This is a genomic window from Aeromonas sp. OTU364 (assembly GCF_038440395.1).
Classification (GTDB): domain Bacteria; phylum Pseudomonadota; class Gammaproteobacteria; order Enterobacterales; family Aeromonadaceae; genus Aeromonas.
This window is the reverse complement of record NZ_JASATR010000028.1, coordinates 1-40,853: the sequence shown is the minus strand read 5'-3', so window position 1 is coordinate 40,853 and position 40,853 is coordinate 1. Positions and strand designations below refer to the sequence as shown.

Below are 40,853 nucleotides of genomic sequence, written 5' to 3'. Positions count from 1 at the left end.
CGTTTGGGTTTGTCCCGGGGCCGGGGTTGAAAACTTTGGTTAAAATTGCGGGGCGCCCGCGGTTTCCGGGGCCTCCCGGGTACTCAGCCGACCGCCTTGAGCTGCTCGGCATAGGGCTCGTGGCAGATCTGGATATCGACGGGCAGCTTGTAGATGAGCAGGCGGGCCAAGGATCCCTCCATCCAGTGGTGACGGCTGCCGACCAGCAGGAGCGAAGCCGGGTGTGTGCTCAGCCACTGGCCCAGATCCCTGACCACGTCATCGACCACCAGGCAGTGGTAATCCACCGGATGAGGCAGCAGGGTGATGAGTTCGCTGATGATGGCCTTGGCATCCAATGTGCCCTGGGCACTGCGCTCTTCCTCGGACAGCGACAGGCTATTGTGGCGCACCTTGCTGCTGTGCGTCAGGTGCAACAGGGTCAGATCGCACCCCAGCCCCTGCGCCAGGCGGCTCGCTTTGGCCAGCGTCTCCTGCTCGTAATCCTTGCCTTCCAGCAACAGCACTATGTTGGTGTGGGTCATCAGCAGTTCTCCTTGGCATGGCGCGGGTCACCGGGGACAAAGGAGCTGTCCCCTACCACAGTGATCCCGCCCTGTATTGCATGGTTCTCACTTGTCTGTGGGCGCCAGACGTCATCCTTTGTCGGTGATGGCGCGCAAGATCACCTTTGTTTACATCAGCATAACAGACGCAGTTGAACGGAGAATGAAGACATGCCGCCCATGGCCCCCTTGATGGAGGAATGGGATGGGTAAAAGGTCCATGGGTAGCACAGCCGTGGGGTTTGTCTTGGCTGTGCCTGGTGATCATGCTGCTCGCCCGGCTTCGAGCCAAGGTGCAGGGGGCCGATGTCGAAGGGGAAAATCCCAGTGGCGGTCGGCGGGCCGCCACTGTGACAGGGGCTGGCTGGGGGCTTATGACAGCTGTCGGGTCAACCAGGGAAGCCCCTCTTTCTTGCGGCTGAGGGCCCCCGCCAGGTGAACCGGCTCGGCTGGCAGTATGCCCCTGCTGGCAAAGTGGAGCTCACTGCACCCCTTGGCCAGATCGGTCAGCATCAAGACATAGCCATCCAGCGAGTCCAGGGTCAGCCTCTGCACCATGGCGTGATGCAGCTCCTCCATCCGGCTGTGGAGCTGGCTCGGGTCCATCACGCAGATCTGGCTGACCATGAGGGAATGGCCCGCTATCTGGTAGGCCTTCTCGTCGGCGACGAGCAGCTCGCACAGAGGGGTATCGCCCAACTGGGTGCGCCGCTCCAGCAGGGTCTGGGCAAAGGGGGCCAGGGCCAGATCGGCGATGGGCAGCAGCCGTTCGACCGCGAGCCTGTCCTCTGCCGTGGTGGTGGGGGAGGTGAAGTTGAAGGTGTCGCTGATGATGGCCCCCAGCAGCAGCCTGGCCTGGGCGCGGGACAGATTGTCATGGCCCATCAGCTCCAGCAGCACTGTAGCGCTGCACCCGACCGCCCTGATCCAGGCGTCGAGGGGGCCACGGGTGATGAGGGTGCCGATGCGGTGGTGATCGATGAGGCCCTGCACATCGGCCTCGGCCAGCCCCTCCGTCCCCTGCTCCAGTTCGCTGAAATCCACCAGAAAGACCGGCTTGTTGGCGACGCTGCCCGTTAGAACCGGGGGGGCCGCCACGCCCGCCGTCTCCAGGATGAAGCGGGTCTCGGCAATGGGTTCACCCAAGGCATAGGCCTGGGCGGGTCGACCCTGACGGTTGAGCCAGTCGGCGGTGACCAGCGCGGTGCAGATGCTGTCGCTGTCGGGATTCTTGTGGCCAAAGACATGAAGCATGAGGCGGTTCCTGATGTCGGGTGATGGTCTCGGCCGCATGTCGCGGCGCCGGGCCAGAGGGGGCCATGGGGCCCGAGTCGGTTCCACTCTACTGTCTGGCGGCCAGGGGGGCAAATTCGGCCGCTCTTCGCTCGGGGTGCCGAGGGCTGGGGGAGGTGCCGGGAGCACGCCATCGACCCAAGCCCTTGGTGGCACTGGGCGCCTGGCAGCCGAGGCATAGGGTAGCCCTGTGCTAGTGCTAGTGCCGGTGCCCGCCGCCCCCTGGCAGATTGCCGGGGGCGATGACTCGGCGCCTCGGGCAGATCGTACCTGGGGCCAAGATCCGCCGCGTTGGACAGGCAACCGGGGAGGTTGATCACTCCCCCCGTACCGGCCGCTTGGTGGCTCTCCTTCCGGTCAGGTCACCATGAAGGTGGATGACATGGCGCTTAGGGCTGGCGTCGGAAGGTTGATGACTCACTCCCGCTCATGTCGACGAAGGCTGAATGGCTCGCCGCCCCAGAGGCGGCGAGCGGCGTCGATGGCTTGTCGCACCACCCTCAGGAGGCAAGCAGCTCGCGGGCATTGGCCAGGGTGTTGTCGGTGATCTGATCCCCCCCCAGCAGACGGGCCAGCTCGTTGAGGCGGGCCCCCTGGTTGAGCGCCTGCATCTGGGTCTCCGTGGTCTTGCCGTCCGTGTGCTTGCTGACCACCATGTGCTGGTGACCCTTGCCGGCCACCTGGGGCAGGTGAGTGACCACCATCACCTGGGTGGATTCGCCGAGTTGGCGCAGCAGGCGACCCACCACGGCCGCCGTCGGGCCGCTGATCCCCACGTCCACCTCGTCGAAAATCAGGGTGGGGGTGGAGATCTTGCGGGCACTGATCACCACCAGGGCGAGGCTGATGCGCGACAGCTCGCCGCCGGAGGCCACCTTGCCCAGCGGCTGTATGGGCTGCCCCGGGTTGGTGGTGACCATGAACTCCACCCGATCGATACCAAGGGGGGAAAGGCTGCTCTGGGCGTCGGGGCGCACCTCGATGGCGAAGCGGCCATCGGGCATCGCCAGTTCGTGCATGCTGGCAGTCACCTGGGTGGCCAGCTCCTGGGCATAGCGCTGACGGCTCTGGCTGAGCACCTCTGCCGCCTGGACAAAGGCCTGACGGGCCTCGGCCAGTTCATCCTCCATCCCCTCCAACCGCTCCTCATCGGAGTGGAGGCGGGCGAGATCGCTGGCCAGATCCTGGTGGAACTGGGCCAGCTCGGCGGGTTTGACGTGGTGCTTGCGGGCCAGGTTGATCGCCTTGGAGAGGCGAGCTTCCAGCTCGTTGAAACGCTCGGGATCCAGCTCCAGCAGATCCAGATAGCTGCGCAGCTCGCTGTGGCTCTCCTGCACGCCGATCAGGGCTTCGTTCAGCATGCCGAGCACGTTGCCAAGGCGGCTGTCCATGCCGACCAGGGTCTCGGCTCTGTCCACCGCCACCTGCAGCAGGCCGGCTATGGTGGTCTCCTCGTTGTCATAGAGCAGGTCGAGGCAATAGCCGCACTCCTGCATCAGCTCGGTGCCGTTGGCGAGACGCTGGTGCTCCTCTTCGATGGCCTCAAACTCCCCGGGTTGCAGGGCGAACTCGTCCAGCTCCTGCACCTGATACTCGATGAGCTGGCGGCGGGCCTCCCGCTGCTGCTGTTCGGCCTTGAGACGGTTGAGCTCGTTCTGCAGCTGACGCCAATGCTGATAGTGCTGGCGCACCTCATCGAGCAGCAGGTGGTGACCGGCATAGCCGTCCAGCAGGGCGAGCTGATAGTCGGGTTTGAGCAGCAGCTGATGCGCGTGCTGGCCGTGAACGTTGACCAGCAACTGACCCAGGCTCTTGAGCTGCACCAGGGGGACGGGGACGCCGTTGATGTAGCTGCGCGAGCGCCCCTCGGCGGAGAGCACCCGCCGAACGATGCACTCACCGTCGTTCTCCAGCTCGTTGGTGGCGAGCCAGGCGCGGGCGGCGGGGTTGCCGTCCAGCAGGAAACGGGCACTGACTTCCGTCTTGTCGCTGCCCGGCCGCACCATGCTGGCTTCGGCCCGCTCGCCGAGGCAGAGGCCGAGGGCGTCGATGGCAATGGATTTGCCTGCCCCCGTCTCCCCTGTGATGCAGGTCATGCCGGATTGCAGATCGAGTTCGAGAAACTTGACGATGGCGAAGTTGTTGACGGTCAGCTGGGTCAGCATGGTCTCATCCTGTATGGGTCAACATTACTGTGTATGCATCCAGTATATACTGGTCTTATATACAGTAAAGTGTGTGTGACGGGATTTTTTGCCGGGCAAGGGATGAGGGGCTGTGCGAGGGGGGCGGCACTGAGAGAGGCGCTGAGCCGCCATGACATCCCATGGGGGATATGAGCCTGGGGCAGTCGCGCGATGAGCCTGTATTCGTTCACCTTTATGGGGTCTTGTCGCGGCGGTGAACTTGTGGAGTCGGGGTGGCTGAGACACACTCGAGACAGGCATGGCTCAGGTTCAAGGGCAGGCCACCGTGCCTCACACCAAGGATGCGTCCAGATGATCCACACTCCGACCCTGCTGTTGATCTCCCTGGCAATCAATCTGATGTCGGCACTGCTCATGTTGTTCATCCACTTCTTGAAGCCGGGTCGGCGCAACTTCCTGTTCTGGTCCCTGTCGGCCTTCCTCTTCTCCCTCTCCATCCTGCTGCTCAGTCTGGGAATAGGGAGTGGTCATCCGGCCCTGGGGATCAGGGTCGGTGGCCTGGTCTCCCTCATGAGCATATTGCTGTTGCTGGCCGGCTTTTATGCCCTCTATGGCCGGTCCTGGCGCCCCCGTCCCCTGTGGGGAGGGGTTGTCCTGTTGCTGCTTGCCTATCTGGGGCTGTCGAGCCGCTTCGAGGTGCGCATGGTGCTGGCCCTGATGGAGTCGGTGGTCTACCTCTGGTGTGCTTGTCTCATCGTCTCCCTCAGCCGGTACCAGAAGCGGGTGCTCCATGCCGTCGCTGCCATTTATCTGCTGCATTTCACCATACTGCTGAGCCAGGGGCTGCTGCTCTTGCTGGGGCCTGATAGTCGCATGGGCAACGGAAACGGGCTGCTGGATGGCATCTTCTTCATGCACATGGTGCTGACCATAGGCTCGGTACTGCTACTGCCCCTGGTGGCCTATGTGGAGGCGGAGCAGGCGCTGCTGGCCCTCTCGGAGCGGGATCCCCTCACCGGGGTGCTCAACCGGCGTGGCCTGTTCAGGCTGGGGGAGCGGGCGTTGCCGGGGCAGATGCGCTGCGTGGTGGTGCTCGACATAGACCACTTTAAGAGCGTCAATGACCGATTTGGCCACGGCTGCGGTGACGAGGTGATCCGCTACGTGGCCCGGGTGCTGGTGGCCGAGGCGCGCAAGGATGATCTGGTGGGGCGCATAGGTGGCGAGGAGTTCGCCCTCATCATGGGAGGGGTGAACAGCCAGATGGCCCAGGACATCTGCGACCGGATCCGCCGCCAGATAGAGACGGGTTCCCGTCAGGGGGCCTGCCCGCCGTGCGAGGGGGTGACGGTCAGTGTGGGGGGCGTCTGCGCCTGTGCAGAGACAGGGTTGGCACACATGTTGACGAAGGCCGACGAGGCCATGTACAGGGTCAAGGCAGCGGGGAGAAATGGCGTGCATCTGCAGCTCGAACCCGGACCGCTTCGGCTGGTTGAGGGGGGCGAGGGCTAGGCCCTCGCCTTCAGGCTAGCGTCGGCCAGGGCCCGCTTGCTAGAACAGCTTGCTGCCCCAGCCGAGCTTGTTACGCAGCACGTGGAAGTAGCTGTAATCCAGCGGATGCACCAGGTGCAGCTTGTGCTGGCTCTTCTTGATGAGGATCTCGTCCCCCGGGTGGACCGCCAGAGTCACCTGACCGTCGCAGCTCACCTGCATGGCGTCATCCTGATTGTCGGGGGAGACCAGCAGCCGCACCTCGCTGTCCGCGTCCAGCACGATGGGACGGCTGCTCAGGGTGTGCGGGAACATGGGCACCAGCGTGATGGCGTTGAGCTTGGGGGTGAGGATGGCGCCCCCCGCCGATAGCGAGTAGGCGGTGGAGCCGGTGGGGGTGGCCACTATGATGCCGTCCGAGCGCTGGCTGTACATGAAGCTGCCATCGATATAGACCTCGAACTCTATCATGTGGGCTATCTTGCCCGGGTGCAGCACGGCTTCGTTCACCGCCAGGTTGCTCGATTTGCGCTCGCCGTGACGATAGACGGCGGCCTCCAGCAGGAAGCGGTGTTCACTCTTGTAGTGGCCGGAGAGCACCTGTTCCAGCGGCAGCAGGTAGTCCTGGGGCGAGAGATCGGTCAGAAAGCCGAGGTTGCCCCGGTTCACCCCTATCACCGCCACATCGAACCGGGACAGCACCCGGGCGGCTCCCAGCATGTTGCCGTCACCGCCGACGACGATGGCGAGATCCGCCTGCTCGCCGAGCTGCACCAGATCCATCACGTTGTCACCCAGGATCCCCAAGGTCTGGGCGACCCGGCTCTCCAGCAGCACCCGAAAACCGCGGGTACTCAGGTATTGATACAGGCCGCTGAGGGTCTGGTTGGCCCCTTCATGATGGGGCTTGCCGATGAGGGCAACGGTTTTGAACGGAGAATCCATAGGTTATCGGGTCTGGGGAAGTCTTGCGGGGAGTATACCGCGCTTTGCCGGGGATTTGTCTGTCTCCATGCCCCTTGGCGCAATCGGCCCCGAAAAGCGGCAAGCTGGCCGGCTGGCGGCAGGCATTGTGCCCGATATGCCCTTTTCCCCTTGAAAGCCGGGGCTGCGTCCCCATAATAGCGCCAACACAGGGTCCGCTGACGCGTGTCGCTTGTCTGAACGTCAGCAGCCCCTCATAAGCAACCCTGAATATTGGAGATGTCATGAGCCACGAAGAACAAAAGGTTGAAGCGATGGAGCAAGTGGAAGTCCAGCCAGTCGAGCCGACCGATGTAGACAGTGAAGTGACAGCCGAGCAGGCCCGCATTGCCGAGCTGGAGGCCCAACTGGAAGCGGCCCAGCAGGCCTCCCTGGAAGAGCGCGAGCGCGCCGTGCGTGCCGTCGCCGAGATGGAAAACCTGCGTCGTCGTGCCGCCCAGGACGTGGAGAAGGCCCACAAGTTCGCGCTGGAGAAGTTCGCCGCAGAGCTCTTGCCGGTGCTGGACAACCTGGAGCGCGCCATCGAGCTCGCCGACAAGGAGAGCGAGGCGCTCAAGCCGATGATCGAAGGGGTCGAGCTGACCCTCAAATCCATGCAGAGCTCGGTGGCCAAGTTTGGCCTGGTCGCCCTGGATCCGCAGAACCAGCCGTTCGACCCCAACGCCCATCAGGCCATGAGCATGATAGAAAACGCCGAACTGGCGCCCAACACCGTCATCGCTGTGATGCAGAAGGGCTATGAACTGAACGGTCGGGTGATCCGTCCGGCCATGGTGATGGTCTCCAAGGCCCCGGCCTGAGTCCCGTCCCTGTGCTGAGCCCGCCGCTCGGCGGGCTTTTTATTGGTAGCGGCGCCATCAGAATATGCAATGGCGCCATTTGGCAAGCACTCTTGCGCCCAAGTGGCAAGAATGCGCGGTTTTTTAAGGTCAGGGCTTGAAGCGTCGGCTTGAGACCCCATATAGGTGGCAAGGCCACGGCGGCATCTGATTTCAGTGGCATGGAAACTTGAGTGACACGGAAAGAATTTGATGTCGGGTGCTTGAAAGCCACAGTGTCAGGCCCCACCTAGCCGTTAACGTATTTAAGGCGAGCCCCTCGCCAGTTTATTCAAAGTATTTGGAGATTCGTCAAATGGGTAAAATCATCGGTATTGACCTGGGTACTACCAACTCCTGCGTTGCTATTCTGGATGGCGACCATGCTCGCGTGATCGAGAACGCGGAAGGCGACCGTACTACTCCGTCCATCATTGCCTATGCCGATGACGGCGAAATCCTGGTTGGTCAGCCGGCCAAGCGCCAAGCCATCACCAACCCGAAGAACACGCTGTTCGCCATCAAGCGTCTGATTGGCCGTCGTTTCGAAGATGAAGAAGTACAGCGCGATCTGAAGATCATGCCGTACGCCATCGCCAAGGCTGACAACGGTGACGCCTGGGTAGAAGTCAAAGGCAAGAAGATGGCACCGCCGCAGATCTCTGCCGAAGTGCTGAAGAAGATGAAGAAGACCGCCGAGGATTACCTGGGCGAGCCGGTGACCGAAGCCGTCATCACAGTACCGGCCTACTTCAACGACGCCCAGCGTCAGGCCACCAAGGATGCCGGTCGCATCGCCGGTCTGGATGTAAAACGCATCATCAACGAACCGACTGCTGCGGCCTTCGCCTATGGCGTGAACAAGGTCAAGGGCGAGCGCAAGGTTGCCGTGTATGACCTGGGTGGTGGTACCTTCGACATCTCCATCATCGAGATCGACGAAGTGGAAGGCGAGACCACCTTCGAAGTGCTGGCGACCAACGGTAACACCCACCTGGGTGGTGAAGACTTCGACAACCGCGTCATCAACTACCTGGTTGAAGAGTTCAAGCGCGAGCAGGGCATCGACCTGCGCAACGACCAGCTGGCTCTGCAGCGTCTGAAAGATGCCGCCGAGAAGGCCAAGATCGAGCTCTCTTCCGCCCAGCAGACCGACGTGAACCTGCCGTACATCACTGCAGATGCCACAGGTCCGAAGCACATGAACATCAAGGTGACCCGCGCCAAGCTGGAATCCCTGGTGGAAGACATGGTGAAAGACTCCCTGGAGCCGGTCCGTGTCGCCCTGAAAGACTCCGGTCTGGCGGTTGGCGAGATCGACGACGTTATCCTGGTGGGCGGTCAGACCCGTATGCCGCTGGTTCAGAAGACCGTTGCCGACTTCTTTGGCAAAGAGCCGCGTAAAGACGTCAACCCGGACGAAGCCGTGGCCATGGGTGCCGCCATCCAGGGTGCCGTACTGTCCGGTGACAAGACCGACGTACTGCTGCTGGACGTGACCCCGCTGTCGCTCGGTATCGAGACCATGGGCAGCGTGATGACTGCGCTGATCGAGAAGAACACCACCATTCCGACCAAGAAGTCCCAGGTGTTCTCCACTGCCGAAGACAACCAGTCTGCCGTGACCATTCACGTGCTGCAGGGTGAGCGCAAGCGCGCCAGCGACAACAAGTCCCTGGGCCAGTTCAACCTGGAAGGCATCCGTCCGGCACCGCGCGGTCTGCCGCAGATCGAAGTGACCTTCGACATCGACGCCAACGGCATCCTGCACGTCTCCGCGAAAGACAAGGAGACCAACAAGGAGCAGAAGATCACCATCCAGGCCTCCTCTGGTCTGTCTGATGAAGAGATCGAACGCATGGTACGCGAGGCGGAAGCCAACGCGGCGGAAGACAAGAAGTTCGAAGAGCTGGTGCAGACCCGCAACCAGGCTGACGGTCTGGTCCACTCGGTACGCAAGCAGGTGACCGAAGCCGGTGAAGCCCTGCCAAGCGATGACAAGGCCAAGATCGAGACTGCACTGTCCGAGCTGGAAGCCGTCATCAAGGGTGACGACAAGGCTGCCATTGAAGCCAAGCAACAGGCCCTGATGGAAGCGTCCCAGAAGCTGATGGAGATTGCCCAGCAGCAGGCTCAGGCGCAAGGCGCCGGTGCCGAGGCCGGTCACTCCTCTTCTTCCGCCAAGGCTGACGACGACGTGGTCGACGCCGAGTTCGAAGAAGTGAAAGACGACAAGAAATAAGCCCAACCCAGATGGGCAGAGCAGACTCTGCCCATCGGCTCAGTCAATGATTTCACGGGCGTTGGGTAACCAACGCCCGTCTGCATAACGGCTCAAGTAGAACAGGATGAGTATGTCGAAGCGCGATTTCTACGAAGTGCTCGGGGTATCGAAAGGTGCCGACGAGCGCGAGATCAAGAAGGCGTACAAGCGTCTGGCGATGAAGTATCACCCGGATCGCAATCAGGGTGATGCCGCATCGGAAGAGAAGTTCAAAGAGGTCAAGGAAGCCTACGAGGTCCTGACCGACGAGAACCTGCGTGCCCGCTATGACCAGTACGGTCATGCCGGCGTGGATCAGAGCCAGGGCGGCGGCCACGGCGGCTTCGGCGGTGGTGCCGATTTCGGTGACATCTTCGGCGATGTGTTTGGTGACATCTTCGGTGGTCGTGGTGGTGGTCGTCGCGGCCCGGCCCGTGGCTCCGACCTGCGCTACAACATGGAGCTGACCCTGGAAGAGGCGGTGCGTGGGGTCTCCAAGGAGATCAAGATCCCGACCCAGGTCCATTGCGAGGTCTGCAACGGGTCCGGTGCCCACACCGGCAGCCAGGCCCATACCTGCCCGACCTGCCATGGCTCCGGTCAGGTGCAGATGCGCCAGGGCTTCTTCGCGGTGCAGCAGGCCTGCCCCCACTGTCACGGTCGCGGCAAGATCATCAAGGATCCCTGCCGCAAGTGTCATGGCGAGGGTCGCTACCAGAAGACCAAGACACTGTCGGTGAAGATCCCGGCGGGCGTCGACACCGGGGATCGCATCCGCCTCTCCGGCGAAGGGGAAGCGGGGGAGGCCGGCGCACCGGCCGGGGATCTCTACGTACAGGTCCACGTCAAGGAGCACGAGATCTTCGTCCGTGACGGCAACGATCTCTACTGCGAGGTGCCCATCAGCTTCACCGCAGCGGCCCTGGGTGGCGAGATCGAAGTACCGACCCTGGATGGCCGGGTCAAGCTCAAGGTCACGGCGGAAACCCAGACCGGCAAGCTGTTCCGCCTGCGGGGCAAGGGCGTCAAGTCCGTGCGCTCCGGCCAGGTCGGGGATCTGATGTGCAAGGTGGTGATCGAGACCCCGGTCAAGCTGACCGAGACCCAGAAAGATCTGCTGCGCCAGCTGGACGAGTCCTTCAGCGGTGCCGCCGCCAAGACTCACAAGCCGAAATCCGAAGGCTTCTTCGAAGGGGTGAAACGCTTCTTCGACGACCTGACCAAGTAACCGCGACCCGCGTGACCCAAGCCGGCCTTCAGTGCCGGCTTTCTTTTTGCCTGCGATTTGCCCCGGATCCCCCCTATTGAGTGGATCCCGATGAGGGATCCTCCTCACAACTCCCGGCGCTTTTCCCTGTGCAAACGTTACTCTGATCACAAGTAGCTGAAACGGTTTAGCTGGCGTATTGAGTTAGCTAAAGCGGTTTAGCTATCCTCTGCTCGTCCATAACAACAGCGCCCGGACGGGCGGCAGATGACAGGTGAGGAAGATGACGATGTTCAAGAGCAAGTTGGCGCTGGCGGTGGCGCTGGGATTGGGGATGAGCAGCCCGCTGTGGGCGGCGGATGGCGGTATCGAAGCCCGCCTGGCGGCGCTGGAGGCACGGGTGCAGGCGGCAGAGTCCCGCGCCGCCGCCGCCGAAGCGCGGGCAGATGAGGCCCAGAGCAAGGCGAGCGAGGCCAGGGAGACAGCCGTGGTGGCCAAGGCCCAGAGCGAGAAGGTGGACAAGCAGACCGCCGGGGCCCAGGGCTTCGAGTTCCACGGTTATGCCCGCTCCGGCCTCCTGGTCAACGGCAACGGCAACGGCGGGCGCGGCGGCCCCTACCTCACCCCGGCCGGCTCTGTAGGCGGGGCCGTGGGTCGTCTTGGCAACGAGGATGACACCTACATGGAGGCCAATCTGCTGAAGACCCAGACCTTCGACGATGGCAGCTGGGCCCGCTACAAGCTGATGCTGGCGGACGGGGTGGAGACCAGCAACGACTGGACCGCCAGCGATTCCAGCCTCAACACCCGCCAGGTGTTTGCCGAGATCGGCGACCTGGCGAGCTTCAGCGGCCCCTTCCAGCACTCGGTGCTCTGGGCGGGCAAGCGCTTCGATCGGGACAACTTCGACATCCACTGGCTCGACTCCGACGTGGTCTTCCTGGCCGGGACCGGCGGCGGCGTCTACGACGTGCAGCTGGCCGACAGCTGGAAGGCGAACTTCTCCCTCTACGGGCGCGACTACGGCGACATCAGCGCGAGCGGCCTCTCCGACATAGAGAGCTACATCCTCACCATGAACAACCGCTTCGGCAACTGGCAGTGGATGCTGAACGGCCTCTCGGCCAAGGACAACGAGGCGCGCATCAACGACGGCGGCGTTGGCAGCGAGGCGGCGGACAAGGGGGCGCACACCCTGGTGGCCTACCACGCCGACAGCTTCTTTGGCATCAACCCCGGCTTCTCCAAGGCCGCCGTGCTCTACGGCCATGGCCTGGGGGCCGAGCTCAAGGGGCTGGGCTCCGACAGCGAGCTGCTGCCGGACGCCGACGCGGTGCGGGTCGCCGTGTTTGGCGCCACAGACCTCAACCCGCGCTGGCGTGTCGCCCCGGCCCTGCTGGCGGAGCAGAGCCAGGATCGCTACGTGAAGGGGGACGAGTATCAGTGGCTGACCCTCAACACCCGGGTGGCCCAGGTGCTGAGCCAGAACGTGGAACTGGTCTACGAGGCCGCCTGGCAGTACATGGACTTGGATCCCCAGGGCTACAAGGGGCGTCAGGCGGTGAGCGGCAACTTCACCAAGCTCACCTTCGCCCCCACCTTCAAGGCGCAGACCGCCGGCTTCTTCGAGCGACCCGAGTTGCGGGTGTTCGCCACCTGGATGGACTGGTCCTCCGAGCTCGACAACTACGCCAGCACAGATGCCATGGGCCAGAGCGATTTCACCGCCGGTGGCGAGTGGAACTTTGGCGTGCAGATGGAAACCTGGTTCTAGTTCGTTATCCCGATCACAAAAATGGCAGCCGGCACCGGGATCTGTTGGTTGGCTAAAACGGTTTAGCTGATAATGCGGACCAAGAGATCAGGGCCCGGCTCTGGCAAATCCTGTGCAGCAGTGGAGTAGCAAGGTGGGGAATCGTGTGTGGGTAATGGGGGATGCGGTGGTGGACTTGATCCCGGAAGGGAAGGAGCACTACCTCAAGTGTCCGGGCGGTGCACCGGCCAACGTGGCGGTCGGGGTGGCGCGGCTCGGCGGTGAATCGGCCTTTATCGGCCGGGTCGGCGCCGATCCCTTTGGCCGCTTTATGGCCGAGACCCTGAGCGGGGAGGGCGTCGACATTCGCCACCTGAACCAGGATCCGGCCCATAACACCTCGACCGTGCTGGTGGAACTGGATGAAGAGGGGGAGCGCAGCTTCACCTTTATGGTGCGCCCGAGTGCCGACCAGTTCCTCGAACCGGCTGACTTGCCCCGCTTCGAGGCAGGTCAGTGGCTGCTCACCTGCTCCATCGCGCTCGCCAACGAACCGGTGCGCGGCAGCTGCCTGCAAGCCATGGCGGCCATCAAGGCGGCAGGGGGGCGGGTCTGCTTCGACCCCAACCTGAGGCCCGAGGTGTGGGGCAACCCGGCCGAGATGCTGCCGCTGGTACGTCAGGCCATGGCCCTGGCGGACGTGGTCAAGCTCTCGGTGGAGGAGTTGCAACTGCTGAGCGGCCTGGACGATCTCGCCGCAGGGCTCGCCACCATAACGGGGCCGGCCCTGGTGCTGGTGACCCGGGGGGCGGGGGGCGTGGTGGCCCGTTTGGGTGGCGAGTGGCTGGAGTGGGTGGGGCAGAAAGTGACGCCCATCGACACCACGGGGGCGGGGGATGCCTTCGTCGCCGGTCTGCTGGCGGCGCTGGCCGGGCGTTCGTCGCTGCCGACGCTGGCCGAGCTGCCCGCCATCCTGGCCCAGGCCCACGGCTGCGGGGCGCTCGCCACCACCGCCAAGGGGGCCATGACGGCGCTGCCCACCCACACCGAACTAGATGAATTTTTGCGATCGGGCGCAAGCGGCCGTTGATCTGCGGCTAGAAGCCCGGGTCGACAGCCCCTACTCTCATGTGACAAGGGCCCGCCAGCTGGCGGGTCATAAGAGGAAGATTATGAATATCAGTGCGATAGCCAAGGATCTGGTGCCCCTGCTCGGGGGCAAGGAGAACATCGTCAGTGCCGCCCACTGCGCCACCCGGCTGCGGCTGGTGCTGGCGGACGACAGCAAGGTGAACAAGGCCGCCATCGACAAGCTGGACGGGGTCAAGGGGTGCTTTAGCAACGCCGGCCAAATTCAGGTGATCTTCGGCACCGGCCTGGTCAACAAGGTCTATGCGGAGTTCGTCACCCTGACCGGCACAGGCACCGCCAGCAAGGCGGAGCTGACCGACATGGCGACGGCCAAGCTCAATGTGGCCCAGCGCCTGGCGCGGACCCTCTCCAACATCTTCGTGCCCATCATTCCGGCCATAGTCGCGTCCGGCTTGCTGATGGGACTGCTCGGCATGGTGCGCACCTACGGCTGGGTCAATGCCGACAGCGCCATGTTTGTGATGCTCGACATGTTCAGCTCGGCGGCCTTCATCATACTGCCGATCCTGATCGGCTTCACGGCGGCACGTGAGTTTGGCGGCAACCCCTACCTCGGGGCGACCCTCGGGGGCATTCTCACCCACCCGGCCCTGACCAACGCCTGGGGCGTGGCCGGTGGCTTCAAGACCATGGACTTCTTCGGGCTGGATGTGGCCATGATCGGCTATCAGGGCACCGTCTTCCCGGTGCTGCTGGCGGTCTGGTTCATGTCGCATTTGGAGAAACAGCTGCGCAAGCGTATCCCTGACGCTCTGGATCTCATCCTCACCCCCTTCTTGACCGTCATCATCACCGGCTTCGTGGCGCTGCTCTTTATCGGCCCGGCGGGTCGGGTGCTGGGGGATGGCATCTCGTTCGGCCTGAGCGCCCTCTATGAGCAGGCGGGCTGGCTGGCGGGGCTGGTGTTTGGCGGTACTTATTCGCTTATCGTCATCACCGGCATCCACCACAGCTTCCACGCCATAGAGGCGGGGCTGCTCACCAATCCGGCCATAGGCGTCAACTTCCTGTTGCCCATCTGGGCCATGGCCAACGTGGCGCAGGGCGGGGCCTGTCTGGCTGTCTACTTCAAGACCCGGGATCTGAAGATCAAGGCGATCACGGTGCCGGCGGCCATGTCCTGCCTGCTCGGCATCACGGAGGCGGCGATCTTTGGCGTCAACCTGCGCTACATCAAACCCTTCCTGGCCGGTCTGTTTGGCGGGGCCTGCGGCGGCGCCTACGTGGTGGCGGCCAAGGTGGGGATGACGGCGGTGGGGCTGACCGGTATTCCCGGCATGGCCATAGTCCAGCCCATGAGCCTCATTCACTACATCATCGGGCTGGTGATCGCCTTCGGTGCCGCCTTCGCCGCCTCCTACCTGCTCAAGTACAAGGTGGAGTGATGAAGGACGCCTATCTCCTCAACCAGGTTGTCAGGTCCCTGCTGGCCGGACAGCTCAAGGCGGCGGCCGATCCCCATAGGCCCCGCTGGCACCTGGCAGCCCCGGTGGGGCTGCTCAACGACCCCAACGGCTTTATCGAGCACGACGGGCGCTACCACCTCTTCTACCAGTGGAATCCGCTCGGCTGCGAGCATCGCAACAAGGGCTGGGGCCACGTCACCTCCACCGATCTGCTGCACTGGCAGCACGAGCCGGTGGCGCTCCTGCCCACCGAGGACTATGAGAGCCACGGCTGCTATTCGGGGTCGGCGGTGAGCGACGAGCAGGGGCGCCTGACCCTCGTCTACACCGGCAACGTCAAATACCCGGATGGCAGCCGCACCGCCTATCAGTGTCTGGCCCGCGCCGATGGTGAGGGCGGTTTTGCCAAGCTGGGCCCCGTGCTGGATCTGCCCCAAGGCTACAGCGGCCATGTGCGAGACCCCAAGGTGTGGCACGACGGCCAGCAGTGGCTGATGGTGCTGGGAGCCCGCACCCTGGATGACAAGGGAGAAGTGCTGCTCTATCGCGGTGAGACCCTGCAAAACTGGCAACTGGTGGGCTCTATCGCCGGCAGCGGGCGCGGGGGGCTGGGAGACTTTGGCTATATGTGGGAGTGCCCGGATCTCTTCCCGATAGGGGACCGCCATGTGCTGATCAGCTGCCCCCAGGGGATTGCCCCGCTGGGGGACGATTATCGCAACCTCTACCAGTGCGGCTGGCTGGCGGGCAACTTCGACGGCGAGTGCTTCGAGCACGGCGCCTTCCACGAGCTGGACCGGGGCTTCGAGTTCTATGCACCTCAGACCACCCAGGACCGCCAGGGGCGGCGCCTCTTGTTCGGCTGGCTGGGGTTGCCGGAGGAGAACGAGATGAGCCAGCCCACCATCCCCTATGGCTGGCTGCACCAGATGAGCTGCCCGCGGGAGCTGTTCTGGCAGGATGAGTGGCTCTGCCAGCGCCCGGTGGCGGAGCTCGCGGCATTGAAGGGGGAGCAGACCCGCTTCGAGGGGGCTGTGGACGAGCTGCCTGGCCTTGCCATCGATTCGGCCTGGCTCGATCTGCACCTCGGCGGGGAGGGGAGCCTCTGGTTCGGCACCCTGGTCGAGCTGCGCTGGCAGCCGGGGCGCCTCACCTTGCGTCGCCAGAACTGGCAGAGCGGGGCCTGGGAGGAGCGATGCTGCCCCTGGCTTGGAGGCAAGATCACCTTCCTGTGCGACCACTCAAGCCTGGAGTGCTTCGTGGACGGCGGCCGCCAGACCCTGTCTACCCGCTACTTCCCCGGTGAAAACCCAGTACTTTCCGCACGTTGTGGTGGTGATGGCAGCAAAATTTGCCTCGATCACTGGCCGCTGGCGGCCTGCCTAGTACAATAGCCCGGTGCTAGTCAGCCGGGAGGCCAGGTGGAGAAGAAGAAACGGATCACGATTGCCCAGATAGCCACGCTCGCGGGGGTCTCCAAGGCCACCGCCAGTCTGGTGCTCAACGGCAAGAGTGCGGAGTACAGGATTGCCGACGATACCCGCAAGCGGATCCAGGCGGTGGCGGACGAGTGTCACTACCAGCCGAGCTTTCATGCCCGCTCCTTGCGCGAGAGCCGCAGCTACACCTGGGGGCTGGTGATCCCCGATCTCACCAACTTCGGGTTTGCCAGCATAGCGCGCACCCTCGAGGCCCACTGCCGGGAGGCGGGGATCCAGCTGCTGATCGCCTGTTCAGAGGATGATCCCACCCTGGAGCAGCGGGTGGTGGACAACCTCATCAGCCGCCAGGTGGACGGCCTCATCGTCGCCTCCAGCGGCCACAGCGACGACATCTATGCCCGCATTCACGACCGCCTGCCGGTGGTGCAGCTCGACCGCCACATCGGCGAGTCGCGCCTGCCCATGGTGATCTCGGACGCCTGCAAGGCCACCGCCGAGCTGGTGCGGGACATGGCGATCGAGTGCGATGCCGAGATCTACTACTTCGGCGGCCTGCTGGATCTCTCCCCCAGCCGCCACCGGCTGGCGGGCTATGAGCTGGGTCTGCACCGGGCCGGGCTGGAGGCGGATCCCGCCCGGGTGCGCCATCGCGACTATCAGCCGAGCTCGGGTTATCAGCTGATGGCGGAGCTGGTGGCCGAGCTGGGGGCGCCGCCCCGCGGGCTCTTCACCGCCTCCTTCACCCTGCTGGAAGGGGTGCTGCGCTACCTCAACGAGGCGGGACTGATGGAGACGGGGATGCGCCTGTGCACCTTCGACGATCACGATCTGCTCGACTGCATTCCCATGCGCATCGACTCCGTGGCGCAGGATTGTCCGGCCCTGGCCCGGGCCGCCTTCGAGCTGATGCAGCAGCTGATCGCGGGTAACCCTCCTGAGCAGACCGCCCAGGTGATCCCCCCCAGGGTGCGCTGGCGCAGTCGCCGCTAGTCATCCATCAGGTCTCATATGAAAAAGCCCCGCCATTGCTGGCGGGGCTTTTTGCTGTGGGCTGCGGGCTCAGTCCGTGGTGCTGGCGCGCCAGAAGATCTGCTTGATGCGGGGGTGCTCCCCCAGCGTCTTCATCAGGGCGTCCAGCTCGTCGCCATCGATGGAGGTGGCGAGCAGCACGGCCGAGATCTCGATGTCCTGCTCCCCGAAGGGCTCTATATCCAGCTCGCTCAGGGGGTAGTTGGCCTGCTCCAGCTTCTGCTCCAGCCAGGGCAGCACCTCTTTCTGGTGAGTGCGGCGGATGAGCGCCGTGACGCGGTAGGTCACCTCGGTGTCGGTATTGTCCACCGGATGACGGTTGATCTGATTGACCAGGGGGCGCAGCAGGGTGTTGGCTGCCAGCACGAACAGGGCGCCGAGGATGGCCTCCATGGCGAAGCCGGCGCCGCTGGCCGCCCCCACCGCCGCCACGCCCCAGAGGGTGGCGGCGGTGTTGATGCCGCGGATGTTGCCCGACTCGCGCATGATGACACCGGCGCCGAGAAAGCCGATGCCGGAGACGATATAGGCCACCACGTGCACCACCCCATAGCTGCCGCCGTGCAGGTCATAGATGCGCTGGGCCAGGTTGACGAACAGGGCCGCCCCCACGGCGACCAGCACGTTGGTGCGAAGGCCGGCGGTGCGCTGGCGGTACTGGCGCTCCAGCCCGACCAGGCTGCCGAGCACGAAGGCGAGCAGCAGGCTGGCCAGGGTGTCGATCAGGGCAAGCAGATCAAATTGTTGCCACATTCTCATGGGGTACTCCTTCTGATGAGCGATGGCTGCACGCAATCCATGATGAAACGCCGCACAAGAGGGCGGAAGCGCCCGGCGATGATTGCGCTGCTGGCCAGCAAAAAATGAAACACGGCGTGCGGGGCGTCCCCTGTGCATCCCCATAGGGCAGAGAGCGCGCCCCAGAGTTCAGGGGGCCAGCATGGCCGGCCCCTGAACTCTGGTTAACACAGTATGGTGTTGTCAGGTGCGCCCGGGATCGCCACCGCGAGGGCGCAGTTCCCAGCGAACCGGGTGGGCTGCCCCGACCTGATGGACAAACTGCACCAGATAGCGGCGCTGGGGCGGGGTGCACTGGAGGTTGAGTACCAGCTCACGCCCGCCGCTGCGGCCCGGTGTCATGGACTGCATTGGGTGCAGCCCGGCCGGCTGCAGGGTGTGGTTCACCATCTCCAGCACCTGCTCCAGATCGGCGCGATCCTCGCAGCGGATCTGCAGCCGGTAGTGGTGCTGGCGCCGTTTGCCCCGCAGCCAGCGCGGCAACATGCCAAGGCCCAGCTTGTTCAGCAGGGGGTGAGTCGATACAGACTGGGTTGATATCAAACGCATAGCAGCCTCCTTGTGGGAAGCAGAAACTATGCAGGCAAGGCGCCCATGGCCATTGGCCAGGAGTCACCCGACGTCAAGTGTATAAAGAGAAGAGGGGAGTGGATTTCCGCTTCTCGCAGGGCTGCGAGTTGCGGCAGAGGGACTCTGCGGCTAGCTCGCGACCAGGGTGCCGACGACAGGAGTCGGCGTGGATCTGTCACTTGATGAGTTGCCCACCGACGGTCTCCGCTATTGATTAGAGACGACATGGTAGCCGATACGGCCGCCGGGGTAAACCCTGGGCCCCAGACAGCAACATATTGAAACAAAATGAGGTTTTACCACGAGGGAGCCATAGCTCCCTCGTTTTCATCGTCCGGTCTGGGCTATTTCATGCCCATGCGCTTCAGGATCATGGCGGCGGGGCAGAAGCCGGTGAACGCACTCTGTATCAGGTTGACCCCGACAAAGACGCTCAGCCAGACGAAGCCCGGGTGGACCCAGGCAGTGAGCAGCAGCGACAGCAGCAAGATGCAGCCTGCGACCACTCTGACTCCGTTATCGACTGTCATGTGTCACTCCTCTTTCTGGTTATTTAGTGGTTGCTAATTTAGTGTTGATTTATACAATAGACTAAATATCAGTAATTGCTAATTTATGCTTATGAGCCCATTCGACGAGATGCACAGACACGCGACGGCGGCCGCCTCCCTGCTCAAGGCGTTGGCCCACCCTGAGCGCCTGATGGTGCTCTGCCAGCTGGTGGAAGGGGAGAAGGGGGTCGGGGAGCTGCTGACCCACAGCCAGCTCGGGCAGTCGGCCTTCTCCCAGCAACTTTCGGTATTGAAGCGCCATGGCCTTATCCGTTCGCGCAAGGTCTCCCAGCAGATCTACTACTCGCTGGTGAGCGAGGCGGCCGCCGATGTGCTGGCGGCGCTGAAAATCCATTTTTGTCACTCAGAAAATAAGGAATCTTGATGATGGAAAGCCAATGGCTGCTCTCTTTGGGCGGCGGCATGCTGGCAGGGCTGTCGGCCCTGATCCTGATGCTGTTCAACGGCAGGGTGGCCGGGATCAGCGGCATTCTGGCCGGAGCCTTGCAACACAGACAGGCCTGGCGCTGGCTGTTTCTGCTGGGGCTGGGGGCGGGCGCCTGGCTGGCGTTGACCCTGGGCTGGGCCAGCATGCCCGCCTTCACGGGTCTGCCTGGCTGGCCCGTCGTGCTGCTGGCCGGCCTGCTGGTGGGCATAGGCACCCGCCTTGGCAATGGCTGTACCAGCGGTCACGGCATCTGCGGCATGGGGCGGCTCTCCCTGCGCTCCATCGTCGCCACCCTGACCTTTATGGCGGCCGGTGTCATCACCGTCTTTCTGACCCACCACCTCTTCTGACAGGTTGATTGCCATGAGATTGCTGACAAGTTTGCTCGCGGGTTTGCTGTTTGGGCTGGGGATGGCCATCTCCGGCATGGTGGATCCGGCCCGGGTCATCGCCTTTCTCGATCTGGCGGGAGTCTGGGATCCCAGCCTCGCCTTCGTGATGGGGGGCGCCCTGCTGGTCTTTATGCCGGGTTATTTTCTGCTGGTGAAACCCCGCCGCCAGAGTCTGCTGGGGGAGCCCATCGTCGCCGTCCCCCCCCCCAGGCTGGATCGCCGCCTGATCGGCGGGGCCGCGCTGTTTGGCATCGGCTGGGGGCTGGCGGGCATCTGCCCCGGGCCAGCCTTGAGTCTCATTTCCAGCGGGCAGCCCATGATAATGTTGTTTATAGCGGCCATGGTGGCCGGGATCTTGCTGGTCGACCGGGTGCTGGTTCACGCACGGAACAAGGCTCGCCAACCCCATACCGCCTGATCCCGTGAAGTGACTGATGACGCCAGGGAAGGAGAGTGATGATGGAAAAAATCCGGTTGCTGGGGATCACCTTGCTGGTGATGACATCGCAGGCCATGACATCCACCCAGGCCCTGGCCGCAGCAGGGGAGTCGGTGGCCCCGCAGATAGAGCCCTTGCTGACAGTGGCGCCACAGCCGGTGACCGACTGGCTGACCCTGGATGGTACCGTCAGCGCCATCCATCAGGGGACGGTGGCGGCCCAGACCAGCGGCCGGGTCTCCCGCATGCTGGTGGATGTGAACGATGAGGTGGTGGCGGGGCAACCGTTGCTGGAGATCAGCGGCAAAGAGCAGTTTGCCGCCGTCACGGGGGCCGAGGCGCGGCTGGCCCGGGCGCAGGCCCAGCAGGTGGAGGCAGAGCGCCAGCTCGCCCGCTTTCAGGCGCTGATTGCCAAGGGGGTGATCACCCGTGCCCAGCTTGATAATGCCGAGGCCTCCGATCGCGCCGCCCGCGCCGAGGTGAATGCGGCCAATGCGGCCCTCACTCAGGCCCGCGAGGCCTACGGTTATACCCGCATTCTGGCCCCCTACGCCGGTGTGGTGACCAAACGGCTGGTGGAGCTGGGGGAGACGGTGGCCCCCGGTACGCCGCTGCTCTCCGGCTTCTCCCTTGACGAATTGCGAGTGGAGGTGGAATTGCCCCAATCCGCGCTCGCCCTCGCCGGTCAACCTGCGGATGTGCAGGTGCTGCTGCCCGATGGCAAGACCGTTACCCCCGCCAAACTGACCCGCTTCAACTATGCCGACAGCCAGAGCCACGCCTTCAGGTTGCGCCTCGACCTGCCGCCGCAAACTGCCGGGGTATTGCCCGGCATGTGGCTCAAGGTGCAGCTCAAGCAGGGTGAGCGTCAGGTGTTGCAGGTGCCGGACCGCGCCCTGCTGCGGCAAGGGGAGTTCAACGGTGTCTATCTGCAGCAGCCCGCTGGCTGGGCCCTGACGCCGGTACGGGTCGGCCATTGCGTCGAGGGACAGTGCGAGATCCTGGCCGGTCTGCAAGCCGGTGACAAGCTGGCTCCCGATGCCTGGGCGCAGCAGCAGGAGGTGGCCCATGAGTAGCGAGCTGAACGGCAACAAGGAGAGGCTGGGGCCTGCCGGTCGGCTGGCTGCGCTGTTTCAGGGCTCGGCCATCACCCCGCTGTTGGCGCTGGTGGGGCTGCTGCTCGGTCTGTTTGCGGTGCTGGTGACCCCCAAGGAGGAGGAGCCGCAGATCGATGTCACCTTCGCCGATGTCTACATTCCCTTCCCGGGGGCCACGCCGGCGGAGGTGGAGTCCCTCGTCACTACTCCTGCCGAGCAGGTGGTCTCCCAGATAAAGGGGATCGATACCCTCTACTCTTTTTCCCAACCCGATGGGGCCCTGCTGGTAGTGGTGTTCAAGGTGGGGGTGAGCCGCGAGCAGGCCATCGTCGATCTCAACAACCAGCTCGACTCCCACCGCGACTGGCTGCCACAGGGGATCGGGGTCGGTCAGCCACTGGTGAAACCCCGGGGGATCGATGATGTCCCCATCGTCAGCCTCACGCTCTGGAGCAAGCAACTGGGGGCACCCGAGCTGACCCGGGTCGCCCATGAGCTGGAGACCGAACTCAAGCGCATTCCCGGTACCCGCGATATTTACACGCTGGGCAGCCAGAGCGCCGTGCTGCGGGTGATGCCGGATCCGGCGGCCTTGAGCGCCCATGGCATCAGCTGGGGCGAGCTGAGTCAGCGGCTTGCCGCCGCCAATCAGGTGGGCACGACACAGGCCATCTGGCAGGACAACAGTGAGATCAAGGTGCAGGTTGGGCAGTTCCTGCAAAGCGAGCAGGAGGCTAGAGAACTGGTGGTGGGGCTGCACGACGGCAAGCCGGTCTATCTGGGGGAGGTTGCCAAGGTCTCCCTAGGTCAGGAGACCCCGACCAAGCGCAGCTGGATGGGGCTGGGGCAGGCCAGTTATCCGGCGGTGACGCTGGCCATCGGCAAGCAGCCGGGCCAGAACGCGGTCGAGGTGGCCAAGCGGGTGGAGGCGCGGGTCGAGAGTTTGCAGAACCGGCTCATCCCGGCTGGCGTCGAGGTAACAGTGACCCGCGACTACGGCGTTACCGCCGAGACCAAATCCAACACCCTCATCGGCAAGCTCATTTTTGCCACCACGGCGGTGGTGCTGCTGGTGCTGGTGAGCATGGGTTGGCGCGAGGCGCTGGTGGTGGGCGTTGCCATCATCATCACCCTGGCACTGACCCTGTTTGCCAGCTGGGCCTGGGGTTTTACCCTCAACCGGGTGTCGCTGTTTGCGCTGATCTTCTCCATCGGCATTCTGGTGGATGACGCCATAGTCGTGGTGGAGAACATCCACCGCCATCGCGGCCTGGGCAAGGGGGCGCTCAAGGCGCTTATTCCGGGGGCAGTGGACGAGGTGGGTGGGCCGACCATACTGGCGACCCTGACCGTGATCGCGGCCCTGCTGCCGATGGCCTTTGTCAGCGGCCTGATGGGCCCCTACATGAGCCCCATCCCCATCAATGCCAGCATGGGAATGCTTATCTCCCTGCTGGTGGCCTTTATCTTCTCCCCCTGGCTGGCGAACCATTTGCTCAAGGGGGACGTGCATGCTGCTCACGGCGAGGCCAAGGCTGGCCTTTTTCACCGGCTGATGACCCCTTTCTTGATCGGTGATGGCGCCAAGCGGGCCAGACGCAAGCTCTGGCTGGCCATCCTGCTGCTGGTCGCGGGCGCCGCCGCCATGCCCATGTTGCAGTGGGTGGTGCTCAAGATGCTCCCCTTCGACAACAAGTCGGAATTCCAGCTGGTGCTCGACATGCCGAAGGGGGCGACGCTGGAGCAGACCGAGCGCACTCTGCTGGCGGTCGGGCGGGAACTGGCCAAGGTGCCCGAGGTGAAGGATTACCAGATCTACGCCGGCAGCGCCGCCCCCATCAATTTCAACGGGTTGGTGCGTCATTACTTCATTCGCAGCGGCGCCAACGTGGGGGATATTCAGGTCAATCTGGTGGACAAACACGATCGCCATCGCAGCAGTCACCAGATTGCCCAGTCGGTCCGAGCACCGCTGCAGGCCATCGCCAGCGCTGTGGGGGGCAACCTGAAAGTCGTTGAGGTGCCCCCCGGCCCGCCGGTCTGGTCACCCATAGTCGCGGAAGTGTATGGCCCGACACCGGCCGCCCGTGAAGCGGCGGCGCGCGCCGTACAGGCCCGTTTTGTGGCTACGGCGGATCTGGTGGACGTGGATATCTATCTGACCGACCCGCAGCCCAAGTGGCGGCTGGTGGTGGACCGCAGTAAGGCGGCCCTGCTCGGGGTCGATCTCGGCGACCTTGTGAACACCCTCAATGGCGGGGTGGGTTATCAGGATGCCAGCTGGCTGCAGGGGCACGGCGCCAAGTATCCGGTGCCGATCCGCATCGAACTGGCCCCCGGTGACAAACGGGATCTGGCGGGCGTACTGGCCCTCAAGGTGCGCAGCCAGAGCGGCCAGTTGGTGCGGGTCTCCGAGCTGGTGAGTCGCCGTGACGAGGTAGCCCCCAGCTATATCATGCACAAGAACATGCAGCCCATGGTGATGGTGGTGGCCGACATGGGCGGCCACACCGACAGCCCGCTCTACGGCATGTTTGCCGCCGGTGCCGACATCGACCTGCCCCAATATTACGTACAGCAGCCCGATAAATTGGGAGAGGTGGCGATGTTGTGGGACGGGGAGTGGAAGATTACCTACGAGACCTTCCGCGATATGGGTATCGCCTACGGGGTGGGGATGATCCTCATCTACCTGCTGGTGGTGGCCCAGTTCCGCTCCTATCTGGTGCCGCTCATCATCATGGCTCCCATTCCGCTCACCCTCATCGGGGTGATGCCAGGCCACGCCCTGCTGGGGGCCCAGTTTACCGCGACCTCGATGATCGGGATGATCGCCCTGGCCGGGATCATAGTGCGCAACAGCATCCTGCTGGTGGACTTTATCGAGCAGCAGCGCCGCGCCGGAGTGGCGTTCGAGCAGGCGGTGATCGAAGCGGCGCAGGTGCGGGCCAAACCCATCATGCTGACGGCGCTGGCCGCGATGATCGGGGCCCTGTTTATCCTCGATGATCCCATCTTCAACGGACTGGCCATCAGCCTGATTTTCGGGATCCTGGTCTCCACCTTGCTCACCCTGGTGGTGATACCCTTGCTCTATTATGCCCTGCTCTCCCGACGCTCATGACGGGAGGCACTAGCGAAGGCGAAATGATGCCCTGCTCTCCTGCCAGACGTGGCGGGAGCCAATAGCGAAAGGATGCGCGATGAAGAGAGGCTGGCTGTGGTGGGCGGCGGGTGCCGGGGTGGCGGTGGCGGCCCTGGCATGGTGGTGGCGACCCCAGGGGACGCCGGTCAAGCTGGTGGCGGTCGGGCGGGGAGATGTGCTGGTGACCCTGGTCAACACCCGGGCCGGCACCATCAAGTCGTGCCAGCGGGCCGGGCTCAGTCTGCCCGGTGGCGGCGTGGTTGCGCAGATCGCCGTCAAGGCCGGGGACAGGGTGGCGCAGGGGGATCTGCTGCTGACCCTCTGGAGCGACGATATCCGTGCCGATCTCAGCCGCGCCCGCGCCCAGCAGGCCCTCGGCAAGACCCAGCGCGAGGAGCGCTGCAGCGAGGCCGCCTACTACGAGCGGGAGGCCAACCGGCTGGCCACCCTGCTCGCCAAGAACCTCACCTCCCGCACCCTGGCGGAGCAGGCCCAGAATCTGGCCGATACCCGCCGCTATATCTGCCGGGCCTCCCGCCAGCAGGAGCGGGTGGACGAGGCGCTGGTCGCCCAGGTGGAGGCCCGTCTGGCCGAGCGCCGTCTGCAGGCCCCCTTTGCCGGGGTGGTGGCGGAGGTCAACAGCAAGCTTGGCGAATACATGACCCCCTCACCCCCAGGGGTGGCCATGCCCCCCGTCATCGATCTCATCGACGATCGCTGCCTCTATGTCTCGGCCCCCATCGATGAAGTGGATGCCGCCCGCCTCAGGGTGGGCCAGAGCGCCCGGGTACTGCTCGATGCCATGCCCGGGCGCGACCTTGCCGCCACCGTCACCCGTATCGCCCCCTATGTGAAGGAGCTGGAGAAGCAGGCCCGTACCGTGGAGGTGGAGGCGGCGCTCACCGCCCCGCCGAGCGATGTGCCCCTGCTCATCGGCTACAGCGCCGATCTCGAGGTGGAGGTGACCCGCGCCACCGATGTGCTGCGGGTGGCGGCCAGCAGCCGGGCCGACGATGGCAGCGTGCTGCGGCTGGAGGGGGATCGGCTGGTGCGGGTGCTGCCCCGCTGGGGGGTGGAGAACTGGAACTGGATTGAGGTGGCGGAGGGGCTGGCCGCCGGTGACAGGCTGGCGGCCCAGCCCGGCCAGATAGTCGGGGAGGGACCCTTCACCGCCGCCAAGGAGCAGACGGATGAGTGATCTCATTCGCCTCGAGGCCGTCAGCCGTCGCTTCACCCTGGGGGGCGCTGAGGTGGCGGCCCTCGCGCAAGTCTCCCTGCGGGTCGCCGAGGGGGAGTATCTGGCAGTGATGGGCCCCTCGGGCTCCGGCAAGTCGACCCTGCTCAACGTGCTGGGGCTCTTGGACCGGCCAGACGAGGGGCGCTACTGGCTGGGAGGGGAGGACACGGCCACCCTGTCAGAGCCAGCGCTGGCCCGGCTGCGGGGCCAGCGCATCGGCTTCGTGTTCCAGTCGTTTCACCTCATCTCCCGCCTCACCGCCCGGGAAAATGTCGAGCTGCCGCTGATGCTGTGCGGCGTCCCCCCCGCCGAGCGCCACAGTCGCAGCCAGCGCCTGCTGGAGGAGCTGAGGCTGGACAATAGGGCCGACCACAGGCCCGCCGAGCTCTCCGGTGGTCAGCGCCAGCGGGTCGCCATCGCCCGGGCCATGGCCATGGCGCCGCGCCTCATCCTGGCGGACGAGCCCACCGGCAATCTGGACTCCCGCTCCGGGGAGGAGGTGATCACCCTGCTGGAGGGGCTCAACCGGGAGCAGGGCATGACCCTGGTGGTGGTGACCCACGATCCCCGCCTCGGCGAGCGGGCGGGCAGGCGGCTCTCGATGGATGACGGCCGCATCAGCAGCGACAGCGGCGGGGGCTGAATGCGGCGCCCCGATGCCCTCCGCTTCGCCGCCGTGGCCCTGCTGCGCCAGCGCACGCGAGCGCTGGTGTTGATCCTGGCGGTGAGCCTGAGCGTCACCTCGGTGCTGCTGCTCACCGCGCTGGGAGAGGGGGCGAGGCGCTATGTGGCCGAGCAGTTCAGCTCCCTTGGCAAGGATCTGCTGGTGATGTTCCCGGGCCGCAAGGAGACCACGGGCGGGCTGCCGCCGGTGACCGGCAACAGCCTGCGGGAGATCACCCTGGATGACATGCACTACCTGGGCCAGCATCAGCCCCAGCTCAGGCTGGTGCCGCTGGTGATGGGCTTTGCCGAGGCCAAGCAGGGGGCCCGGGTGCGCCAGACCATGCTGCTTGGCAGCAGCAACGACTTGCGACATACCCACGGGCTGACCCTGCTCGCCGGCCGCTGGCTGCCGGGGGAGGCCACAGAGGATAGGCCGGTCGCCCTGCTCGGAGACGTGGCGGCCCGTGAGCTGTTCGGTCAGGCCGATCCGGTCGGTCAGTGGCTGCGTTTTGACAATCGTCGCTTTCGGGTGGTGGGAGTCTTCACCAGCCAGAGCAGCAATCTGGGGATGGACATGGCCGAGGCGGCGCTGATCCCGGTGGGCAGCGCCATGGGGCTGTTCAACACCGAGGGGCTGTTTCGCCTGCTGATCCAGCCGTTGGCCGGGCAAGCTGTGCCCCCGCTGATCACGAGGCTGGAGCAGCTGATGCAAGCGCGCCACGGGGTGCTCGATGTGACTCTGGTGCGGCGCGACGCCATGCTGGCCACTTTTTCTACCATTCTGGCCACCCTCACCCTGGCGGTCGCCGGTATCGGGGCCATCAGCCTGCTGGTCTCCGGCATCATGATGATGAATCTGGCGTTGATCAGCACCCGCCAGCGCACCGGCGAGATAGGCCTGCTCAAGGCGCTGGGGGCCGACAGCCGCCAGATCCGCCAGCTGTTCTTGTGGGAGGCGCTGCTGCTGAGCGGCGGTGGCGCCCTGTTTGGCACGGCCCTGGGCTATGCCCTGGTGGCCCTCGCCGCGCTGATCTGGCCGAGCTTCCCGGCGGCGGTGCCCTGGCTCGCGCCCCTCTGCACCATACCCGCGGCCCTGCTGACCGGGCTCTTCTTCAGCTGGCTGCCCGCCTCCCGGGCGGCGCGGCAGGATCCGGTCAGCAGCCTGCGCAGCGGGCAATGGAGCGGCGGCTGATGCGCCTCGCCGATCTGCTGTTCTGGCTCTGGCGCGCCTTGCTGGCAGGGCGCAGTCGCAGCCTGCTGTCGGCGCTCGGCATCGCCATCGGGATCGCCTCCGTGACCCTGCTCACCGGCATAGGCGAGGGGCTCAGGCTCTATCTGCTCGACAGCTTCTCCCAGTTCGGGACCCGGCTGATCGCCGTGACCCCTGGCAAGACCGAGACCGCCGGCGGCCCGCCCGGCATTCTCTCCAGCAGCCGTCCCCTGCTGCTGGAGGATGCCGATGCCCTCGCCAGATTGCCAGGAGTAGAAGCCGCCCTGCCCGTGGTGCAGGGGCAGGGGGAGGTGCGCAGCCGCGGGCTGACCCGCAGCACCGCCATTCTGGGCACCGGCTCGGCGGCGCTCTCCGGCTGGCGACTCACCCTGGTGCAGGGGCGTTTTCTGCCCGCAGATGACAGTGCCATGCCCCGCGCCTATGCGGTGCTGGGCGCCAAGGTGGCCGCTGAGCTGTTTCCCGGCGGCGACGGGCCGGGGAGTCTGCTGCGGGCCGGGGATCGCCGCTTCCGGGTGGCCGGGGTGCTGGCCCCCAAAGGGCAATTTCTCGGCTTCGATCTGGACGACATGATCTATCTGCCCGCCGCTCACGCCCAGGCGCTGTTCAACAAGGAGGGGCTGCAGGAGATAGACGTCATCTATGGGGCCGGACAGGGTGAGGCCGAGATCACGGCCCAGATCCGGCGGGTGCTGATCGCCCGCCACGGCGCCGAGGATTTTACCCTCACCTCCCAGCAGGACATGCTGGCGAGCCTCGACAAGATACTCTCCATCATCAAGCTGGCGGTCGGGGGGCTCGGGATCATCTCGCTGCTGATCGGGGCGGTCGGCATCTTCAGCATCATGAGCATCGCCCAGCAGGAGCGGATCCCCGAGGTGGGCCTGCTAATGGCGCTGGGCTGCCCACGGCGGCGCATTCTATTGTTGTTCCTGCTCGAAGCCGTGGTGCTGGCGCTGCTGGGGGGCGCCATGGGACTGGCCCTGCTCGGGGGGCTCAAGCTGCTGCTCGCCCTGCTGGCGGCCGGCTTGCCGCTCAGCCTCCATCCCCTCTATCTGCTGCTGGCCCTGGGGTGCAGCGCCCTGGTCGGTCTGCTGGCCGGGGTCGCCCCTGCGCTGCGGGCGGTGCGCCTGGACCCCGTGGTCGCCCTGCGGGGGGACTAGGCGACGATCTCTGTCATCTGCGAGGGGGGCGCTGGTTTGAACAGGGGGAAGTAGCGCCTGTCCGCCTGGCTCATGTGGCCGACCACCAGCTCCTGAAGGATGAAGTTGAGCAGCTCGTCGTTGCCAAGCGTCCCCGCCCTGGCGGCGGCCATCAGCTGGGAGGCCTTCTCCAGCAGCCTCTGGTGATCCCGTCGATGGCTGGCCAGCTCCCCATAGTCGTATTCAGCCAGCAACTGCTCTTCGAAGGCGAAGTGCTGGCGGGCCATCTCGAACAGGCTCGCCAGACTCTCCAGAAACGGCTCGGGATTTTCGCCCGGATCCTTGATGTGCTCCAGCAGGCGGTTGGCCAGCATGAAGAGCCGGTGATGCTCGGCATCGATGCGGGGATGGCCGCACTCATGGCCGGGATGCCACAGCAGGGCCCCCTGCGCCGGATCCCAGGCGGTCGTGAACAGGCAGACCCGGCCACGGCCCTGGTTCTTCGCCTGATACATGGCCTGGTCGGCGTGGTGCATCAGGGTCTTGGGGTCGGCGCCATGCTGCGGATAGAGGGCCACCCCTATGCTGCTGGAGATGCGCAGCGCCTGCTGCTCGAGCAAGAACGCATGGTGCAGGCTCTGGTGCAGCTTGTCGGCCACCCCCAGGGCGGCGTCGCCGGTATCGGGCAGCAGGATCACGAACTCGTCGCCCCCCAGCCGCGCCACCAGATCCTCCTCGCGTACGCAATGGCCCATGCGCTCGGCCACCAGCTTGAGCAGCAGATCCCCGGTCTCGTGGCCGAAGGTGTCGTTGATGGGCTTGAAGTGGTCGAGATCGATGAAGATGAGGGCCAGGGGACGCTCGGGCGCCTGCTGCAGCCTCTCTTTCAGCCGTTGTTGCAGCAGGCGGCGATTGGCCAGGCCGGTGAGGGGGTCGTGGAAGGCGAGGCGGCGCATCATCTCCTCCCGGGCCGCCCGCTCGGTGATATCCCGGGTCACCCCCAGGATGGCGTCCGGTCGCGCCCGGGTGTTGCCGTGCAGGGTGGTGACCGTCTCTATGGCCACCAGATGCCCATCCTTGTGGCGCAGCTGGGAGTGGATGACGCAGCGGGTCTGGGCCTGCTCACCCCGTTGCCAGGCGGCCAGGGCGGCGCTCATCTCCTCGCGCAGCTGTCGCCTGGATTCGTCGGGCAGCAGTTGCTTGAGGGACATGGTGAAGAGCTCGTCGGGCTCGTAACCGCTGAGGGGGCCTATGGCCGGGCTGACGTAGCGAAACCGCAAGGAGGCGGTGTCCATGGTCCAGATGACGTCGGCGCTGTTCTCCGCCACGAAGCGATAGTGCTGCTCGCGCTGGGCCAGCTCCCGGGTGAGCCGCTGGCGATCCCGCGCCTCCTGGCGCAGCCGCAGATGGAGATACAGGAAGATGCCGAGCAGGGCCAGCAGGGAGAAGGTGATCAGCATGGCCACCGCCACGCTCCTGTCGAGCAGTTGCCGCTGCTGGCGCAGGCTGGCCTGGGCACTGTCGTAGATGAAGGGGGCCAGGTCGGGCACCGCCTTGATCATGCCGGCATCCAGATAGGTTCTGGCGATCTGCAGCCAGCGCTCCTGCTGCATGTAGCCCGGCTCTATGAGGTCGGGCTGCATCAGCGCCCGGGTTTCGCGGGCCTCGAACGCCAGCTGCTCGCGTCCGGCCCCGCTCGGATACTGCGTCATGATGAGGTCTATCATCTCCTCGGGATTGTCCATGGCATAGCGCCACCCCTTGAGGCTCGCCTGCAGGAAGGCATGGACCCGCTCCTGCCCGGTGGCGAGCTCGTGCTCAGAGGTAAAGAGGTTGTCGCCGTAGAAGTCAAAGCCGATGTCGCGGGGATTGAACACTCGGTAGGGGATGTTCAGTTGAGTCAGGGCGAAGGGCTCGGTGGAGCTGTAGGCGCTGATGGCGTCCGCCTTGCCGGTCAGCAGCGCCTGCAGCCCCTGCTCGTAGGGGAGGGTGTTCCACTGTCTGGTCTGCGTATAGTGATGAAGATAGGTCAGCAGCTCGTTGGATCCCGGCTCCAGCATCAGGCGCTTGCCGGCCAGATCCGCCGGGGTGCGGATATCGGGTCTGTCCAGGGTCAGCAGCACCAGGGGGGAGTGCTGCAACATGGCGGCGAGCACCACCACGGGGCGACCGGCGGCCCGGGCCAGCAGCAGATCGCTGCCACCGATGCCAAAGTGGGCCCGGCCCGTGGTCACCTCGTTGATCACGTCGGTGCGGGGACCGGCCTCGCGCAGGCTGACCTGCAGACCGGCATCCCGATAGAAGCCCTTGGCGATGGCGGCATAGTAACCGGCAAACTGGAACTGGTGCTGCCATGGCAGTTGCACTATGACGTGCTCGTCTGCGCGCAGGGAGGGGGTGATCAGGGCGGATATCACCACCCATATCGACAGTAGCCAGCGGCCAGGCTGGCAGGATGCATCGGACTCCGTCATACCGCTATTCTCTCGGGAGGTGCTCTGCTGGCTAGAGTCAGACAATTTCTTCTCCTTCGCAAGGGGAGGAAAGCCCATAAAGCAAAGGAATGCGGGCTATTAAAACTCATTTTTGTGTCATTCATCACGCTGGGTGGAGGAATAGGGCGTTTTGGCACCTCATCTGGCCTGGCAGTGGCCCCTGGTGGATGAAAAAGAGAGTCATTTCATGCACCTCTTCGTGCTTGCAGGGCGCTCCGTTGCTGATAGATTGAATTTTTTTCTGCGCTTTCAGGTCAACTCCGGCCATCGCAGCCATAGTGGATGGCAGAGCGGGTGGCTGGGGCCGTGGTCAGGGGAGGACGCCCCGGGAGCAGGGTGGTATGGTAGTCTCCCCTTTTTCCAATGAGGTCCCCCTATGTCTCCTCCCATGTCTCCCTTGCGCCTGCTCGTCTCCGACTCCCACGATCCCCTGTTCAACCTGGCGGTGGAGGAGTGCATCTTCCGCCAGATGGACCCCACCCAGCGGGTGCTGTTCCTCTGGCGCAACGCCAATACCGTGGTGATAGGCCGGGCCCAGAATCCCTGGAAGGAGTGCAACACCCGCCGAATGGAAGAGGACGGCGTGACCCTGGCGCGGCGCAGCAGCGGCGGTGGGGCCGTGTTCCACGATCTCGGCAACAGCTGCTTCACCTTCATGGCGGGCAAGCCCGGCTATGACAAGGGCGTCTCCACCGCCATCGTGCTGGATGGCCTCAAGCGGCTGGGGATTGCGGCCTCTGCCTCGGGGCGCAACGATCTGCTGGTGGCCACGGCGGACGGGGATCGCAAGGTGTCGGGTTCGGCCTACCGGGAGACCCAGGATCGCGGCTTTCACCACGGCACCCTGCTGCTGGACGCAGACCTCGGCCGTCTGGCCAACTACCTCAACCCCGACCCCAAGAAGCTGGCGGCCAAGGGGATCACCTCGGTGCGCAGCCGGGTCGCGAACCTCTGCGAGCTGCTGCCGGGGATAGATCACCGGCAGGTGAATGACGCCCTCATAGAGGCCTTCTTCCACTACTACGGTGAGCGGGTAGCGCCCGAACATATCTCCCCCGAGCGGATGCCGGACCTGCCCGGCTTCGCCGAGACCTTCGCCCGCCAGCGCAGCTGGGAGTGGAACTTCGGCCATGCCCCGGCGTTCAACCATCAGCTGGACGAGCGTTTCGGCTGGGGCGGGGTGGAGCTGCATTTCGACGTGGAGAAGGGGGTGATAGGACGGGCGCAGATCTTCAGCGACAGCCTGGATCCGGCGCCCCTGGATGCCCTGGCCGAGCGCCTGGTGGGGACGCCCTACCGGCCAGAGGCGATGGCGGCGCTGCTGCACTCGCTGATGGGGGAGTTCCCGGCCAGGGCCCACGAGCTGGCGGAGCTGGAGGCCTGGCTGGTGACGGCCCTGCGCTGAGAGGCATGACCCGGATCACGAAACGGAGCACGGGCTCCGGCGCAGGGGGGCCGTCAGCCCCCGACTGCCGTGGTCATGATAAAAAGTAGGGCAGGCCATTAGTTATTGTCGCTGTCTCCTGCGCCGCCCCGGGGGTATAACCGGGGCACATTTGCAGTACTAATGGTCTTATCATGAGCGATCTTGTCTATCTGAAAGATGACGGCGTCAACGCCGTCCACCCCGAATTCTCCGCCCGTTTCGCCACCGTCAAAGCCAACTTCTTCTCCCGCAACCCCGATCTCTGGCCGGTGTTTCGCGAGCCCGGTTTCGCCACCCTCAACGAGTTTCGCGCCCGTGGCCTGGCGCCGGATGCGCGCCTGAACGCCTGGCCCGATGGCCGCGCCCGCCTCGCGGATCTCTGCGAGACCATGCCGGTGCCCGCACAGATGCGCACCCCGGGGGAGCCCATGACGGAGCTGCTGTTTGCCGGCGCTCTGTCGAAGGACTGGGAGAACCCCTCCAGCGTCGAGAACGTCATCACCATGTCGGCGGATCCCGCCATCTACGGCGCCCAGATGGGGATCCTCGCCAACCCCAACCTGGTCTACTCCGAGTATGCCGGGGTGGCGGAGGAGCTCGAAAAGAAGGTGGTGCGCCAGATTGCCCTGCTGGCGGGATACGATCCGGCCCGCGCCACCGGCATCTTCACCCAGGGGGGGACCTTCTGTAACCTCTATGGCTACCTGCTCGGCATTCGCAAGAGCTTGCCGGAGGCCAAGCACAAGGGGCTCGGTCACTATCAGGACTACCGCATCATCAACTCCCAGGGCGGCCACTACTCCAACATCACCAACCTCTCCCTGCTCGGGGTGGACATAGAGAACAAGACCATCCGCATCCAGGTGGGCGAGAACAACGACATCGATCTCGCCGATCTCGAGCGCACCCTGACCGCCTGCTTCGCCCTCAAACATGTGGTGCCCACCATCATGCTCACCATGGGCACCACGGACACCTTCGGGGTGGACCGGGTCAAACCCGTGGTCGAGCTGCGTGACAGGCTGTGCGAGCGCTTCGAGGTGGAGGTCAAGCCCCACATCCACGTCGACGCCGCCATCGGCTGGTCGATGATCTTCTTCCTGGACTACGACTTTGCCGCCAACCCGCTCGCCATCAACGGCGCGACCCTGGCGGGCATAGAGCGCAACGTGGCGCGCTTTGCGGAGCTGAAATACGCCGACTCCTTCACCGTGGACTTCCAGAAGTGGGGCTATGTGCCCTACACCTCCAGCCTGGTGATGATCAGGGAGCAGGAGGATCTCAAGGCGATGGAGAACGACCCGGAGAACTTCTCCTACTTCGAGCGGGACATTCAGGGCCAGACCCACCTGCAGTCCACCATAGAGTGCTCCCGCGGGGCGAGCGGCCTGTTCGGCGCCTATGCCGCCCTCAACTACCTGGGGGTGGAGGGCTATCGCACCGTGCTGGCTCACTGCCTGCAGAATGCCAACTACTTCCGCTTCCGCCTGAGCCAGCTCGGCAACGTCAAGCTGGTGGCCCAGGAGAACCAGGGGCCGAGCGTGGGCTTCAAGATCTACAACCCCGAGTGGGTGAGCGACCCGGAAGCCGAGTTCGCCTTCGAGCTGGCCCGCAGCCCGGACGCGGCCTACAGGGCGCGGCTGGCCCGCAACACCGAATACCACCGCAACCTGTTCAAGCAGCGCGGCAAGGTGGGGCTCTATACCAACTGGGTAGAGGCGGTGGCGCACTCGGAGTACGACGCGCGCGGCAAGTACTCCTATATCGCCGGGGAGAAGGCGGTCTTTATGAACCCCGCCTGCACCCGCGAGCAGATCGACGCCTTTATCGACCATATTCGCGGCTGAATCCGGTCGAGATCGCAGATAAAACAACGGCGGGATTATCCCGCCGTTGTTTTATTACCGTGGCCAGCGTTCACTGCTTCTGCAGTTGCGTCACCGTCAGCTTGCCCGCCGGGTTCTCGGCGTGGAAGCGCACCGCATCCCCCACCTTGAGCTCCTCCAGCAGGGCCGGATCGGCCACCCGAAAGACCATGGTCATGGCCGGCATCTTGAGGTTGGCGATGGCCTCGTGCTTGATCCCCACCTTGCCGTTGGGTGCGTCGATGCGGCTGATGATGCCGCGGGTCATGGTCACGTCGCCCGCCTCCGCCATGGTCATCCCCTCCATCTGGGACATGTCGTGCCCCTCGTGGTTCATGATCATCTCGGCCTGTGCCTGCATGGCGCCAAGGCCGAGCAGCAGGGTCAAAGTGAGTGTCTTGTAGTTCATCTGATTTTCCTTAACGTCGTTGATTTGGTTGTGCATCAGGGTTATTCGGCCTGTTCATTCACGCTTTGGTCCAGGGCACGGCGTTTCCACAGATAGAAGGCGGCGGGCAGCACCAGCAGGGTCAGCACCAGGGCGCTCACCATGCCGCCGATCATGGGGGCGGCGATACGCTGCATCACCTCGGAGCCGGTGCCGTGGCTCCACATGATGGGCAACAGGCCGGCGATGATGGTCACCACCGTCATCATCTTGGGGCGCAGGCGCAGGGCGGCGCCGTGGATCACTGCCTGGTGCAGGCCTGCCTTGTCCGGTTTGCCGCTCGCCACCAGGTCATCCCAGGCGTGGTTGAGGTAGACCAGCATCAGGACGCCTGTCTCCACCGCCACCCCGGCCAGGGCGATAAAGCCCACCCCCACCGCCACAGATAGGTTGAAGTCGAGCAGCCAGAGGGTCCAGATCCCGCCCACCACCGCCAGCGGCAAGGTAGTGAGAATGAGCAGCACCTCCTGGAAGCGGCGAAACGCCAGATAGAGCAGCAACACGATAATGGCGACGGTCAATGGCACCACGTAGGCGAGGCGCGCCTTGGCCCGCTCCATGTATTCGTATTGGCCGGACCAGGTGAGGGCATAGCCCGCCGGCAGCGCCAGCTGCTTGTCCACCTCGGCCTTGGCCTCTGCCACAAAGGAGCCGATGTCGCGGCCGCGAATGTCGACGTAGACCCAGCCGTTGAGGCGCGCATTTTCGCTGCGCAGCATGGGCGCCTCGTCGCTGATATAGACCCGGGCCACGTCCGCCAGGGCGATGCGCGCGCCGCTTGGGGTCACCAGCGGCAGCAGCTCCAGGCTGGCTACCGAGTCGCGATAGCTCTGGGGGTAGCGCAGGTTGATGGGGTAGCGCTCGCGCCCCTCTATGGTCTGGCCCACCTCCATGCCGCCCACCGCGGTGGCGAGCACCGCCTGCACATCGGCGATGTTGAGGCCATAGCGCGCTGCCTTGAGCCGGTCGATATCCACCTTGACGTAGCGGCCGCCGGCCACCCGCTCGGCGTAGACCGATGAGGCGCCCTCCACCTCGCCGACGATCTGCTCCAGCTGCTGGCCGAGCCCCTGAATGACCTTGAGATCGGGCCCCGCTATCTTGATGCCGACCGGGGTCTTGATGCCGGTGGCCAGCATGTCGATGCGGGTCTTGATGGGGGGCACCCAGGCGTTGGTGAGGCCGGGGAAGCGGATGAGGGAGTCGAGCTCTTCTTTGAGCTTCTCCGGGGTCATGCCGGGGCGCCACTGATCCCGGGGCTTGAGCTGGATGCTGGTCTCCATCATCACCAGATCCGCAGGATCGGTGGCCGATTCGGCGCGCCCCGCCTTGCCGAACACGTTCTGCACCTCGGGCACGGTACGAATGAGCTTGTCGGTCTGCTGCAGGATCTCCCGCGCCTTGCCCACCGAGATATTGGCCGCGGTGGTGGGCATGTACATGATGTCCCCCTCATCGAGCGGCGGTATGAACTCGGAGCCCAGGTACTTGAGTGGCCAGAAGCCCGCCACCGTCACCACCGCCGCCAGCATCAGCGTGGTTTTCGGACGGGCCAGCACGGCCTTGAGCAGCGGCACATAGCCCTGGCTCAACCAGCGGTTCAGCGGATTGGCCTGCTCCGCCAGCACCTTGCCGCGGATGAAGTAGCCCATGATCACCGGCACCAGCGTGATGGCGAGTGCGGCCGCGGCGGCCATGGCGTAGGTCTTGGTGTAGGCGAGGGGGTGGAACATCCGCCCCTCCTGCGCCTCCAGCGCGAACACCGGCAGGAAGCTGATGGTGATGATGAGCAGGGAGAAGAAGATGGCGGGCCCCACCTCTATGCTCGCCTCGGTGATGATGCGCCAGCGGTTCTTGTCGGTGAGCGCCTCCCGCTCCATATGCTTGTGGACGTTCTCGATCATCACGATGGCGCCATCCACCATGGCGCCGATGGCGATGGCGATGCCGCCCAGCGACATGATGTTGGCGTTGATCCCCTGCAGGTGCATCACGATAAAGGCCACCAGAATAGCGATGGGCAAGGTGATGACCACCACCAACGACGATCGCAGGTGGAACAGGAAGGCGAGGCAGACCAGCACCACCACCGCGAACTCCTCCACCAGCTTGCCGGAGAGGTTGTCGATGGCGCGCTGGATAAGGTCGGATCGATCGTACACGGTGACGATCTCTACCCCCTCCGGCAGGCTGCTTTTCAGCTCTGCGAGCCGTTTCTTGACCCCGTCTATGGTGTGCTGGGCGTTCTCGCCGAAACGCATGACGATGATGCCACCGACCACTTCCCCTTCGCCGTTGAGCTCGGCGACGCCGCGTCGACTCTGGGGGCCGGTGACCACATCCGCCACGTCACCCAGCAGCAGCGGGGCACCGCGCACATTGGTGCCGAGGGGGATCTGCTTCAGATCCTCCACGCTCTTGAGGTAGCCGTTCGAGCGCACCATGTACTCCGCTTCCGCCATCTCGATGACGGAGGCGCCGGTCTCCTGGTTGCCCTGCTGGATGGCGGTCTCGATGAGGGAGAGCGGGATGCCGTAGGCGCGCAGCTTGTCCGGGTCGACCCGGACCTGATACTGGCGCACCATGCCGCCCACGGTGGCGACCTCGGAGACGCCGTCCACCGTCTGCAGCTCGAACTTGAGCAACCAGTTCTGCAGGGAGGTGAGCTCGCTGAGGTCATGCTTGCCGGTTCTGTCCACCAGAGCGTACTGGTAGACCCAGCCCACCCCGGTGGCATCGGGGCCGAGCTGGGGGCGGGCAGAGGCGGGCAGATTGGGGGCCACCTGGCTCAAATACTCCAGCACCCGGGCACGGGCCCAGTAGAGGTCGGTGTTGTCGTCAAACAGCACATAGACGAAGGAGTCGCCGAAGAAGGAGTAGCCGCGCACTGTGGTGGCCCCCGGCACCGCCAGCATGGCGGTGGTGAGCGGGTAGGTGACCTGATCCTCCACCACCTGGGGCGCTTGGCCCGGATAGGATGTCTTGATGATCACCTGGACGTCGGAGAGATCCGGCAGGGCGTCCACCGGGGTCTGCTTCACCGACCAGAGCCCCCAGGCGGTGAGCATGACGGTCAACAGCAGCACCAGAAAGCGGTTGCCGACGGACCAGCGAATGATGGCAGGAATCATGATTGGACTCCTTTCTCATGGGGCGCAGAAAGTGAAGAGCGGTTGTTGGCAAAGCCGCGAATGATGGAGGGGGTCATGACTTCTTCTCCATCTCGGGCATCGCCATCTGATGCTGGCTATGGTCCATGCCTTCCATCTCATCCTTTGCCGGCGCATCAGCGCTGGCCGGAGCACTCTCCTGATGGATGCTGGTGATGCGGTACTCATCCCCCTCCTGCAACACCTGCAGATGGAGAGTCTGCCCCTCGGCCAGCTTGCTGATGTCCACCCCGTCCGCCACGGTGAACTCCATCTCCATGGCGGGCCACTGCCACTCGGGGATGGGTTGGTGGGAGACCATCAGGGTACGGTTGGCCAGATCGATGCTTTCAACCTCGCCCTGGGTCCACACCTGGGCCGGGCGCACCGCCGTCATGCGCTGGAAGTCAGAATCGATGGCCGATTCCGAGTCGAGCAGGAACTGGGCCGAGCTGACGATGCTGTCCCCCGCTTCAACTCCCTCCCTGATGGCCACCTTGTCGCCAAACTGGGGGCCCAGGGTGACGGCGACCGACTTGAAGCTGCCATCCCCCAGCGCCAGCACCAGCCTGTCCTGGCTGCCGGTGCGGATCACCGCTTCGCTCGGCACCACCAGCCGGGGTTCCCCCTGCCCGGTGCGAATGCTCACCTTGGCGAACATATTGGGTTTCAGGAACTCGTCCGGGTTGGCGAAGCGCAGCCGTACCTTGAGGGTGCGGGTGGCGGCATCCAGGGTCGGGTAGAGGTAATCGACCCTGCCTTGCCAGTGGCGGCCGGGGGCATAGTCCAGGGTCATGGTGACCGGATCCCCCACCTTCAGCTGGGCCGCCTGTCGCTCGAACACCTCGGCGCTCACCCACACCTGCTTGAGGGTGCTGATGTTGAACAGTGCCGCGGCGGGCTCCACATACTGGCCCTCGCGCACCTTCAACTCGGAGACATAACCGCTGCTGGGGGCATAGATGCGCACCGTCTCCTGCACCTGGCGGGTGCGCTTGAGGGCCGCTATCTGATCCGCCGGCACCTGCAGGGACTTGAGCTTGCCCTCGGCGGCGCGCAGCAGCAGGGGGTTGGCCGTGTTGAGCGCCAGCAGATACTCGTGCTGGGCGTTGACCAGATCCGGGGCGTAGAGCTCGTAAATCAGGCTCCCCTTGCTCACCTGCTGCCCCTCGCTCTTGATGGCGAGGGTGCGGATCCAGCCTGCCATGCGGGCGTTGACCGCCTCCAGCCTGTCCTCGTCATAGCCGACATAGCCCACCGTCTCGATCTGCTGGTGGATGGGCAGCTTTTCGACCTTGGCGAGCCGCACCCCCAGGTTCTGCTGGATCTCGGGGCTGATGGTGACGGTGCCGGGGGAGCCGCTTTTTTGCTCCTCATAGACGGGAATGAAGTCCATCCCCATGTTGTCCTTGGCGGGGCCATCGCGCTTGTCGCGGGGATCCATGGGGTTGACCCAGTAGAGCGGGGTCTTCTCGGCGCTGGCGCCATCGCCAGGCAGGTGGCTGGCGACCCAGTAGCCGCCACCGGCGCCAAGGGCCAGCAGCAGGGCGGACATCAACAGTGTCTTGTTCATGACAAGCCTCCGGCGCGCGGGAGGCGAAGGGGCGGCTGGCACGGCCGCGCGCTGGCAGACCGGGTAACTGGGGTGGATGACATGGTATCTCTTCTCTTCTGTCAGGCCGCCGAGTGGGTGATGGGTAAGGCATCACGGGCGGCAAACGGGGCGCAGCTGTGTCAGCGCGCACGGCTCCCTGCGAGCGGGCCGGTTTGGCCAGGGCACAGGGTCAGGCAAGGCGGCAGAAAACGGGCAGGCCGAGGCTTGCCGCCGCCGCGAGAGAAGGGCTTTCTAGTGGCGCAGCACCGACAGCATCAGGTGCCGGCGCGGCCAGGAGGGAGGGTGGGTACCGCGGGATCGCAGGAAGGGATCCCGCAACCAGTTGTCCAGCACGCTGCTCGCCGTCCCGAGGGGCAGCAGCAACAGGGGCAGGGCGAGCAGGGTCAGCAGGGCGGCCAGCAGCGGCAGCCCGGCCCCCATGGGCGAGGTGAGGCCGCCGTGCATCTGGCACTCGTCCTGATTGGGGTCGGCGGCAGCGTAGCCATCACTGCCGTCGTGGCAGGAGAGCCCCTGCATGGCCGCAGGCATGGTGGCGGCCCCGGTCATGGGGGGGGGGGGGGGGGGGGGGGGCGGCCACCCCCCCCCGCCCCGCCGGCCGGGGGCGGGAGGGGG

General features: G+C 64.8%; 31 protein-coding genes and 1 pseudogene. 20 read left to right on the top strand and 12 right to left on the bottom strand.

The annotated features are described in order from the left end of the window. Window positions 1–83: 83 nt before the first annotated feature. The 3 genes from AAHB08_RS20185 to recN form a co-directional block, all read right to left on the bottom strand. Window positions 84–524 carry a universal stress protein gene (locus AAHB08_RS20185; protein WP_342059903.1) on the bottom strand — a complete coding sequence of 147 codons (441 nt, stop codon included), beginning with the start codon at window positions 522–524 and terminating at the stop codon, window positions 84–86. Between the two features lie 393 nt (window positions 525–917). Then, on the bottom strand, window positions 918–1,799 hold the full coding sequence (locus AAHB08_RS20180) for a DHH family phosphoesterase (RefSeq protein ID WP_342059902.1): 882 nt from the start codon (window positions 1,797–1,799) through the stop codon (window positions 918–920). A 539-nt stretch (window positions 1,800–2,338) separates the two neighbouring features. Further along, a complete protein-coding gene (recN, locus tag AAHB08_RS20175; protein ID WP_265435397.1) occupies window positions 2,339–4,003 on the bottom strand; it encodes a DNA repair protein RecN in 1,665 nt (554 codons plus the stop codon). Window positions 4,004–4,336: 333 nt separating this feature from the next. Between recN and AAHB08_RS20170 the strand changes: the two genes are divergently transcribed. Continuing rightward, window positions 4,337–5,497: a GGDEF domain-containing protein gene (locus AAHB08_RS20170; protein ID WP_342059901.1), complete on the top strand. Its 1,161-nt coding sequence runs from the start codon at window positions 4,337–4,339 to the stop codon at window positions 5,495–5,497. Between the two features lie 39 nt (window positions 5,498–5,536). Here the strand turns inward: AAHB08_RS20170 and nadK are convergent, their stop codons facing one another. Continuing rightward, the gene (gene nadK, locus AAHB08_RS20165) at window positions 5,537–6,421 is read right to left on the bottom strand and encodes an NAD(+) kinase (RefSeq protein WP_202046761.1); all 885 of its coding nucleotides are present in this window, start codon (window positions 6,419–6,421) and stop codon (window positions 5,537–5,539) included. Between the two features lie 263 nt (window positions 6,422–6,684). On the opposite strand from nadK, the gene grpE reads away from it, so the two are divergent. The 8 genes from grpE (at window position 6,685) to AAHB08_RS20120 (ending at window position 17,491) form a co-directional block, all read left to right on the top strand. After that, window positions 6,685–7,260 (top strand): nucleotide exchange factor GrpE, encoded by a 576-nt coding sequence (gene grpE / locus AAHB08_RS20160; protein WP_025327678.1) that lies wholly within the window; start codon window positions 6,685–6,687, stop codon window positions 7,258–7,260. Window positions 7,261–7,594: 334 nt separating this feature from the next. Next, window positions 7,595–9,520: a molecular chaperone DnaK gene (gene dnaK / locus AAHB08_RS20155; protein WP_139436324.1), complete on the top strand. Its 1,926-nt coding sequence runs from the start codon at window positions 7,595–7,597 to the stop codon at window positions 9,518–9,520. 112 nt (window positions 9,521–9,632) lie between these two features. Continuing rightward, window positions 9,633–10,769, top strand: coding sequence for a molecular chaperone DnaJ (dnaJ, locus tag AAHB08_RS20150; RefSeq protein ID WP_139436326.1), 1,137 nt, complete (start codon window positions 9,633–9,635; stop codon window positions 10,767–10,769). Window positions 10,770–11,031: 262 nt separating this feature from the next. Further along, window positions 11,032–12,522, top strand: coding sequence for a carbohydrate porin (locus tag AAHB08_RS20145; RefSeq protein ID WP_342059900.1), 1,491 nt, complete (start codon window positions 11,032–11,034; stop codon window positions 12,520–12,522). Between the two features lie 154 nt (window positions 12,523–12,676). Then, on the top strand, window positions 12,677–13,591 hold the full coding sequence (locus AAHB08_RS20140) for an aminoimidazole riboside kinase (RefSeq protein ID WP_342059907.1): 915 nt from the start codon (window positions 12,677–12,679) through the stop codon (window positions 13,589–13,591). Window positions 13,592–13,673: 82 nt separating this feature from the next. Continuing rightward, window positions 13,674–15,038 (top strand): sucrose-specific PTS transporter subunit IIBC, encoded by a 1,365-nt coding sequence (locus tag AAHB08_RS20135; protein ID WP_342059899.1) that lies wholly within the window; start codon window positions 13,674–13,676, stop codon window positions 15,036–15,038. Next, window positions 15,038–16,453, top strand: coding sequence for a glycoside hydrolase family 32 protein (locus tag AAHB08_RS20130; protein WP_446699554.1), 1,416 nt, complete (start codon window positions 15,038–15,040; stop codon window positions 16,451–16,453). Before AAHB08_RS20135 ends, AAHB08_RS20130 begins: the two co-directional genes overlap by 1 nt. A 27-nt stretch (window positions 16,454–16,480) precedes the next feature. Next, complete coding sequence (locus AAHB08_RS20120) at window positions 16,481–17,491, top strand: substrate-binding domain-containing protein (protein ID WP_342059898.1); 1,011 nt, start codon at window positions 16,481–16,483, stop codon at window positions 17,489–17,491. Between the two features lie 69 nt (window positions 17,492–17,560). Here AAHB08_RS20120 and AAHB08_RS20115 read toward each other — a convergent pair whose 3' ends face one another. From AAHB08_RS20115 to AAHB08_RS20105, 3 genes are all read right to left on the bottom strand, one after another. Next, window positions 17,561–18,289 carry an MgtC/SapB family protein gene (locus tag AAHB08_RS20115; RefSeq protein ID WP_139436338.1) on the bottom strand — a complete coding sequence of 243 codons (729 nt, stop codon included), beginning with the start codon at window positions 18,287–18,289 and terminating at the stop codon, window positions 17,561–17,563. A 222-nt stretch (window positions 18,290–18,511) separates the two neighbouring features. Continuing rightward, on the bottom strand, window positions 18,512–18,877 hold the full coding sequence (locus AAHB08_RS20110; RefSeq protein WP_247625899.1) for a hypothetical protein: 366 nt from the start codon (window positions 18,875–18,877) through the stop codon (window positions 18,512–18,514). Between the two features lie 365 nt (window positions 18,878–19,242). After that, on the bottom strand, window positions 19,243–19,428 hold the full coding sequence (locus tag AAHB08_RS20105) for a YgaP family membrane protein (RefSeq protein WP_043132505.1): 186 nt from the start codon (window positions 19,426–19,428) through the stop codon (window positions 19,243–19,245). 91 nt (window positions 19,429–19,519) lie between these two features. Here AAHB08_RS20105 and AAHB08_RS20100 point away from each other — a divergent pair, with 91 nt between their 5' ends. From AAHB08_RS20100 to AAHB08_RS20060, 9 genes are all read left to right on the top strand, one after another. Next, entirely contained in the window at window positions 19,520–19,834 is a 315-nt protein-coding gene (locus tag AAHB08_RS20100; protein ID WP_342059897.1) for an ArsR/SmtB family transcription factor, read from the top strand. Further along, window positions 19,834–20,247, top strand: a complete 414-nt coding sequence (locus AAHB08_RS20095; RefSeq protein WP_319916542.1) for a YeeE/YedE family protein — start codon at window positions 19,834–19,836, stop codon at window positions 20,245–20,247. Before AAHB08_RS20100 ends, AAHB08_RS20095 begins: the two co-directional genes overlap by 1 nt. A gap of 13 nt (window positions 20,248–20,260) precedes the next feature. Next, complete coding sequence (locus AAHB08_RS20090) at window positions 20,261–20,707, top strand: YeeE/YedE family protein (RefSeq protein WP_342059896.1); 447 nt, start codon at window positions 20,261–20,263, stop codon at window positions 20,705–20,707. Between the two features lie 41 nt (window positions 20,708–20,748). Then, on the top strand, window positions 20,749–21,804 hold the full coding sequence (locus tag AAHB08_RS20085) for an efflux RND transporter periplasmic adaptor subunit (RefSeq protein ID WP_342059905.1): 1,056 nt from the start codon (window positions 20,749–20,751) through the stop codon (window positions 21,802–21,804). Continuing rightward, complete coding sequence (locus AAHB08_RS20080) at window positions 21,797–24,949, top strand: efflux RND transporter permease subunit (protein ID WP_342059895.1); 3,153 nt, start codon at window positions 21,797–21,799, stop codon at window positions 24,947–24,949. The genes AAHB08_RS20085 and AAHB08_RS20080 overlap by 8 nt, the downstream gene beginning before the upstream one ends. Before the next feature lie 79 nt (window positions 24,950–25,028). After that, window positions 25,029–26,168: an efflux RND transporter periplasmic adaptor subunit gene (locus tag AAHB08_RS20075; RefSeq protein ID WP_342059894.1), complete on the top strand. Its 1,140-nt coding sequence runs from the start codon at window positions 25,029–25,031 to the stop codon at window positions 26,166–26,168. Further along, complete coding sequence (locus AAHB08_RS20070) at window positions 26,161–26,850, top strand: ABC transporter ATP-binding protein (RefSeq protein WP_342059893.1); 690 nt, start codon at window positions 26,161–26,163, stop codon at window positions 26,848–26,850. Before AAHB08_RS20075 ends, AAHB08_RS20070 begins: the two co-directional genes overlap by 8 nt. Then, window positions 26,851–28,065: an ABC transporter permease gene (locus AAHB08_RS20065; RefSeq protein WP_342059892.1), complete on the top strand. Its 1,215-nt coding sequence runs from the start codon at window positions 26,851–26,853 to the stop codon at window positions 28,063–28,065. Further along, window positions 28,065–29,264: an ABC transporter permease gene (locus AAHB08_RS20060; protein WP_342059891.1), complete on the top strand. Its 1,200-nt coding sequence runs from the start codon at window positions 28,065–28,067 to the stop codon at window positions 29,262–29,264. Before AAHB08_RS20065 ends, AAHB08_RS20060 begins: the two co-directional genes overlap by 1 nt. On the opposite strand, the gene AAHB08_RS20055 is transcribed toward AAHB08_RS20060, so the two are convergent. Next, a complete protein-coding gene (locus AAHB08_RS20055; RefSeq protein ID WP_342059890.1) occupies window positions 29,261–31,717 on the bottom strand; it encodes a diguanylate cyclase domain-containing protein in 2,457 nt (818 codons plus the stop codon). The genes AAHB08_RS20060 and AAHB08_RS20055 overlap by 4 nt on opposite strands. Before the next feature lie 409 nt (window positions 31,718–32,126). Between AAHB08_RS20055 and AAHB08_RS20050 the strand changes: the two genes are divergently transcribed. Together AAHB08_RS20050 and AAHB08_RS20045 are read left to right on the top strand one after the other, a co-directional pair. Next, window positions 32,127–33,143 carry a lipoate--protein ligase A gene (locus AAHB08_RS20050; protein ID WP_342059904.1) on the top strand — a complete coding sequence of 339 codons (1,017 nt, stop codon included), beginning with the start codon at window positions 32,127–32,129 and terminating at the stop codon, window positions 33,141–33,143. Window positions 33,144–33,316: 173 nt separating this feature from the next. Continuing rightward, window positions 33,317–35,011: a pyridoxal phosphate-dependent decarboxylase family protein gene (locus tag AAHB08_RS20045; RefSeq protein ID WP_342059889.1), complete on the top strand. Its 1,695-nt coding sequence runs from the start codon at window positions 33,317–33,319 to the stop codon at window positions 35,009–35,011. A gap of 70 nt (window positions 35,012–35,081) precedes the next feature. Here AAHB08_RS20045 and AAHB08_RS20040 read toward each other — a convergent pair whose 3' ends face one another. From AAHB08_RS20040 to AAHB08_RS20025, 4 genes and pseudogenes are all read right to left on the bottom strand, one after another. Continuing rightward, entirely contained in the window at window positions 35,082–35,438 is a 357-nt protein-coding gene (locus AAHB08_RS20040; RefSeq protein WP_342059888.1) for a copper-binding protein, read from the bottom strand. Window positions 35,439–35,479: 41 nt separating this feature from the next. Then, complete coding sequence (locus AAHB08_RS20035; protein WP_342059887.1) at window positions 35,480–38,608, bottom strand: efflux RND transporter permease subunit; 3,129 nt, start codon at window positions 38,606–38,608, stop codon at window positions 35,480–35,482. 73 nt (window positions 38,609–38,681) lie between these two features. Next, window positions 38,682–40,199 (bottom strand): efflux RND transporter periplasmic adaptor subunit, encoded by a 1,518-nt coding sequence (locus AAHB08_RS20030; RefSeq protein WP_342059886.1) that lies wholly within the window; start codon window positions 40,197–40,199, stop codon window positions 38,682–38,684. A gap of 273 nt (window positions 40,200–40,472) precedes the next feature. Further along, window positions 40,473–40,775, bottom strand: a pseudogene (locus tag AAHB08_RS20025) (hypothetical protein); the annotation flags it as partial. Between the last annotated feature and the right edge of the window lie 78 nt (window positions 40,776–40,853).

Coding starts and splice junctions, on each gene's coding strand:
- AAHB08_RS20185 (WP_342059903.1), bottom strand. CDS start 524: ATGACCCACACCAACATAGTGCTGTTGCTGGAAGGCAAGGATTACGAG.
- AAHB08_RS20180 (WP_342059902.1), bottom strand. CDS start 1,799: ATGCTTCATGTCTTTGGCCACAAGAATCCCGACAGCGACAGCATCTGC.
- recN (WP_265435397.1), bottom strand. CDS start 4,003: ATGCTGACCCAGCTGACCGTCAACAACTTCGCCATCGTCAAGTTTCTC.
- AAHB08_RS20170 (WP_342059901.1), top strand. CDS start 4,337: ATGATCCACACTCCGACCCTGCTGTTGATCTCCCTGGCAATCAATCTG.
- nadK (WP_202046761.1), bottom strand. CDS start 6,421: ATGGATTCTCCGTTCAAAACCGTTGCCCTCATCGGCAAGCCCCATCAT.
- grpE (WP_025327678.1), top strand. CDS start 6,685: ATGAGCCACGAAGAACAAAAGGTTGAAGCGATGGAGCAAGTGGAAGTC.
- dnaK (WP_139436324.1), top strand. CDS start 7,595: ATGGGTAAAATCATCGGTATTGACCTGGGTACTACCAACTCCTGCGTT.
- dnaJ (WP_139436326.1), top strand. CDS start 9,633: ATGTCGAAGCGCGATTTCTACGAAGTGCTCGGGGTATCGAAAGGTGCC.
- AAHB08_RS20145 (WP_342059900.1), top strand. CDS start 11,032: ATGACGATGTTCAAGAGCAAGTTGGCGCTGGCGGTGGCGCTGGGATTG.
- AAHB08_RS20140 (WP_342059907.1), top strand. CDS start 12,677: ATGGGGGATGCGGTGGTGGACTTGATCCCGGAAGGGAAGGAGCACTAC.
- AAHB08_RS20135 (WP_342059899.1), top strand. CDS start 13,674: ATGAATATCAGTGCGATAGCCAAGGATCTGGTGCCCCTGCTCGGGGGC.
- AAHB08_RS20130 (WP_446699554.1), top strand. CDS start 15,038: ATGAAGGACGCCTATCTCCTCAACCAGGTTGTCAGGTCCCTGCTGGCC.
- AAHB08_RS20115 (WP_139436338.1), bottom strand. CDS start 18,289: ATGAGAATGTGGCAACAATTTGATCTGCTTGCCCTGATCGACACCCTG.
- AAHB08_RS20110 (WP_247625899.1), bottom strand. CDS start 18,877: ATGCGTTTGATATCAACCCAGTCTGTATCGACTCACCCCCTGCTGAAC.
- AAHB08_RS20105 (WP_043132505.1), bottom strand. CDS start 19,428: ATGACAGTCGATAACGGAGTCAGAGTGGTCGCAGGCTGCATCTTGCTG.
- AAHB08_RS20100 (WP_342059897.1), top strand. CDS start 19,520: ATGAGCCCATTCGACGAGATGCACAGACACGCGACGGCGGCCGCCTCC.
- AAHB08_RS20095 (WP_319916542.1), top strand. CDS start 19,834: ATGATGGAAAGCCAATGGCTGCTCTCTTTGGGCGGCGGCATGCTGGCA.
- AAHB08_RS20090 (WP_342059896.1), top strand. CDS start 20,261: ATGAGATTGCTGACAAGTTTGCTCGCGGGTTTGCTGTTTGGGCTGGGG.
- AAHB08_RS20085 (WP_342059905.1), top strand. CDS start 20,749: ATGGAAAAAATCCGGTTGCTGGGGATCACCTTGCTGGTGATGACATCG.
- AAHB08_RS20080 (WP_342059895.1), top strand. CDS start 21,797: ATGAGTAGCGAGCTGAACGGCAACAAGGAGAGGCTGGGGCCTGCCGGT.
- AAHB08_RS20075 (WP_342059894.1), top strand. CDS start 25,029: ATGAAGAGAGGCTGGCTGTGGTGGGCGGCGGGTGCCGGGGTGGCGGTG.
- AAHB08_RS20070 (WP_342059893.1), top strand. CDS start 26,161: ATGAGTGATCTCATTCGCCTCGAGGCCGTCAGCCGTCGCTTCACCCTG.
- AAHB08_RS20065 (WP_342059892.1), top strand. CDS start 26,851: ATGCGGCGCCCCGATGCCCTCCGCTTCGCCGCCGTGGCCCTGCTGCGC.
- AAHB08_RS20060 (WP_342059891.1), top strand. CDS start 28,065: ATGCGCCTCGCCGATCTGCTGTTCTGGCTCTGGCGCGCCTTGCTGGCA.
- AAHB08_RS20055 (WP_342059890.1), bottom strand. CDS start 31,717: ATGACGGAGTCCGATGCATCCTGCCAGCCTGGCCGCTGGCTACTGTCG.
- AAHB08_RS20050 (WP_342059904.1), top strand. CDS start 32,127: ATGTCTCCCTTGCGCCTGCTCGTCTCCGACTCCCACGATCCCCTGTTC.
- AAHB08_RS20045 (WP_342059889.1), top strand. CDS start 33,317: ATGAGCGATCTTGTCTATCTGAAAGATGACGGCGTCAACGCCGTCCAC.
- AAHB08_RS20040 (WP_342059888.1), bottom strand. CDS start 35,438: ATGAACTACAAGACACTCACTTTGACCCTGCTGCTCGGCCTTGGCGCC.
- AAHB08_RS20035 (WP_342059887.1), bottom strand. CDS start 38,608: ATGATTCCTGCCATCATTCGCTGGTCCGTCGGCAACCGCTTTCTGGTG.
- AAHB08_RS20030 (WP_342059886.1), bottom strand. CDS start 40,199: ATGAACAAGACACTGTTGATGTCCGCCCTGCTGCTGGCCCTTGGCGCC.